The organism is Providencia vermicola, assembly GCF_020381325.1.
GTDB lineage: Bacteria > Pseudomonadota > Gammaproteobacteria > Enterobacterales > Enterobacteriaceae > Providencia > Providencia vermicola.
Genome location: NZ_JAGSPI010000013.1, coordinates 57,672 through 115,342, shown reverse-complemented (window position 1 = coordinate 115,342; position 57,671 = coordinate 57,672). Strand labels below are relative to the sequence as shown.

Annotated in this window: 58 protein-coding genes and 1 tRNA gene (2 of these 59 cut by a window edge); 29 read left to right on the top strand and 30 right to left on the bottom strand. The window is 40.9% G+C overall.

The window, feature by feature from the left end; translation table 11 throughout:
• The 7 genes from aas to gpt form a co-directional block, all read right to left on the bottom strand.
• Positions 1 to 32: the beginning of a bifunctional acyl-ACP--phospholipid O-acyltransferase/long-chain-fatty-acid--ACP ligase gene (gene aas, locus KDJ85_RS18155; RefSeq protein WP_225820846.1), read on the bottom strand. Its footprint begins 2,116 nt before the window's first position; only the first 32 of its 2,148 coding nucleotides appear in the window; its start codon is at positions 30 to 32; its stop codon lies off the left edge, out of view.
• Positions 33 to 179: 147 nt separating this feature from the next.
• Positions 180 to 677: a shikimate kinase AroL gene (gene aroL, locus KDJ85_RS18150; RefSeq protein ID WP_225820845.1), complete on the bottom strand. Its 498-nt coding sequence runs from the start codon at positions 675 to 677 to the stop codon at positions 180 to 182.
• Positions 678 to 813: 136 nt separating this feature from the next.
• A complete protein-coding gene (gene proA / locus KDJ85_RS18145) occupies positions 814 to 2,067 on the bottom strand; it encodes a glutamate-5-semialdehyde dehydrogenase (protein WP_225820844.1) in 1,254 nt (417 codons plus the stop codon).
• A 2-nt stretch (positions 2,068 to 2,069) separates the two neighbouring features.
• Complete coding sequence (gene proB, locus KDJ85_RS18140; RefSeq protein WP_206084765.1) at positions 2,070 to 3,173, bottom strand: glutamate 5-kinase; 1,104 nt, start codon at positions 3,171 to 3,173, stop codon at positions 2,070 to 2,072.
• Between the two features lie 115 nt (positions 3,174 to 3,288).
• Positions 3,289 to 3,690, bottom strand: a complete 402-nt coding sequence (crl, locus tag KDJ85_RS18135; protein WP_225820843.1) for a sigma factor-binding protein Crl — start codon at positions 3,688 to 3,690, stop codon at positions 3,289 to 3,291.
• A 71-nt stretch (positions 3,691 to 3,761) separates the two neighbouring features.
• Positions 3,762 to 5,012, bottom strand: a complete 1,251-nt coding sequence (gene frsA, locus KDJ85_RS18130) for an esterase FrsA (protein ID WP_225820842.1) — start codon at positions 5,010 to 5,012, stop codon at positions 3,762 to 3,764.
• Positions 5,013 to 5,196: 184 nt separating this feature from the next.
• Positions 5,197 to 5,661, bottom strand: a complete 465-nt coding sequence (gpt, locus tag KDJ85_RS18125; RefSeq protein ID WP_225820841.1) for a xanthine phosphoribosyltransferase — start codon at positions 5,659 to 5,661, stop codon at positions 5,197 to 5,199.
• A gap of 654 nt (positions 5,662 to 6,315) precedes the next feature.
• Here gpt and pepD point away from each other — a divergent pair.
• Positions 6,316 to 7,776 carry a beta-Ala-His dipeptidase gene (gene pepD / locus KDJ85_RS18120; RefSeq protein ID WP_225820840.1) on the top strand — a complete coding sequence of 487 codons (1,461 nt, stop codon included), beginning with the start codon at positions 6,316 to 6,318 and terminating at the stop codon, positions 7,774 to 7,776.
• Positions 7,777 to 7,821: 45 nt separating this feature from the next.
• Here pepD and dinB read toward each other — a convergent pair whose 3' ends face one another.
• Entirely contained in the window at positions 7,822 to 8,877 is a 1,056-nt protein-coding gene (dinB, locus tag KDJ85_RS18115; RefSeq protein WP_225820839.1) for a DNA polymerase IV, read from the bottom strand.
• Positions 8,878 to 9,165: 288 nt separating this feature from the next.
• Between dinB and KDJ85_RS18110 the strand changes: the two genes are divergently transcribed.
• Positions 9,166 to 10,095: a glycerophosphodiester phosphodiesterase family protein gene (locus KDJ85_RS18110; protein WP_338050609.1), complete on the top strand. Its 930-nt coding sequence runs from the start codon at positions 9,166 to 9,168 to the stop codon at positions 10,093 to 10,095.
• 168 nt (positions 10,096 to 10,263) lie between these two features.
• Complete coding sequence (locus tag KDJ85_RS18105; RefSeq protein WP_225820838.1) at positions 10,264 to 10,629, top strand: hypothetical protein; 366 nt, start codon at positions 10,264 to 10,266, stop codon at positions 10,627 to 10,629.
• 222 nt (positions 10,630 to 10,851) lie between these two features.
• On the opposite strand, the gene nqrM is transcribed toward KDJ85_RS18105, so the two are convergent.
• The 8 genes from nqrM to KDJ85_RS18065 all read right to left on the bottom strand — a co-directional run bounded on the left by nqrM (position 10,852) and on the right by KDJ85_RS18065 (position 18,210).
• The gene (nqrM, locus tag KDJ85_RS18100) at positions 10,852 to 11,079 is read right to left on the bottom strand and encodes a (Na+)-NQR maturation NqrM (protein WP_225820837.1); all 228 of its coding nucleotides are present in this window, start codon (positions 11,077 to 11,079) and stop codon (positions 10,852 to 10,854) included.
• Positions 11,080 to 11,097: 18 nt separating this feature from the next.
• Positions 11,098 to 12,129, bottom strand: coding sequence for an FAD:protein FMN transferase (locus KDJ85_RS18095; RefSeq protein WP_225820836.1), 1,032 nt, complete (start codon positions 12,127 to 12,129; stop codon positions 11,098 to 11,100).
• A gap of 242 nt (positions 12,130 to 12,371) precedes the next feature.
• Entirely contained in the window at positions 12,372 to 13,598 is a 1,227-nt protein-coding gene (gene nqrF / locus KDJ85_RS18090) for an NADH:ubiquinone reductase (Na(+)-transporting) subunit F (protein WP_206084754.1), read from the bottom strand.
• Positions 13,599 to 13,613: 15 nt separating this feature from the next.
• Complete coding sequence (nqrE, locus tag KDJ85_RS18085; RefSeq protein ID WP_206084753.1) at positions 13,614 to 14,210, bottom strand: NADH:ubiquinone reductase (Na(+)-transporting) subunit E; 597 nt, start codon at positions 14,208 to 14,210, stop codon at positions 13,614 to 13,616.
• 4 nt (positions 14,211 to 14,214) lie between these two features.
• Entirely contained in the window at positions 14,215 to 14,844 is a 630-nt protein-coding gene (locus KDJ85_RS18080) for an NADH:ubiquinone reductase (Na(+)-transporting) subunit D (RefSeq protein WP_225820835.1), read from the bottom strand.
• Positions 14,837 to 15,631 carry a Na(+)-translocating NADH-quinone reductase subunit C gene (locus KDJ85_RS18075; RefSeq protein WP_225820834.1) on the bottom strand — a complete coding sequence of 265 codons (795 nt, stop codon included), beginning with the start codon at positions 15,629 to 15,631 and terminating at the stop codon, positions 14,837 to 14,839. Before KDJ85_RS18075 ends, KDJ85_RS18080 begins: the two co-directional genes overlap by 8 nt.
• Positions 15,624 to 16,862: an NADH:ubiquinone reductase (Na(+)-transporting) subunit B gene (locus tag KDJ85_RS18070; protein ID WP_206084751.1), complete on the bottom strand. Its 1,239-nt coding sequence runs from the start codon at positions 16,860 to 16,862 to the stop codon at positions 15,624 to 15,626. Before KDJ85_RS18070 ends, KDJ85_RS18075 begins: the two co-directional genes overlap by 8 nt.
• A 4-nt stretch (positions 16,863 to 16,866) precedes the next feature.
• Positions 16,867 to 18,210, bottom strand: a complete 1,344-nt coding sequence (locus KDJ85_RS18065) for a Na(+)-translocating NADH-quinone reductase subunit A (protein WP_225820833.1) — start codon at positions 18,208 to 18,210, stop codon at positions 16,867 to 16,869.
• Positions 18,211 to 18,625: 415 nt separating this feature from the next.
• Between KDJ85_RS18065 and KDJ85_RS18060 the strand changes: the two genes are divergently transcribed.
• On the top strand, positions 18,626 to 19,363 hold the full coding sequence (locus KDJ85_RS18060; protein WP_225820832.1) for a L,D-transpeptidase family protein: 738 nt from the start codon (positions 18,626 to 18,628) through the stop codon (positions 19,361 to 19,363).
• Here the strand turns inward: KDJ85_RS18060 and KDJ85_RS18055 are convergent.
• Complete coding sequence (locus KDJ85_RS18055) at positions 19,334 to 20,101, bottom strand: class II glutamine amidotransferase (protein WP_225820831.1); 768 nt, start codon at positions 20,099 to 20,101, stop codon at positions 19,334 to 19,336. The genes KDJ85_RS18060 and KDJ85_RS18055 overlap by 30 nt on opposite strands.
• Before the next feature lie 27 nt (positions 20,102 to 20,128).
• On the bottom strand, positions 20,129 to 20,707 hold the full coding sequence (gene lpcA / locus KDJ85_RS18050; protein ID WP_206084747.1) for a D-sedoheptulose 7-phosphate isomerase: 579 nt from the start codon (positions 20,705 to 20,707) through the stop codon (positions 20,129 to 20,131).
• Positions 20,708 to 21,098: 391 nt separating this feature from the next.
• Between lpcA and fadE the strand changes: the two genes are divergently transcribed.
• Positions 21,099 to 23,564 carry an acyl-CoA dehydrogenase FadE gene (gene fadE / locus KDJ85_RS18045; RefSeq protein ID WP_225820830.1) on the top strand — a complete coding sequence of 822 codons (2,466 nt, stop codon included), beginning with the start codon at positions 21,099 to 21,101 and terminating at the stop codon, positions 23,562 to 23,564.
• 110 nt (positions 23,565 to 23,674) lie between these two features.
• Here fadE and KDJ85_RS18040 read toward each other — a convergent pair whose 3' ends face one another.
• The 3 genes from KDJ85_RS18040 to lysA all read right to left on the bottom strand — a co-directional run bounded on the left by KDJ85_RS18040 (position 23,675) and on the right by lysA (position 26,526).
• Entirely contained in the window at positions 23,675 to 24,376 is a 702-nt protein-coding gene (locus KDJ85_RS18040) for a hypothetical protein (protein ID WP_225820829.1), read from the bottom strand.
• Positions 24,377 to 24,461: 85 nt separating this feature from the next.
• A complete protein-coding gene (locus tag KDJ85_RS18035) occupies positions 24,462 to 25,052 on the bottom strand; it encodes a hypothetical protein (RefSeq protein WP_225820828.1) in 591 nt (196 codons plus the stop codon).
• 208 nt (positions 25,053 to 25,260) lie between these two features.
• Positions 25,261 to 26,526 (bottom strand): diaminopimelate decarboxylase, encoded by a 1,266-nt coding sequence (gene lysA / locus KDJ85_RS18030; protein WP_225820827.1) that lies wholly within the window; start codon positions 26,524 to 26,526, stop codon positions 25,261 to 25,263.
• Positions 26,527 to 26,651: 125 nt separating this feature from the next.
• On the opposite strand from lysA, the gene KDJ85_RS18025 reads away from it, so the two are divergent.
• Positions 26,652 to 27,587 carry a LysR family transcriptional regulator gene (locus KDJ85_RS18025; RefSeq protein WP_225820826.1) on the top strand — a complete coding sequence of 312 codons (936 nt, stop codon included), beginning with the start codon at positions 26,652 to 26,654 and terminating at the stop codon, positions 27,585 to 27,587.
• Here KDJ85_RS18025 and KDJ85_RS18020 read toward each other — a convergent pair.
• Positions 27,561 to 28,481, bottom strand: a complete 921-nt coding sequence (locus tag KDJ85_RS18020) for a LysR family transcriptional regulator (RefSeq protein ID WP_225820825.1) — start codon at positions 28,479 to 28,481, stop codon at positions 27,561 to 27,563. The genes KDJ85_RS18025 and KDJ85_RS18020 overlap by 27 nt on opposite strands.
• A gap of 132 nt (positions 28,482 to 28,613) precedes the next feature.
• Here KDJ85_RS18020 and KDJ85_RS18015 point away from each other — a divergent pair, with 132 nt between their 5' ends.
• Together KDJ85_RS18015 and KDJ85_RS18010 are read left to right on the top strand one after the other, a co-directional pair.
• A complete protein-coding gene (locus tag KDJ85_RS18015; protein ID WP_225820824.1) occupies positions 28,614 to 29,486 on the top strand; it encodes an MBL fold metallo-hydrolase in 873 nt (290 codons plus the stop codon).
• Between the two features lie 138 nt (positions 29,487 to 29,624).
• Entirely contained in the window at positions 29,625 to 30,269 is a 645-nt protein-coding gene (locus KDJ85_RS18010; RefSeq protein ID WP_225820823.1) for a DsbA family protein, read from the top strand.
• A gap of 40 nt (positions 30,270 to 30,309) precedes the next feature.
• Here KDJ85_RS18010 and KDJ85_RS18005 read toward each other — a convergent pair whose 3' ends face one another.
• Positions 30,310 to 30,945 (bottom strand): prepilin peptidase, encoded by a 636-nt coding sequence (locus KDJ85_RS18005; RefSeq protein ID WP_225820862.1) that lies wholly within the window; start codon positions 30,943 to 30,945, stop codon positions 30,310 to 30,312.
• A gap of 452 nt (positions 30,946 to 31,397) precedes the next feature.
• On the opposite strand from KDJ85_RS18005, the gene rsmE reads away from it, so the two are divergent.
• From rsmE to hemW, 9 genes are all read left to right on the top strand, one after another.
• Positions 31,398 to 32,129 (top strand): 16S rRNA (uracil(1498)-N(3))-methyltransferase, encoded by a 732-nt coding sequence (rsmE, locus tag KDJ85_RS18000; protein ID WP_225820822.1) that lies wholly within the window; start codon positions 31,398 to 31,400, stop codon positions 32,127 to 32,129.
• Positions 32,130 to 32,138: 9 nt separating this feature from the next.
• Positions 32,139 to 33,086, top strand: a complete 948-nt coding sequence (gene gshB / locus KDJ85_RS17995) for a glutathione synthase (protein ID WP_206084735.1) — start codon at positions 32,139 to 32,141, stop codon at positions 33,084 to 33,086.
• 75 nt (positions 33,087 to 33,161) lie between these two features.
• Entirely contained in the window at positions 33,162 to 33,725 is a 564-nt protein-coding gene (locus KDJ85_RS17990; protein ID WP_225820821.1) for a YqgE/AlgH family protein, read from the top strand.
• A complete protein-coding gene (ruvX, locus tag KDJ85_RS17985; RefSeq protein ID WP_206084733.1) occupies positions 33,725 to 34,144 on the top strand; it encodes a Holliday junction resolvase RuvX in 420 nt (139 codons plus the stop codon). The genes KDJ85_RS17990 and ruvX overlap by 1 nt, the downstream gene beginning before the upstream one ends.
• 147 nt (positions 34,145 to 34,291) lie before the next feature.
• A complete protein-coding gene (locus tag KDJ85_RS17980; protein WP_275967697.1) occupies positions 34,292 to 34,984 on the top strand; it encodes a YggS family pyridoxal phosphate-dependent enzyme in 693 nt (230 codons plus the stop codon).
• 13 nt (positions 34,985 to 34,997) lie between these two features.
• Positions 34,998 to 35,819, top strand: coding sequence for a pyrroline-5-carboxylate reductase (proC, locus tag KDJ85_RS17975; RefSeq protein WP_225820819.1), 822 nt, complete (start codon positions 34,998 to 35,000; stop codon positions 35,817 to 35,819).
• An 18-nt stretch (positions 35,820 to 35,837) separates the two neighbouring features.
• A complete protein-coding gene (locus KDJ85_RS17970) occupies positions 35,838 to 36,422 on the top strand; it encodes a YggT family protein (protein ID WP_206084730.1) in 585 nt (194 codons plus the stop codon).
• Positions 36,423 to 36,438: 16 nt separating this feature from the next.
• Entirely contained in the window at positions 36,439 to 37,032 is a 594-nt protein-coding gene (gene rdgB, locus KDJ85_RS17965) for an RdgB/HAM1 family non-canonical purine NTP pyrophosphatase (RefSeq protein WP_225820818.1), read from the top strand.
• Positions 37,025 to 38,164 carry a radical SAM family heme chaperone HemW gene (gene hemW, locus KDJ85_RS17960; protein WP_225820817.1) on the top strand — a complete coding sequence of 380 codons (1,140 nt, stop codon included), beginning with the start codon at positions 37,025 to 37,027 and terminating at the stop codon, positions 38,162 to 38,164. The genes rdgB and hemW overlap by 8 nt, the downstream gene beginning before the upstream one ends.
• A 141-nt stretch (positions 38,165 to 38,305) precedes the next feature.
• On the opposite strand, the gene KDJ85_RS17955 is transcribed toward hemW, so the two are convergent.
• The 5 genes from KDJ85_RS17955 to trmB all read right to left on the bottom strand — a co-directional run bounded on the left by KDJ85_RS17955 (position 38,306) and on the right by trmB (position 42,300).
• Positions 38,306 to 39,256: an ABC transporter substrate-binding protein gene (locus KDJ85_RS17955; RefSeq protein ID WP_225820816.1), complete on the bottom strand. Its 951-nt coding sequence runs from the start codon at positions 39,254 to 39,256 to the stop codon at positions 38,306 to 38,308.
• A gap of 205 nt (positions 39,257 to 39,461) precedes the next feature.
• Positions 39,462 to 40,193: a DUF2884 family protein gene (locus tag KDJ85_RS17950; protein ID WP_225820815.1), complete on the bottom strand. Its 732-nt coding sequence runs from the start codon at positions 40,191 to 40,193 to the stop codon at positions 39,462 to 39,464.
• Positions 40,194 to 40,220: 27 nt separating this feature from the next.
• Positions 40,221 to 41,147, bottom strand: a complete 927-nt coding sequence (gene glsB, locus KDJ85_RS17945; RefSeq protein ID WP_225820814.1) for a glutaminase B — start codon at positions 41,145 to 41,147, stop codon at positions 40,221 to 40,223.
• A 104-nt stretch (positions 41,148 to 41,251) separates the two neighbouring features.
• A complete protein-coding gene (locus KDJ85_RS17940; protein WP_225820813.1) occupies positions 41,252 to 41,581 on the bottom strand; it encodes a YggL family protein in 330 nt (109 codons plus the stop codon).
• The gene (gene trmB, locus KDJ85_RS17935) at positions 41,581 to 42,300 is read right to left on the bottom strand and encodes a tRNA (guanosine(46)-N7)-methyltransferase TrmB (RefSeq protein WP_225820812.1); all 720 of its coding nucleotides are present in this window, start codon (positions 42,298 to 42,300) and stop codon (positions 41,581 to 41,583) included. Before trmB ends, KDJ85_RS17940 begins: the two co-directional genes overlap by 1 nt.
• 294 nt (positions 42,301 to 42,594) lie before the next feature.
• On the opposite strand from trmB, the gene mutY reads away from it, so the two are divergent.
• The 7 genes from mutY to KDJ85_RS17905 all read left to right on the top strand — a co-directional run bounded on the left by mutY (position 42,595) and on the right by KDJ85_RS17905 (position 48,917).
• Positions 42,595 to 43,647, top strand: coding sequence for an A/G-specific adenine glycosylase (gene mutY, locus KDJ85_RS17930; RefSeq protein ID WP_225820811.1), 1,053 nt, complete (start codon positions 42,595 to 42,597; stop codon positions 43,645 to 43,647).
• Between the two features lie 10 nt (positions 43,648 to 43,657).
• Positions 43,658 to 43,927 (top strand): oxidative damage protection protein, encoded by a 270-nt coding sequence (locus KDJ85_RS17925; RefSeq protein WP_206084721.1) that lies wholly within the window; start codon positions 43,658 to 43,660, stop codon positions 43,925 to 43,927.
• Between the two features lie 54 nt (positions 43,928 to 43,981).
• Positions 43,982 to 45,055, top strand: a complete 1,074-nt coding sequence (gene mltC / locus KDJ85_RS17920) for a membrane-bound lytic murein transglycosylase MltC (protein ID WP_206084720.1) — start codon at positions 43,982 to 43,984, stop codon at positions 45,053 to 45,055.
• Positions 45,056 to 45,232: 177 nt separating this feature from the next.
• A tRNA-Phe gene (locus KDJ85_RS17915) sits at positions 45,233 to 45,308 on the top strand.
• Positions 45,309 to 45,524: 216 nt separating this feature from the next.
• Entirely contained in the window at positions 45,525 to 45,647 is a 123-nt protein-coding gene (locus tag KDJ85_RS19235; protein ID WP_263974624.1) for a hypothetical protein, read from the top strand.
• Positions 45,648 to 46,167: 520 nt separating this feature from the next.
• Positions 46,168 to 47,022, top strand: coding sequence for a LysR family transcriptional regulator (locus KDJ85_RS17910; protein ID WP_225820810.1), 855 nt, complete (start codon positions 46,168 to 46,170; stop codon positions 47,020 to 47,022).
• A 182-nt stretch (positions 47,023 to 47,204) separates the two neighbouring features.
• Positions 47,205 to 48,917, top strand: a complete 1,713-nt coding sequence (locus KDJ85_RS17905; RefSeq protein WP_225820809.1) for an amidohydrolase — start codon at positions 47,205 to 47,207, stop codon at positions 48,915 to 48,917.
• Between the two features lie 437 nt (positions 48,918 to 49,354).
• Here the strand turns inward: KDJ85_RS17905 and KDJ85_RS17900 are convergent, their stop codons facing one another.
• Positions 49,355 to 51,565 carry an extracellular solute-binding protein gene (locus tag KDJ85_RS17900; RefSeq protein ID WP_225820808.1) on the bottom strand — a complete coding sequence of 737 codons (2,211 nt, stop codon included), beginning with the start codon at positions 51,563 to 51,565 and terminating at the stop codon, positions 49,355 to 49,357.
• Between the two features lie 345 nt (positions 51,566 to 51,910).
• On the opposite strand from KDJ85_RS17900, the gene KDJ85_RS17895 reads away from it, so the two are divergent.
• From KDJ85_RS17895 to KDJ85_RS17885, 3 genes are read left to right on the top strand one after another with little or no spacing between them, the layout of a single operon-like run.
• The gene (locus KDJ85_RS17895) at positions 51,911 to 52,732 is read left to right on the top strand and encodes an MBL fold metallo-hydrolase (protein ID WP_225820807.1); all 822 of its coding nucleotides are present in this window, start codon (positions 51,911 to 51,913) and stop codon (positions 52,730 to 52,732) included.
• Between the two features lie 13 nt (positions 52,733 to 52,745).
• Positions 52,746 to 53,993, top strand: a complete 1,248-nt coding sequence (locus KDJ85_RS17890) for an MFS transporter (protein ID WP_225820806.1) — start codon at positions 52,746 to 52,748, stop codon at positions 53,991 to 53,993.
• Positions 53,994 to 54,016: 23 nt separating this feature from the next.
• On the top strand, positions 54,017 to 54,730 hold the full coding sequence (locus KDJ85_RS17885) for an MgtC/SapB family protein (protein ID WP_225820805.1): 714 nt from the start codon (positions 54,017 to 54,019) through the stop codon (positions 54,728 to 54,730).
• 71 nt (positions 54,731 to 54,801) lie between these two features.
• Here the strand turns inward: KDJ85_RS17885 and hypT are convergent, their stop codons facing one another.
• Positions 54,802 to 55,710, bottom strand: a complete 909-nt coding sequence (hypT, locus tag KDJ85_RS17880) for a hypochlorite stress DNA-binding transcriptional regulator HypT (RefSeq protein ID WP_225820804.1) — start codon at positions 55,708 to 55,710, stop codon at positions 54,802 to 54,804.
• A 710-nt stretch (positions 55,711 to 56,420) separates the two neighbouring features.
• Between hypT and cuyB the strand changes: the two genes are divergently transcribed.
• Positions 56,421 to 57,152 carry a cysteate racemase gene (cuyB, locus tag KDJ85_RS17875; RefSeq protein ID WP_225820803.1) on the top strand — a complete coding sequence of 244 codons (732 nt, stop codon included), beginning with the start codon at positions 56,421 to 56,423 and terminating at the stop codon, positions 57,150 to 57,152.
• 78 nt (positions 57,153 to 57,230) lie between these two features.
• On the top strand, positions 57,231 to 57,671 hold the beginning of the coding sequence (locus KDJ85_RS17870; protein ID WP_225820802.1) for an anaerobic C4-dicarboxylate transporter. 861 nt of this gene lie beyond the right edge of the window; only the first 441 of its 1,302 coding nucleotides appear in the window; its start codon is at positions 57,231 to 57,233; its stop codon lies off the right edge, out of view.

Sequence of the window (57,671 nt, the reverse complement as noted above, 5' to 3'; positions counted from 1 at the left end):
GTAAGGATGGCTTTGATTATTTTCACCAACATAATGAATCCCTATATTATGATTATATTTTTGTATGCTACCAAAATATTGTTATGCCGTAATAACACTTATCTTACTGAGCAATATGCTCTCCACTAGGGGCATAATCCGAAAACACCCAATATGGAAAGCCGCTGTCTATAATGAGTTTAAGATAAATCATTGAGTTGCGCGATAATTTCGTCAATAGGTTGGGTCGCATCAATAATATAATGAGCAGTCGCGCGGTAAATGGGCTCTCGTTGCTGCATAACCTCTTCAATTTCTTCTACTAAAGATTTACCTGTTAGGCTTGGCCGTTGATCTGCTTGGGGCTCTGCGGCAAGGCGTTTAGCCAAAATTTCAGGCTTGGCATTTAGATAGATCACCGTCCCATTGTCTCGCATCACTTTTTGGTTTTCGTCAGAAAGGATTATCCCTCCCCCTGTAGAAATAATCGCATCATCTTGTGCAATTGATTTTAAGATTTCACTTTCTAGCTGTCGAAAATAATCCCAACCATGTTGCTCAACAATTTCTGCAATACTTTTACCTGCTTTTTCAAGTATTAACTTGTCTGTATCAACAAATTGGTAGCCTTTAGATTCGGCAAATAATTTCCCAATTGTTGTTTTCCCTGAACCTCTTGGACCGATAATGTAAAACATTAATTTCCATCCCATCATCATGAATACTAATAAAATTTAGCCATTCATTTGCTTATAAATGTTGCCAAACATGGCAAACCATAAAAAAGAAAGCCACACTTCACTTGTGTGGCTTTCTCATTTTCTATATTAACTTCTATGGGCGATTTAAAAAGTCGCCATAACCAATCCATTTGTAGGTTGTTAATGCATCCAACCCCATAGGGCCCCGTGAATGTAATTTTTGCGTACTTACTGCAACTTCAGCGCCTAAACCAAACTGCCCACCGTCCGTAAAGCGTGTGCTCGCATTCACGTAAACTGCCGCTGAATCAACACACTGTACAAAATAATCTGCTTGGCTGATCGATTCTGTCAAAATAGCATCTGAGTGTGCGGTACCATAATGGCGAATGTGGTCGATAGCCGCATCCACATCGGTAACAATGTCCACATTTAAGTCCAGCGACAGCCACTCATCAACTAAGTTTTCAGGTTTAACATCAACCACTTTTGCTGGGCCTTGTTGTAAGAATGGCATCGCCTGTACGCTAGCATGTAAAGTGACTTGTTGTTCTGCCATTTTCTCACTGAGTAATGGCAAGAATTCAGCGGCAATATTTTTGTGAACGAGTAATGTTTCAAGTGAATTACAGGCACTTGGGCGCTGTACTTTTGCATTAATGATGACATTAATGGCTTTATCAAAATTGACAGACTCATCAACAAAAGTATGGCACACACCAATTCCGCCTGTGATCACAGGGATCGTTGATTGCTCGCGGCATAACTTATGTAACCCTGCACCACCGCGAGGAATTAGCATGTCGACGTAACGATCCAATTTCAGTAATTGTGCCACGAGTTCTCGATCTGGGTTGTTAATCGCTTGCACCGCTTCTGCTGGCAACCCACTATTTTTTAGGGCTTTTTGGATCACGCTGACAACTGCCAGATTTGTATTATGGGTTTCTTTCCCACCACGCATAATCGCCGCATTGCCTGTTTTTAGGCACAAAGAAGCCACATCGACAGTGACATTAGGACGCGCTTCGTAAATAACGCCAACCACACCCAATGGAACACGACGACGCTGCAAATTTAAACCACTATCTAGCTTGCTACCATCAATCACTTGCCCTACTGGGTCTGCAAGTTGGCATACTTTTCGGACATCATCAGCGATATTTTTTAAACGCTCAGGCGTTAATAACAAGCGGTCTTGCAGCGCTTCGCTCATGCCACTCGCTCTTGCTTGTTCCATGTCTTTTTCGTTTGCAGCTAAAATTATTGCACTTTCTTGCTCTAATAAATCCGCAATTTGCAGTAATGCTGCATTTTTTTGTTTGGTGCTTAGCTGAGCTAATTGCCATGATGCAGCCCTTGCTGCTTTACCCATTGTTTCTAACATAATTAACTCACTATCATATCATCGCGATGAACAGCCACAGAGCCGTGTTCATAGCCAAGTATCTTGTTTATATCTTGAGAATGTTGACCTGCAATCATTCTAAGTGCATCACTGTTATAATGAGTGACACCATGAGCAAGGTCTTTCCCTGCCATATTGCGGATGCGGATCACAGCGCCACGAGAGAAATCCCCCTCGATTTTCTTAATACCTTTTGGCAATAATGAGCTGCCTTTTTCCATAATCGCCAGTTGAGCACCATCATCGATGTACACATCACCTGCCGCTGGTGCACCAAAAATCCAGCGTTTACGGTTTTCCATAGGGTTTTTCTGCCCGTAAAAACGGGTTCCCACTGGAATATTTTCAATGACTGCATTAATGACATCAGGCTTATTGCCCGCCGCAATAACCACATCAATACCCGCACGGCCTGCAACATCCGCAGCTTGCAACTTAGTGGCCATTCCACCCGTTCCTAAGCCACTTACGCTACCACCCGCCATTTCCCTGAGTTCATCATTAATACCATACACTTCAGGGATCAATTTTGCATCTGGGTTACTACGAGGATCCGCGTCATACAGCCCCTCAATATCTGTCAATAATAACAATTTATCTGCATCACCAAGAATTGCAGCGAGTGCCGATAAGTTATCATTATCCCCCACTTTTATTTCCGCAGTTGCAACCGCATCATTTTCATTGATGACAGGAATGATGCCATTATCAAGCAACGCTTGTAAGGTGTCCCTCGCATTTAAAAAACGTTCTCTGTCTTCTAAATCCGCACGAGTTAGCAACATTTGCCCGATATGGATGCCATAAATAGAAAATAACCTTTCCCATAATTGGATAAGACGACTTTGACCAACCGCCGCGAGCAGCTGTTTAGATGCAATGGTCGCTGGCAGTTCGGGGTAATTTAAGTGCTCACGACCTGCGGCAATTGCCCCAGATGTCACGATAATAATACGGTGCCCTTTTTCATATTGCTGCGCGCATTGTCTGACCAACTCAACAATATGAGCTTGATTTAAACGACGCGAGCCCCCTGTAAGTACACTGGTGCCTAACTTAACGACCAGCGTCTGGCTATTTTTCATCATTTTTCTGCCATTAGGATTAATAAAACAAAAGTAGGTATCATTTTTATCAGGAGAAGCGCGTTATGCCAACAGGCATAACGCAAAATTCAACAAAAGTTGGTTTAAAACAAATTTATGCGCTTAATTCCAATTTTAATTCTGACATTAGCGGTGAAGGAAAGAGGCTTAATTCAAGGTCAGATAATTGCTTAGTGAGGTTTTGGTGAAAAGAGACTAAATTCTTTTCGACAGCTTCCGTGGTTGCATTGTCTTTTAATGCTTTAACCTGCCAACTGCCATGCCCATTGTACAGCCCTAAATGATAAGTAAATTCAAAACCCGCATCAGTTGCAATTAACTTTAACCACCACCCCCAAAATTCACGTTTTTCAGGTGCTATGTTGGCATTCACACACACAACCAAGCTATCAAATATGTAACAACCATTTAAGCATTGTTTTTCTCTTAAATACGGACCTATCGCTGCAAATTTCTTTAAATATTTTCCATTTGTGTAATCAGTCGGTAAAGCCATGTTAAGGATCTCCTTCTTGGGAAGATCCCTTTTTAACAAATGGGAAAAAATAAGCAAGTTATTAAATTATTTTAAAGTATTTTTGTTTTCAACCAATACGTTGTTTCACTTAGCGCCTTCTCAAAGTTGGCGAATACGGGATGACTTGGCAACATAATAGCGTCCGCATCCATAGAAGAGCGTTTAATTAGATCCGCTTCCGCTTTCGGGCTATAAATATCATCCTTTAAACTGACCGCCAACATAGGAACTTTGCTTCTCCTACCCAAAAGCCCCTGATTTTTAAGAGAATAACAACTAAGCTCATGACGCAACGCAGACCCATCGACTTGGTAAATCCCCAGACGACTGGCGAACACATCCAAAACCATCCTAGGAATATCTCGTTGATATTTCTCTTCGTGCAATAAACTGTGCACAATTGGACCTATCACAGCGACCGCTTTAATTTTCTCTGGACACATATAAGCTAACCTTAATGCTATGTTCGCACCAAAGCGCATTCCTACGATGCCAAAGCGCGTATGGTCAATCCATGCTATATCATCGATTTGGCGAACAATTTGCTCATGTAATGTGCTAGTTTCTTGGGTTAACTTGTATTTGACCGAATAACCAATAGATGGCATATCCAGTGTTAACATCGCTATCCCTAATGGTTCAAGATAATCACGAAAATAGCGACAGAAATCAATTTGTAAGCTATCTAACGTCCCGCAAATCATCACCGTTGGATAAGGGCCTTGCCCATGAGATGGGATATGCAAAAAACCGCAAACTTCTTTACCACCATCCACTTTAAAAGGAATTTTCTTTAAACGATATTCGGAGAACTTTGCGGCGCTATCATAGGCTTTGTTAGCCAGTAGAATCGCTTGATCCGCCAGCTCATCACCTTTGATAAACGGATAGGCTGCAATACTATATAAATTTGCTGAACGCAGCCATGCATTACCTGCATCAATACCTTGTTCGAACTCTAAGGCTTTTTGTTGCCAATGCATCGCTTGTTGAGACCATTCAAAACACCAATTACCTGAACGATTACCGATGACGGTATCTAGTTGACGCTCATTACTACGCTGTGCATTAGAAATCGCAATACGGCTAAGTACTTCTTCAATTTCTAATGCATCAATTCCGCGCCAAATCCACATCAAGCGATTAATCATGCGATACCAGCCCGCATGGTGAGAACCACTCAGCACACTGTGCTCTTTGATTTGAGGCAGCGTTTGGGCGGAATAAGAAACCAGGGTCGATGTTTCAATCTGTCTGATTTTAGGCTTAAAGAGTTTTTCGGATAAATTTTGCTGAGTCATCCCAATTACCTGTATACCGTCGCTGAATGGAACCCAAAAATAAGGGGAATGCATATAATGCACTCCCCAAATTATATCGTGTTTATATCAAAAACTTTAGGTATTAATGTGTTCTCGTCATCAATAAAATCCATAAGACTTTATTATTACAATATTTTTACCTAACGCTAAGTGACAAACAGATTTATTTATCTTGCTCACACAAAGGTTTCACAAAGACAACGCCCATATCCCAAGGCTGTTCAATCCATGTATCTTGTGGAATATCAACCACATAGTCATCAACTAATGGACGCCCCGCAGGTTTTGCAAAAATGGTCACGAAGTGAGCTTTTGGATACATATCACGGATTGCTTGGGCTGTGCCGCCTGTATCGACTAAATCATCAATAACGATAAAGCCTTCACCGTCGCCTTCGGCGCGCTTGATAACTTTTAATTCACGTTGGTTATCATGATCATAGCTAGAGATACAAACGGTATCAACGTGACGAATACCCAGTTCACGTGCAAGAAGTGCACCTGGAACAAGTCCACCACGGCTAACCGCGATAATACCGGTCCATTGTTCTACTGGTAATAAACGTTGTGCGAGTTTACGGGCATGTATTTGCAACATATCCCACGTTACGACATATTTTTCGCTCATAAAATTCGGGTCCCGACTGCTGAGTAAATCTGAAATGTGTCTTGCGGAAAAAAGGTTGCGCGAGATTATAGTGATTCGGCGCGCTAAAAACCAGTAAAAAGCATCATTCGCCATTAATTATTATCATTTACACTGTCCATTATTCAAAAGAAAGTGTTATCCTGATTTTATAAAAGAGGCGGCCTTTAATTCGAAACTTCAGGCTGTTAGGTCATAATTACAGCAATGTTCCTTTTAAAAATTGAAGCTGAAACTCGCGTTGACTGTCAATCGGCTGCTGTCTAGATGATTCAGGGAATTTGCCCTAAAGCAACCTAGAGCATACACGAGTATGTGACGCAGGTTTGTGAGTGTAGCCAACAACGCTATAGCTTGAAATATAACGGATATTTTCCCTAAATAGTTCAAGTTATAGCTAGGCGGCAAATGAACAAATCCGAGGAGCATACACGAGTATGTGACGCAGGTTTGTGAATGTAGCCAACAACGCTATAGCTTGAAATATAACGGATATTTTCCCTAAATAGTTCAAGTTATAGCTAGGCGGCAAATGAACAAATCCGAGGAGCATACATGAGTATGTGACGCAGGTTTGTGAATGTAGCCAACAACGCTATAGCTTGAAATATAACGGGAAAATCATAGGAGATAAACGTGTCTGAATTATCCAAACTATCCCCCCAACCACTGTGGGACATCTTCGCTACCATCTGCTCCATTCCACATCCTTCGTACCACGAAGAAGCCTTAGCAGCACATATCGTTGATTGGTCAAAACAAAAAGGCTTCCACGTTGAGCGTGATGACGTAGGGAATATTCTGATCCGTAAACCTGCTACTGCGGGCTACGAGAACCGCAAAGCTGTCGTTCTGCAAGCGCACTTAGACATGGTGCCGCAAAAAAATAACGATACTGTACATGACTTTAAAGTTGACCCAATCCGCCCGTATGTAAACGGTGAGTGGGTAACCGCTGAAGGGACAACATTAGGCGCAGATAACGGCATTGGTTTAGCTTCTGCACTGGCAGTTTTAGCTGATGACAGCGTTGAACACGGCCCAATGGAAGTACTGTTAACCATGACCGAAGAAGCGGGAATGGAAGGTGCATTTGGCCTAAAAGCCGGTTGGTTACAAGCTGATATTTTAATCAATACAGACTCCGAAGAAGAAGGCGAAATCTACATGGGTTGCGCTGGTGGTGTTGACTTCACAACCACTTTTGACCTAACTCGCGAAGCATTACCACAGGGTTACCAAACCTTTACCTTGACCTTAAAAGGTTTAAAAGGTGGTCACTCGGGTGGTGATGTTCATTTAGGTTTAGGCAATGCAAACAAACTGTTAGCACGTTTCCTTGCTGGCCACGCAGAAGATCTCAGCCTAAAACTATTAGAGTTTAAAGGCGGTACAGTGCGTAATGCTATCCCACGTGAAGCGCACGCCATTATTTCTGTTCCAGCAGATAAAGTTGCTGAACTGACTGCATTAAGAACACGTTACGAAAGCATTCTGAAAAATGAGTTAGCGGTTGTTGAACCTAACTTAGTGCTGTTGTTAGATGAAACACAAAGCGACTTAAAAGCGCTGTCTGATGACTGCCAACAACGCTTTGTGTTTTTCTTAAATGCTGCGCCAAATGGCGTTATCCGTATGAGTGATGTCGCAAAAGGTGTTGTTGAAACCTCACTGAATGAAGGTGTGGTACGCATGACGGAAGACAAAGCAGAGATTATATTCCTCGTCCGTTCACTGATTGATAGCGGTAAAAACTACGTCGTTAACATGCTAACTTCTATCAGTAAATTAGCGAAAGCACAATACCGCGCAGAAGGTAGCTACCCAGGTTGGCAGCCAGATGCTGACTCTGCAGTGATGCATTTAGTGAGCGAAACCTATAACAAATTATTTGGTAAAATCCCAAATGTAATGGTGATCCATGCAGGTCTTGAGTGTGGTTTATTCAAAAAACCTTACCCAGACATGGACATGGTATCCATTGGGCCTACCATTCGTGGTGCTCACTCACCAGACGAACGCGTTCATATCGCCAGTGTTGGCGAGTATTGGAAACTGTTAACTGCGGTGTTAAAAGCCATCCCAGTTAAAGGCTAATTTGCAGAGATTGAATAGAATGCTCATCCTTGTGGTGGGCATTTTTTAAAGTTCAAGCAATAGCTGCCGTTCTAATTGTGGGCTTTGCAGCATCACATGTACCCCCACCAACCTAACCCCCCTTTTTAACCGACGATTTTCCCAAACTTGTTGTGCTAATTGGACAAGGTCTTGTTTGTTAAGAATAGGATAAACATGTTCTTGCGTTGTTTGCTGAAAGTCATCAAATTTAAATTTCACCCCTTGGCGAGCAATACGCAAATCGGGTTTTACTTTTGCTAAACGTAGCTGCAACTCATCATAAAGTTTATCTAACAGAGAAAGGCAATCACTCCACTGATGAATATCTTTTGCTAACGTGCGTTCAACACCGACAGATTTTCTCAGTCTATCTGGATTTACAGGGCGCTCATCAATAGCATGACAACGTTCCCAAAGCACCTGTCCAAATTTCCCCATACTCTTGATTAATGTAACTACATCATATTGTTGCACATCAGCACAGGTATTCAGCCCCATATCCGCCAATTTTTGAGCGGTCACTTTCCCCACCCCTGGGATCTTCTTTAACGGTAACGTAAGAACGAATTGATCCATATTTTGTGGCGTGATCACAAACTGACCATTCGGTTTATTCATATCTGAGGCGATTTTCGCTAAAAACTTAATAGGCGCAATTCCTGCAGAAGCGGTGAGCTGTAACTCATCAGAAATTTGCTGACGAATAGCCTCTGCAATCAATGTGGCAGAGCCATGTAGCTGAGTACAATCCGTCACATCCAAATAAGCTTCATCAAGGGAAAGAGGTTCGATTAAATCAGTATAGCGCGCAAAAATCTTACGAATATGAATAGAGGTTTCTTTATACAGCGCCATACGCCCTGGAACGACTTTTAAATGTGGGCAAAGCCTTAATGCAATTGCGGTCGACATCGCGCTGTGTACGCCGTAACGGCGCGCTTCATAGTTGGCTGTGCTGATAACCCCCCGACGATCCGCACTTCCCCCAACGGCAATAGGCACATTGCGTAGGCTTGGATCATCGCGCATTTCTATCGCCGCATAAAAGCAGTCCATATCAATATGAATAATTTTACGCATGGGTACACTCACAAAAAACCAATCAACTGATTAAATATACAGTACTTTTATTCACCATGCAATTAAGAGGAAACTTAATAGCAATATCATTTTAATGCCCTCTAACCCGCTGTTAACAAAAACGAATTCATTTTATTGTCATATAAAGATGTCACACTCAACGAGCAAAAAATAAATAAAGTTAGTCTTAAAAAGAGCCCTAATAGATTACAGCTTGATAAAAAAGTAATACAACGGACTGGCTTATTTTCCTCATAACTCGTAAAAATTATTTTATGGATACTACATATGGCAATAATATCAGCATTAAAATTTAACCCGTTCGCCTTCATTGGCTTGCTACTTTTAATCACTCAAAACGCATTTGCTCTCACCACTCTCATGGCCTCACCGCAAATTGTTGCCCATCGCGCAGGTACAGCAGACGCCCCCGAAAATACACTTTATGCCATTGAGTTAGCGAAAAAAAATAAAGTCAATGCGATTTGGCTAACCGTGCAACTTAGCCAAGATAATCAACTTGTTTTATATCGTCCAAGTGACCTTGATTCTCTAACAGATAAAAAAGGCTTTATTTCTGCCTATTCCGCGGAACAACTTAGCCATATCAATGCCGCATACCAATTCAATCAAAAAAATAACCAACAATTACCTGCTGCAACCACTACGATTAGCACACTCGAGACGGTTTTAAAAAAGTATCCAGATATTCCTTTTTATATTGACTTAAAATCCCCAGACGCTAACCCAAATATTCAAGCCAAAGCGGTTTTAGCATTGCTGGAAAAAACAAAAGCATTTAATCAAGTGCGTTTTTACTCTACGAATACTGAATTCTTAACCGCACTTAAACAGTTATCACCGAAAATTTATATATTTGAAAGCCGCGATGAAACTCGGACTATTTTGGCAAATAGCGTTATGAACCATCAATGCTCAATTTCAGACGCAAAATCAAGCAATAGCACGAATAAACCAGCTACTCGTTGGTATGGTTTTGAATTACATCGTAAAGTTGAAGTTGTTGAAAAATATACCTTAGGTGAAGCTCGTTCCCCAGCAACACTCTCATGGGATAAAGCGGCAATAGACTGTCTTAAACGCGACGGTGATGCCTACATCATAGTCTTTGGTGTCAATAACCAAAGCGATTACCAGTTAGCGAAAGAGATTGGTGCTGATGCGGTAATGGTGGATTCACCAAAAGCTTTTAATTGATAGTTTTAATTAAAAACAAGCGATTTAACATTACGTATTATTAATTAAGCTAAGCCGCTTGTTTTTGGATATTATCTAGCTATTTTATTAATGAATAACGTTCAATATTAATTCCTTCCCCCTAGAATTATGTGATATTCAATAAAAATGCAAATGAAAGGGGGTAATATGTCTAAATCATCTGGTACTATATCGATTGAAAATAAATGGAATGAGGATTTAAAAAAAATTGAGATTATCTATCATGATGAAAAAAACACACTAAATCAGGCTTTTGTTACATATAATATACCAAAGCAAAAAACTAGGAATGATGTCTTCACTATCAATTATGACACTAGTGGAAAAAGTTTTTGGAAGACGACAATCATTACCCAAAGCGGGCAAACATGGAGTAGTGGCAGTTTTTTAGAATGTAACGCAAAGAAAGCCGAACTTGCTAAAATCCTCATTAGTTTTGATGTAAATAGTAAAGAGACAAAAATTAACTATCCAAAATATAACTCATGCTTTAAAAAAATGACTAAAATTTAGTATTTAACTTATCTATATAATTAAAATCCCTCTATTTCAAACTACCCAAATTACGTTACAACACTATCTATTTTTAAATACGCATGCTAATTAAGCTTAGTTAATTTAATTATTGAATAATAATAATTATTATTGAAAATAGAATAGTTTGAAAATCCAGAGAGATTTTATAATAAAACCTTGGTTTCAAATAATACCAAGGTTTTATTAATAAGTTATCAATTATATTATTCTATTCTTATCTAGAATTTTTTGGCGAGCTTCATCGCGCGCCATACGTTTTTTACGCGCATCACAAGGTTCAGGGCAATCACACACTTTTTCGACGCCAATGCTACTTAAACCACCGCAGCTACCTTGGATACTCTTACGCTTAATAATGTAGCCCAATGACATGCCCAAAAAGGCTAATAAAAACAGTGCAAAAGTTGCAATAAAAATATTTAGCATACCTTTAGCCTCCCAAAACTACTGTTTCTTCGTTAAAAATGGTTCGAATGCCTTAGTATAGCGCTCTTCAAATCCTTTATCTGTCTTAACTATCATAAAAACAGGCACATTCATTTTTTCAGCAAGCGCAAAACCCGTTTCTGGCCCTAATACATTTAACCCCGTAGATAGGCCATCAGCACTCATGCAATTTTCAGCAATTACGGTGATAGAGACCAAGTTATGGGTAATTGGACGTCCTGTTTTTGGATCAATAGTATGAGAAAAACGCACACCATCTTGCTCAAAATAGTTACGGTAATCCCCTGATGTTGCAATTGAACGGTCACCTGGTTCAATAATTTCTTGTGCTGTTTGGCTCAAACCATCCGTTGATGGTTTTTCAATGGCAATACGCCATGGCGCGTCTTTGCCATTTTTACCTTTCGTGCGCACTTCGCCACCGATATCGACCATATAGTTATTGATACCCTGTGACTCTAAATATTCAGCAACAACATCAACACCATATCCCTTAGCAATAGAAGACAAGTCAACATATAGCTCTGGAATGGTTTTAATCAGGTTGTTATCTTGTACTGAAAGTTTTTCAATCCCAACCCATGCACGGCGTTTGGCGAGTTCTTCATCAGAAGGTGCTTTCGTCACACGACCTTCTGGCCCAAAGCCCCATAAATTCACTAATGGCCCAACAGTCACATCCAAAGAACCATCCGTCAGTTTATTAATTTCAATAGCCTTACTTACCACTTTTGCTGTCGCCGCTGATACAGGAAAAGGGGTATTCACTTCTTTGAATTGGTTAAAACGACTTAATTCGGAATCTGGACGATAGGTTGACATCTGGTCGTTAACTTCCTCCAAACGCTTATCAACTTCAGCTTGAATCGCTTCAGGTTTTTGTTCTGAAGAATCCGTGACATATTTTACAGTATAATATGTCCCCATTGTTTGCCCTTGCATATTTTGTTGCTCTGGGCCACCACAAGCAGTCAAGAACAGTGCAGCAACAAACAACAAGACTGAGGTATAAATTTTTTTGTTCAGCATAATTTTCTCCGCGTCAATCGTGAGCGCGTATTGTTAGATTCGCTCAGACTATTAACACACTTTACATCGTCACCCATGCAGAGAATGTTCAAGTCGAAATAACTCTCAACCTATTAATAACCAATAAAATAATTAGCAACTAACGGCATTAATATAAATAATAAAGAGGGAAGTATTTTCCCTCTTTATTTGATTACTGTCCGTACTTTACTTGGTAAGTACGATAAAGCCAATAAAATTAGTTAACCACCGAAATCATCCAGTAAGATATTTTCATCTTCAACGCCCAAATCTTTCAGCATTTTGATCACTGCAGCATTCATCATTGGTGGTCCACACATATAGAACTCACAATCTTCCGGTGCAGGATGGTCTTTCAAATAATTCTCATACAGAACATTATGAATAAAGCCTGTATAGCCATTCCAGTTATCTTCTGGTAATGGATCTGAAAGTGCTACATTCCACGTAAAGTTTTCATGTTCGGCCGCCAGCTCATCAAAGTCTTCTGTATAGAACATTTCACGAACAGAACGCGCACCATACCAGAAACTGATTTTACGTTTTGAATCCAAACGGCGTAATTGGTCGAAAATATGGGAGCGCATTGGTGCCATACCGGCACCACCACCAATAAAGACCATTTCAGCGTCCGTTTCTTTCGCAAAAAACTCACCGAATGGACCTGAAATTGTTACTTTATCACCTGCTTTCAATGACCAAATATAAGATGACATGATCCCAGGTGGAACGTCAGGATTACGTGGTGGAGGTGTTGCAATACGTACGTTCAGCATAATAATACCGTGCTCTTCAGGGTAGTTAGCCATTGAATATGCACGCACCGTTGGCTCTTTAACCTCAGAGACATAACGGAACAAATTAAATTTATCCCAATCTTCTCGATATTCCTCTGGAACATCAAAATCTTCATATTTTACAATATGCTCCGGGCATTCAATTTGAATATAACCACCCGCACGGAAAGGGACGACTTCACCTTCTGGAATTTTCAGTTTTAATTCTTTAATGAAAGTCGCTTTATTATCATTAGAGATAACTTCGCACTCCCATTTTTTCACACCAAAAATTTCTTCTGGAAGCTCAATTTTAAGGTCTTGCTTCACGTTAACTTGGCAGGCTAAACGACAGCCATCTTTGGCTTCACGTTTGTTTATGTGCGAAAGTTCAGTAGGTAAAATATCACCACCGCCCTCTTTTATTTTCACACGGCACTGACCACATGAGCCACCACCACCACATGCAGAAGAAACAAAAATACCTTGGCTAGATAACATGCCTAATAATTTGTCACCCGCAGGGGCTTCAAAGCTTTTATCAGGGTCGCCATTAACTTCAACTTTGATGTTCCCTGTATTGACCAACTTGGATTTTGCAAACAGGATTAAACCTGTCAGCACCAAGACAATCAGGGTAAACATCACTACACCTAAAATAATAATTTCCATGAATTCTTCTCGCCTTTATAGCTGCACACCGGAGAAGGACATAAAGCCCAATGCCATCAAACCGGTCGTCACAAAGGTGATACCTAACCCTTTTAGACCTGCTGGGATATCAGAGTATTTCATCTTCTCACGGATAGCGGCCATCAATACGATAGCAAGCATCCAGCCGATTCCTGAACCAAACCCATAAACAATGGATTCACTAAAGTTATAATCACGCTGAGCCATGAAAGAAACGCCACCAAAAATTGCACAGTTAACGGTAATCAATGGCAAGAAGATACCTAATGCGTTATACAGCGATGGAAAATAGCGGTCCAAAATCATTTCGAGGATCTGAACCAGCGCCGCTATCACCCCAATAAAGGTAATAAAATTTAGGAAGGATAAATCCACTCCTTCGGCTATCGCACCATCACGCAACACAAGGTTGTACACCAAGTTATTGGCAGGAACAGAAATTCCAAGAACGACCGTAACGGCAATCCCTAACCCAAACGCGGTTTTCACATTCTTCGATACCGCAAGGAATGTACACATCCCCAAGAAGAAGGCTAACGCCATATTCTCAATAAAAATGGATTTAACAAATAGGCTTATATAATGTTCCATTTGATTAATCCTTCTCTACTTGAGCGGGTTTCAGGGTACGTAACCCCCAAATCAGCATACCGATAATAAAGAAAGCGCTTGGTGCTAATAAGAACAAACCATTTGGCATGTACCAACCACCGTTTTGCAGTGATTCAAATACGGTGATACCAAACAGTTTGCCCGAACCAAAAAGCTCACGCAGGAAACCAACTAAAACAAGAATGACACCGTAGCCAAGGCCATTACCAATACCATCCATAAAGCTTTCAATCGGAGGTGCTTTCATGGCATAAGCCTCTGCACGCCCCATGACGATACAGTTGGTAATAATTAAGCCAACGAATACTGAAAGCTGTTTTGATATCTCATAGGCATAAGCACGCAGTATTTGGTCCACCACAATAACCAGTGAAGCAATGATGGCCATTTGCACAATAATACGTACACTGCTTGGGATGTAGTTTCGAATCAATGAGATAAAAAAGTTGGAAAATGCAGTAACCAGTGTCACCGCAATGGTCATCACCAACGCTGTTTCTAGTTTGGTCGTGACGGCTAATGCAGAACACACCCCCAACACCTGTAAGGCGATTGGGTTATTATCGAATAGCGGCCCGAGTAGGACGCGTTTTACTTCTTTTGAATCAGCCATTATTCAGCGCTCCTTCACGTACTTTTTTCAGGAACGGACCAAAGCCGTTGTCACCTAACCAGAAATCAAACATGTGCTGGATACCATTTGATGTCAGAGTCGCCCCCGAAAGGCCATCGATACCATAAGGGCTATCGGTTGCACCACTACGCACAATTTTAATTGCTGGGATACCTTGTTCATTAAACAGTTTTTTGCCTGGCCATTGCGCTTTCCACTGCGGGTTATCCACTTCCCCACCCAGCCCTGGTGTTTCACCATGTGCGTAGTAAGTGATACCTCGAGATGTCACGCCATCAACATCAACCGCAATAAAAGCGTACATCACTGACCACAAGCCTGAACCGTAAACAGGTAAAATAATTTGCGAGACTTTGCCTGAACCATCTTTTACCAAGTAGATTTCAGCACTATTCGCACGACGACGAATTTTCGCAATATCTTCCTGCGGTGAAAGTGCAATACTCGTTTCATCACTACGCAGTTCATCATTTAGCACAAAATGCCCTGTGCTATCAGATAACTCATTCGTTTTGAAGTTTAAAAGCTTCGGTTCGATACGCTCGCCATACACTTTCTGCACGTCTTCTGCGCTCATTTTCGGCGTTGAAAGCCCCGCGACACTCAAAATATTACGTTGAGTATCTAATTGGATTTGTTCCTGTTGCTGTGGTTTTAACCCAACCGCGGCCCCAGCAACAATAATTGAACACACGAGGCATAGAATAAACACAACAAGAAATGTTCTGCCAACGCCATCGTTATTAATTGTTTTTTCATTAGCCACGAGCTTTTCTCCGCTTAATATTTGCCTGAACGACCAGATAGTCAAACAGAGGAGCAAACAGATTGGCGAACAGGATAGCCAGCATCATCCCTTCTGGGTAAGCTGGGTTAACCACCCTGATAAGAACACACATTACGCCGATCAGAATACCGTAAGCCCATTTACCTTTATCTGTAAATGACGCGGATACAGGGTCTGTCGCCATAAAAATCATACCGAATGCAAAACCGCCTAACACCATATGCCACCACCATGGCATCGCAAATAATGGGTTAGTGTCTGAACCGATAAGATTAAACACATAAGACATCGCGATCATGCCCAGCATCACGCCAGCCACAATACGCCATGATGCGATGCGAAAGAACATAATCAGCGCGCCACCGATAAACAGCATCAGTGTCGATACTTCACCGATAGAGCCAGGCATGTTACCTAAAAACGCTTGCATCCATGTAATAGGTTCGCCACTCACGGTATTCATCAGTGCGTGCTCACCGCCCGTTGCCCATTGGGACAATGGCGTTGCACCTGAAAAACCATCTGCCGCAGTCCAAACTAAATCGCCCGAAATTTGTGCAGGGTAAGCAAAGAATAAGAATGCACGACCCGCTAATGCAGGGTTTAAGAAGTTACGCCCTGTTCCCCCAAAGATTTCCTTCGCAACAACCACACCAAAGGTAATCCCTAGTGCAGCCTGCCAAAGTGGGATTGTAGGCGGAACGATCAATGCAAATAAGATGGATGTGATGAAAAAACCTTCGTTGATTTCATGTCCACGGATCATGGCAAATAAAACTTCCCAGAACCCGCCAACCAAGAAAACAACGGCATAAATAGGAAGAAAATACACTGCACCTAGCAGCATTTTACTTCCCCATCCTGCGTCCATCGACAATGATGCGCCTAAGAACTGCGCTAAGCTGTAATGCCAATCACTCGCAATAATTTGCTGTAATTCAACACCACTATATAGTTGATGTAATGCAGGGATCGCTTGATTTCCCACATTATACATCCCCCAGAACATCGCTGGAAAAACGGCGAGCCACACCAAGATCATCATACGTTTAAGATCGATAGTATCTCGGACATGAGAACGACCTTTAGTGACTGTACCCGGCGTGTAGAAAACAGTCGAAACTGCTTCATACAGTGCATAGTATTTCGCTAACTTTCCACCGGGCTCAAAATGGTGCTCATATTTTTCAAATAAATGTTTCAGACCCATGGAATTACCCTTCTAGCTCTATCTTGGACAACACATCACGTAGCACCGGACCGTATTCATACTTCGCTGGGCAGACGTAGGTACATAACCCCAAATCTTCTTCATCCAGCTCTAAACAGCCTAGTTCTTGTGATGTATCGGTATCCCCCGCAAGGAGATCGCGCAACAAGTGCGTAATCATGATGTCCAGCGGCATCACACGTTCGTAGTTACCAATTGGTACCATTGAACGCTCACCACCATTCATCGTCGTCGTGAAGTTAAAGCGTTTATTTTTCAAAAAATGCCCAATCGTTGTACGGGTAATAGTGAATTTATTTACCCCTGGCATAATCCATCCAAATAATTCTTTTTCACGGCCTTCTGCGAGAACAGAAACTTGGTTATGAAAACGACCAAGATAGTGATGGGTTTCATCACAGGTAACCCCCCAAAGCACAGAACCCGAAATAATACGGTTTTCACCTGCTTTGAGTTGTCCTTGGGTCAATTCATATAAATCAGCCCCAAGGCGGGTGCGGACTAAGCGCGGCTTTTCAACTTGTGGCCCTGCAAGGGAAACCACACGGTCAGTGTATAAGTGACCCGTAACAAATAGCTTCCCAATAGCGATAACATCTTGATAATTCAAGCTCCACACTTTTTTCTTGATGCTAACGGGCTCCAAGAAGTGAATGTGAGTACCAGCTAACCCCGCAGGGTGTGGCCCACCAAACTGGGTATAAGCAATTTGTGATTGGCTGTTAACCTTTGGTAAATCTCCCTCTCCATGGCATACATGGATTTTACCTTCCGTTAAGTGGCTAAGAACCAATAAGCCATCATTAAATGCTTGCTCATTTTCGCGAATAATACCAACAGGATCAGCAGCTAATGGGCTGGTATCCATTGCAGTCACAAAAATAGCAATAGGTGAAGAACCTGGTTGTGGAGAACGGCTAAATGGACGCGTTCTTAAAGAGGTCCACATACCTGATTTAATTAGGTTATCTTCGACTTGCTCACGAGTTAATGCAGGTAGTTCATCACGGGTATATGCAGCAAAAGTGACTTGTTCATCACCCTCAATTTCGATGACTACAGATTGAAGTACACGACGCTCACCACGATGAATAGCAACAATTTTTCCGCAGGCAGGACTCGTAAATACGACCCCTGGGTTCTTTTTATCTTCAAAAAGAACCTGCCCTTTTATTACACGCTCACCTTCTTTAACCAGCATCGAAGGACGCATTCCGACATATTCCTCACCTAGCAATGCTACGTGTTGAATTTTCGGGCCGTCTTCTATCACTTGGGCTGGCTCACCTGCGATGGGAAGGTTGAGGCCTTTTTTAATTTTAATCATAAGATCTGCACAAGTTTATCAGTTAAACCCTAAGCTAACGATTCAGCAATGAATGATAGCGACTCAGTCATAAAAACTACTCAAGTCACCTTCGTGACTTGAGCGAGTATTCTCACAAAATTGTTACTAAATTCTTGTCTTCTGCCAGTCGTAATTTTATCAGTTTCAGCTCACGCTGTCCGTCTAGAGAAGTGACATAGTTCAAGCAAATTGCATTATTATTTAATTTTTTCCATTAACAATTCGATATTGCCGAGCAATAAGCTCATGTTTATCGATGACTGTTTATTATTTAATCAATAAAGATTCATTTAAAAACTATTAACAACCTATATTAATTTTTAAACAGCTCGTCTAAAATGTGTAAAACATGTGTTATTTTTAATCAACATCACCTTCAATATTTGGCTTAAGCATGAAAAAAAGTAAATTACTTTGTGCCATATCTCCATTTGTACTCATGTATACATTGGTTGCTCAGGCAGATAACGCTTCATTTTTGCTAAAGAATGAATCACGAGCGAATCTTGACTCATCGATATTTATACAAATATTTAAACAAGAAGGTGTGCTTGAACTATACCAAAAAGCACCGTCAGGCAAATATACCTTGTCGAAAACCTATCCAATTTGTAAGTTTTCTGGTGGGTTAGGGCCAAAGAAAATAGAGGGTGATCTTAAAAGCCCTGAAGGTTTCTATCAAATTACGGCAGAGCAGCTCAACCCTAATAGTCGGTATTACCGATCTATCAATATTGGTTTCCCTAATGAGTTTGATAAAGCCCAAGGGTATAGCGGAAGTTACCTGATGATCCACGGCAGCTGCGTGTCGGTAGGTTGTTATGCGATGACTGATAAATACATGGGCGAAATTTACCAAACGGTAGAAACCGCATTGCTAAACGGCCAATCGACGATTAACGTGAATATCTATCCGTTTAAAATGACGAAAGAAAATATGCTGCGCTACCGAAATTCAAGCCATTACACGTTTTGGAAGCAACTGCAGCCTGCCTATGAGTATTTCAACCAAACAGGAAGACTCGCACAGGTCTCTGTAAATTCAGGAAAATATGCAGTCATGGGCCTACCTGATACCCCAACAAAGTTGTTAGGGATGAAATCACAGTATGCGCTGACCAAGGTGGAATAACACAAAATTACCTGGCTCAATCCTTTGCCAGTCTTCATTGCCTGTCAAAGGTTGAGTTGCAATCACAGAGACGATATCTGTTGGTGTTGTGCACTGTGCAAAATCAATTTCAATATCTTGATCGAGCAACTTAGCCATGCCAAACGGCGCTTTACGCGTGATCCAATGTAATTTCGTTGAGCTAAACGCCATCAAATATTGCCCATCAGACAACAACATATTGAAGACACCTTTGCTACGCAATTGATCAGCTAAAGTTGCAATAAAACGAAAGACGCTTTTCCAGTTTGATGGTTTTCGTGGATATTTTTCACTCAGTTGTTGCAAAATCCAACAAAATGCCCATTCACTGTCTGTTTCCCCAATCGGCCAATAACGCCCTGTGTTAAGGGAACGATATCCCTTAAGTTGTCCATTATGAGCATAAGTCCAATTACGTCCCCATAGCTCTCTGGTGAAAGGGTGAGTGTTCACTAACGATACATCCCCTCGATTAGCTTGGCGGATATGCGCCACAATACTTTCAGACTTGATGGGGTATTCCTGCACAAAACGCGCAACGGGGGATGTAAAGCTCGGTTGTGGATCTTTAAATGTGCGACACCCGAGACCTTCGTAAAACGTGATTCCCCAGCCATCTTTGTGTGGTCCAGTTTGGCCACCACGAGAAATTAACCCACTCAAACTAAAGGTAATATCTGTTGGAACATTGGCACTCATGCCAAGCAACTCGCACATTTAAAAGCTCCTACAACGGCTAAATCGTTACTTCACCATCTCTTTTTCAATTAATTGAATAAGGATATGGATAACTTTGATATGAATCTCTTGAATACGATCCGCATAACCAAAATGAGGTACACGAATTTCAATATCTGCCGTGCCTGCCATTTTGCCACCATCTTTTCCTGTTAATGTGATGACTTTCATACCTTTTTCACGTGCAGCGGCAATCGCTTTGATAATATTTCCTGAGTTACCTGACGTTGAAATTCCCAGCAACACATCACCTTTCATGCCAACAGCTTCAATAAAACGAGAGAAAACAAACTCATAGCCGAAGTCATTACTCACACAGGATAAATGGCTCACATCTGAGATCGCAATAGCTGGATAACCTGGACGGTTTTCACGATAACGGCCGGTCAATTCTTCAGCAAAATGCATCGCATCGCAGTGAGATCCACCATTGCCACAAGATAAGACTTTGCCGCCTGCTTTAAAAGAGTCCGCTAATAACACAGCCGCTTGTTGAATGGCTTCGATATTCGCTTCGTCACTTAGGAAATTTGATAACGTCTCAGCCGCTTCAGTTAATTCACTGCGGATCAAATCTTGGTACATGAGGTTTCCCCTTAATTAAGAATACGTTATTGAGAATATAGCCAACTTACATCCAAAATGATTTACAGTAAATCGTTCGCACTAGGACACAAATTCAGATGGATATCAGTCATTAAGCTTTAATACTCAGATTGTTGCACAGGGGGCTTTTTGTTTCTACTTTTGATTGTGCTGTCTTGAGCTCGTCGACAAAAATAACGTTTTGTTATGCTTAATAACCTTATTTTCTTTAATGGTAATAATTTTAATTTCAACTATCCCCCCCATTATTTGATTTTTTTGTGAACTAAGTTGTAATTAAGATGTAAATATATTGCTAATTCTTTATTGCTAGGTATAGATTAAGTTATCAAACAGGTCAGACCTCTTACAAGTCGACAGGAGATCCACTATGATCCTTCTTAGCATTGTGTTATTTCTCGCCTTAATTGGCGTACTTAGTTATCACAGAACCTCTCTTGTACTCAGTACAGTACTGCTATTAGCCTATACTGTCGTCATGGGCATGTTAAATATTTGGAGTTATTGGATGTTGCTGCCAGTCGCTCTAGTCTTATTCCCATTTGTTTTTTCTCCTGTACGCCAATCCTTTTTCTCAGCACGTGCAATGAAAATGTTCCAAAAAGTCATGCCGCCAATGTCGAGAACCGAAAAAGAGGCTATTGACGCAGGAACAACATGGTGGGAAGGCGACCTTTTCCGTGGTGCGCCTGATTGGAACAAACTGCATAATTATCCAAAACCACAGTTAACGGCAGAAGAACAAGCGTTTATTGATGGCCCAGTAGAAACTGTGTGTGGCATGGTAAATGATTTTGAAGTTAGCCATGAGCTTGCTGACTTAACGCCTGAAGTTTGGCAATATCTTCGCGATCACCGCTTTTTCGCCATGATCATCAAAAAAGAATATGGTGGTCTTGAGTTTTCAGCTTACGCGCAATCCCAAGTATTACAAAAACTTGCAGGTGTATCAGGTATTTTAGCCATTACGGTGGGTGTACCAAACTCATTAGGCCCAGGTGAATTATTACAGCATTATGGTACTGATGAGCAAAAACAACGCTACCTACCAGGCTTAGCAACGGGTGAAGAAATTCCGTGTTTTGCCTTAACTAGCCCTGAAGCAGGCTCCGATGCAGGTGCGATTCCCGATTCTGGTGTTGTCTGTATGGGGGAATGGCAGGGTGAACAAGTATTAGGTATGCGTTTATCATGGAATAAACGCTATATTACCTTAGCGCCTATCGCCACTGTACTTGGCCTTGCGTTTAAATTGTCAGATCCAGACAAACTATTAGGCGGTGAGAAAAACCTCGGCATCACCTGTGCATTAATTCCAACCAACACGCCGGGCGTTGAAATTGGTCACCGTCACTTCCCACTCAATATTCCATTTATGAATGGCCCGACTCGCGGAAAAGACATTTTTGTTCCTATCGATTATATCATCGGCGGGCCAAAAATGGCGGGACAAGGCTGGAGAATGTTAGTGGAATGTCTATCTGTTGGGCGTGGTATCACCTTGCCATCTAACTCAACAGGGAGCTTAAAAAGTATTGCTATTGCAACAGGTGCCTATTCTTATATTCGCCGCCAATTCAAATTACCGATTGGCAAAATGGAAGGTATCGAAGAACCCTTAGCACGCATCGCCGGTAATACTTACTTGATGGATGCAGCAGCCACATTAATTACCTCTGGTATTATGTTAGGCGAAAAACCCGCAGTACTTTCGGCTATCGTTAAGTACCACTGTACCCACCGCGGTCAGCGCGCCATTATTGATGCGATGGATATCACAGGCGGTAAAGGTATCTGCTTAGGGGACTCCAACTTTGTTGCACGGGCTTATCAAGGTGCACCGATTGCAATTACTGTTGAAGGGGCGAACATCCTTACTCGCAGTATGATTATCTTTGGTCAAGGTGCAATTCGTTGCCATCCATTCGTCTTAGAGGAAATGGCGGCAGCGCAAGATAACAACCTACACAAATTTGATAAAGCCGTATTTGGTCACATTGGTCATGTCATTAGTAACCAATTCCGCAGCTTCTGGTTAGGTTTAACTAACGGTCGTGGTAGTCATGCACCAACCAAAGATGAAACACGCCGCTATTATCAGATGTTAAATCGCCATAGTGCTAACTTAGCGTTGTTATCCGATGTCGCAATGGGTGTGTTAGGTGGCAGCTTAAAACGTCGCGAACGTATTTCAGCTCGCTTAGGGGATATCCTCAGCAACCTGTATCTTGCATCAGCCACCTTAAAACGCTATGAAGATGAAGGTCGCCAAAAAGCAGATTTACCACTGGTAAAATGGGCTGTTGAAGATTGTTTATATCAGTCTGAAAAAGCGATTGATGATCTGCTGAAAAACTTCCCGAACAAAATGGTGGCAACAATTATGCGAGTGACCTTGTTCCCTACAGGCCGTGCGATGTCCATGCCATCAGACAAACTTGATCATAAATTGGCACAGCTGTTGATGGAACCATCAGAAACTCGTGACAGATTAGGCCGTGGTCAATACTTAACGCCAACAGAAAATAACCCTCATGGGTTAGTAAATCAGGCTTTATATGACATCATCGCTGCTGAGCCTATTTTCGAGCGTATCTGCCGCCTGAAAGAACGTAAACTGAGCTTCACCCGTTTAGACAAACTGGCAGATCAAATGCTGCCTGAAAATGTCATCACGCAGGAAGAAGCCGATATCCTACGTAAAGCAGAAGCGAGCCGGTTACGTACGATTAATGTCGATGAGTTTGAATTTGATGACTTAGGAGTGCTTCCGTCAAAAAAGTCTCCTGATGAACCGTCAAACGAAGACGTTAGCAAGAAAAAGAAAGCCGCTTAGTTTATAAATAAGCAATGAAACTCAAGGAGCATCATACTCCTTGAGTTTTTTGTTATTACTATTAATGGGTTAAACTACACCGAAGACTTAACTTGAAGGAATAATACTGACTATTCACTATTTTCTAGCCCGCGCTCTCTATTTTTTGCATCCAATATATAAGGACGTAACTTCATTTTGTTATCCCAACCATTTAATTCAAATTGGCACCTAGCCCCACCTTCTTTTGCACAAATGGTTAAATATTCCTTTGCCTTACCTATTTCATTAAACTCATAAAAATAGATATTTGCTGCTGACGTCAATGCTAATTCTCGATAATAACCTTGTGTTTCCTTTAACCTTTCCCAATACGCTATTGACTGATTAAAATTAACATCCACACCAATACCATACTGGTTAAAATAAGCGAGTTTATACAAGCCTAGCTGAAAATTAGGATCAATATTCACTGTTTCATTTAAATGTTCTAACGCAATCTTGCAATTTTCATCAGCAACCCGTTTTAAATTAACCAAACTATTTTTAGAACAGGCTGAATCATCAAAATATAATAAAAACAAAAGATAATGGCTTTTTGCATCACCTTTATTGGCTTTATATTGAAGTTCATAAAAATTTTTTACGCTTTGGATTGGTAGCATCGTTTGGAAAAGTTTTTTTTCTTGTTTAAATTTTATACTCTCGATAAAAAATGCTAGCATTCTATAAGAGGGAGTTCTAACATCGTTATTCTGTAAAAACCTTTCGGAATGTAGATTTGACTGACATCCAATTAGAGTAAAAATTAGAAAAATAAATATATATCTCATTTTAGTACCGTCTTTATCTTTTATTAACCAACTCGTAAATAATGCACTGGCGTATATGTTTCACTTTCCATGCCCCCCTACTCTTTCATTTATTATTTATATAACTGTCGATATCATCACGATACTTTTGACATTTTTCACTGCCATTTTCTGCGCCAATATTGGCATAATAGCGTGCTTTATCGAGGTCTTTGATATTTCTATCATCATCAAAAAGTGTTATTTCAACTAAATAATCACAAACCAATACCGCGTTTCTTCCCCCTTTTTTTATTATTCTGTCTAGAATACCCATTGCCTTGTTATCATTTTTTTCTAAAACAATGCCGTTGTAATACAGCTTACTCATTTCATACAAGGCTAGATTATTATTAGGATTGCTATTGACTGAATCAATTAAATAATCAACAGCCTTTGCACAAATAAAATTAGGATTTATAGTTTCAAAAGAAAAGTAATTACAATTTGAATCTTTATAGAACAATTTAAACATTAATAAATTGCTCTCTGAGTCACCTGACGTTGCCTTATCTTTTAATAAATAAAAGTCCTTTTCATTTTTAGGAGGAGGAATTAGAACATTATAACCTGAATCATATGATAAATATTTACTATCGTAGCCAAAGTTCAACATCCTATACGAAGGTTTTAAAATATCGTCTTTAGGTGATTTCAAAAGACAACCAGATAATAAAAATAAAGAAAAAAAGAGTATTAGCCTCATATTTAAATTATTCCAAAAATATCAATTAATCAGTGGTAGAAATCCTTATATTCACATGCAAAAAAATATTGTAAATCACCCAAAAGAGTAGTTTTTACTTTCTTTAAAATAAAAAAAACCAGCGACTTAATCGCTGGCTTTTTCATCACATTGACAATTTTTAAAGTGATAGCTCTAACGCTAATAATTCTTCTATTGTCTGACGACGGCGAATTAATTGCGGTTTCCCCTCAACAAACATTACCTCTGGTAATAATGGTCGGCTATTATAGTTTGAAGACATAGATGCGCCATAGGCGCCTGTGTCGTGGAAAACCAAATAATCCCCCACATTGACCTCAGGTAATGCGCGAGTCACCACAAGCCCGCCTTCAAGCTGAGTGAACACATCTCCAGATTCACATAAAGGGCCTGCAATGATAGTGTCTTTTAGCTGTGACTCATCCGCAGCACTTCCGTCTGCAGGTAAAACAGAAATATGATGATAACTGCCATACATCGCAGGGCGCATTAAATCATTAAAACCACTGTCGACTAGGACATAATGACGGCTGCCCATATCTTTCACAGCACGTACTTCCGCCAGCAAAACGCCCGATTCAGCCACTAAATAGCGGCCTGGTTCGATTTCAAGTTCAATCGCGTGTCCTAGATGCTGTGCTATGCGCTGGCGCGCGTTATCCCATAAACTATAATAATGCTGCACATCGATTAATTCATCGCCTTCACGGTAAGGTGTCGATAACCCACCACCCGCTGAAATAGCATGAAGATCTACGCCAGCAGTCGTAACCAGTGCCACCATCGAATCACATACATCTGCAAGGTGTTGATAATCAACGCCGGAGCCAATGTGCATATGAATACCGACTAACGATAAATTGTAATGACGAATTTTCTCGAGTGCAGCTGGCAAATCTTCATGCCAAATACCGTGTTTACTGTTTTCACCGCCCGTATTGGTTTTTTGGCTATGACCATGACCAAAACCAGGGTTGATACGAAGCCAAACTGGGTGCCCTGCTTTTTGCTGACCAATTTGGTCTAACATATCAATTGACCCCGCATTGACTGGTATATCCAGCTCCGTCACTTTAGCCAGTGTAGCTCTATCAAGCACGTCCGCAGTAAACACGATTTCTGAATTTTCACGCCCTGGCTTGAACCCTGCCACCAGCGCACGTTCGATTTCCCCTAAAGAAACTGAATCCACTTTAACACCCTGCTCTCTCATAAGGCGTAAAATATGAATATTTGAACTGGCTTTTTGAGCAAAGCGCACCGTATCAAAGACTTGTAATTGCTTAATACGCTCAATAATGACAGCACTGTCATATACCCAAACAGGGGTACCGTATTGTGCAGGTAGCGTGCGTAAATGTTCAGGGGTTAAATACTGGCTTGAAGTGGTTGCGAATGAAGTCATTATGTTTCTCGTTTGAAAGTTTTTATTATATTAAAGTCTATTATTCAGAGAAAAGATGGGAAAAAAAATATCCATTTTGCTAAAGTCTATTCATATTTGATATAGCTTTGGTTTTGAGGTGAAAAATGCAGGCCATTTCGTGGCGACACATTGAGATATTTCGTGCAGTAATGACCGCCCCTAACTTGACAGAAGCCGCTGCATTGCTGAATACTTCACAGCCTACCATCAGCCGTGAACTGGCACGCCTCGAGCATTTACTACAATTTAAGCTTTTTGATCGCGTCAAAGGGCGCTTGCAACCCACCGCGCAAGGGCTGCGATTTTTAGAAGAAGTTGAACGCTCTTACTATGGATTAGAGCGCATCAAAAACTCAGCAGAAACAATACGCCGTTTTGAACATGCCCAAATTTCTGTCACCTGCTTACCCGCTTTTGCTCAATCCCTTTTACCGTCAGTCTGCCACTCTTTCATGGAAAGCTACCCTGATGTCAGTATCACCGTAATCCCGCAGGAATCTCCTGTGCTCGAAGAATGGCTCTCTGCCCAGCGCTATGATTTTGGTTTAACAGAACATTTGCAAATGCCGCCAGGTACTGAGCAACAAACGCTTGGAAGTTTAAATGAAGTGTGTGTGTTACCTGCAGGGCATCCTCTCACTCAAAAAAAGGTCTTAACCCCCAGTGATTTTCAGCATCAACGCTTTATCAGTTTGTCTTTAACTGACAGCTACCGCCAATTAATTGACTCAACCTTTGCGGAGCAACAAATTGACCGAAAAATGGTGATGGAAACACATTCGGCTTCTTCTATTTGTGCGATGGCACTAAAAGGCATTGGGATTTCCATTGTTAACCCACTAACAGCGTTGGATTTTCACCAGCAATCTTCGGGTAAACTAGCGCTGCGCCCTTTAAGTTTTTCAATTCCGTTTACGGTGAGCTTAATTAGGCCTATTCACCGCCCATCATCGCAACTCACTGATATTTTTACACAACATTTAAAGAAACAATTTAACCAGATTGAACAACATTTAGCGCTGGCCTTGCTGCATCAGTGATAACCAATGGGGTGAGGTAGTAAACCAGTTAGCAAGATAATCGATCACTGCACGTAGTGAGGTTGGCATTTTTTGTCGACTGGTATACACAGCGTAAATACCTAATGGCATTGGTGTGTAATCAGGTAATAATTGGATTAATTCGCCTGAATCCAAGTACTTTGCAACTGAATAATAAGGCTGCATAGAAACCCCAGCCCCATTTAAGGTCGCTTCGGCGATAAAAACAGATTCATTAGCACTCAACCTTCCATCCACTAATACCGTGTGCTGTTCGCCATCTTTTTCAAACGCCCATAAACTGCGCCCAAAAAAGTTATAAGTTAGACAATCCAGTAACGCTAAATCTTCGGGTTTTGTAGGGTGCTTTTTTCCTTCCAAAAAACGGGGAGATGCACAGATCACGGAATAACAGGTTGAAAGTGGCTTCGCAATCAGGCTTGGCTCTAGCTGATTAGTAATACGGATCGCTAAATCAATTCTTTCCTCAATAAGATTCACTGATTTATTCGATATTTGCATATCAATCGCCATATTGGGGTACTGTTGCATAAACTCGGTCATTGCAATGGAAAGCGCACTTTGGGCTATAGATTGTGAGCAGCTAATACGTACCAAACCTGATAATGCTTGGTTATCATGCTCTTGCTGCACAGGAACAGTTTGTGAAATCGCATTTAGCTGTAACGATTGTTGGTAAACCCCTTCCCCCGCAGAAGTTAAGCTAAGCCGCCTTGTTGTACGGTTTAATAACCGAACACCCGCCCATTGTTCCATCTCAGATAAATAGCGAGTTACCATCGCACGAGACATATCTAGCTTATCTGCCGCACCGCTTAGGCTGCCACTCTCCACAATAGTGATAAACACTTCTACCGCTTTTAATCTATCCATAGCCCACCAATTCGATCGATTTATGCAACAAACAAAGCCTAATTATGCTGTTTTTCCCATCATTATTACAATCTAATATACACACCAAGCCAAACAACATTTACCTGCATCACTTAATTTTAGGATATAAAAATGAAACTTACCTTATTAGCAGCAACGACATTATTCGCAACAACTATGCATATGGCACAGGCTGAAAAGCTAACATTAGATGTGTATAACCCAGGCCATAACAGTGTTTTCCCTGTTTCGTCTGAGATTATTAGCGGCCCAACTGAAGTGGTTTTAATTGATGCTCAATTTCAAAACAACGACGCACAAAAATTAGTTGATAAAATCCAAAAGCTGAATAAGAAATTAACCACCATTTATATTAGCCATTCCGACCCTGATTTTTATTTTGGTTTAGAGACGCTGACAAAAGCTTTCCCTGAAGCCAAAGTGGTTGCAACTGCCGAAACCGTCAACGCCATTAATGCAACTAAAGATGGCAAACTTGCCTATTGGGGCGGTGAGTTAAAAAATGAAGCACCTAGCCATGTTATTGTTCCTGAAGTCATTAAAGGAAATAGCTTTACCGTTGATGGTGAAAAGTTAGTGATCAAAGGCCTCGATAGTGCTTCACCAGACAGAACTTATCTATGGGTACCCTCTTTAAAAGCGGTCGTGGGTGGCGTATTAGTTTACGATAACCTCCATGTTTGGGTGGCAGATACCCAAACTGAAGCTTCGCGCCAAAACTGGCAACAAGCTTTAGAAAGTATTAAAGCACTTAAACCCGAAACCGTTGTACCAGGGCATTTTACTGGCAATTCTAAGTTTGATATTGGCACCGTTACATTTACTCAGCAATATTTAAGTGACTTTGAAACTGCGACAAAAGCAAGCAAAAACGCGGATGAACTGATTAAAAAAGTAGAAACGCAATACCCTAATTTAGATGAAAAATCGAGCCTAGAGCTCAGTGCCAAAGTGATTAAAGGCGAAATGCAGTGGCCTCAATAAGCCAATAAACTCCCCCCTATTTCATTTGTTTTGGTACTTCTTGTAACTTGTGGATACACATTAAAAACAAAATGATCTCGGGGGATAGTTTATGCTACCACCTTGAGTATCTTAAAAATAATTCAACGAGACATTATTATGAGCAATATTACCCTACACTATATTTATGACCCTTATTGTGGCTGGTGTTATGCTGCTGCACCATTAATTGAAGTTGCTGCAAAACACCCAAACATTCGTATCGAAATGCATGGTGGTGGCATGCTTGCGGGCAGCTCCCGACTACATTTAGATGATAATTTCCGCCAACACATTATCCAATCTGATAAACGTATAGCGTCAATGACAGGGCAAGTTTTTGGTGATGAATACCTCAAAATGTTGCATGAGCCTAATTTCATTATGGACTCAGAAATACCGCAAACAGCGATATTGGCAGCAACAAAACAAGGTAAAGGCTTAGAAATGCTAAAAGCGATTCAAAAAGCCCACTATATTTCAGGTCGCCACATTAATGATAGCGCTGTCCTGTTAGATTTAGCACAGAGCATTGGGTTGGATGTCGCTCAATATACGACCGGCTACGCACAGAGTGAGCTAAGTGAAACTAAGACCCACATTCAAAACAGTAAAACACTATTAGCGCAATCAGGTGCATCAGGCTTCCCTACATTGCTGATTCAGCAACAAGGCCAGTGGCTACGAGTCCCACTACAAAACTACCTTGGCGCTCCAGATAAATGGCAACAATTCTTAGATACCATGGTTAATGCTGCTAAATAACCAAACGAGCAAATCATTTGGCTGTGTTATTCATTTATTATCATTGAATAAGTGATAAATACAGCCAAATACTCGCACTAACCAAAATCGCTGGCCCAAAAGGAATAGCCGGATCCCCCACATTCATACCTTTTCCACTTTTCAAATACGATTTTCCGCCAACGCCATGGAACTTAGGTAATAGCCAATAACTCGCACTGTAGTGAAAAAGCCCTAGCACTGCTGCTAGACCTAAAAAATGCGGTAAATTCAGCACACCAAGCCATGATGCACACGCAGCAATCAATTTAAAATCCCCCCTTCCCATTTGCGGCTGTTTTTTAATTTTTTCCACCAGCGTTGTGATAAACATAATGGTCAAATAAGCTACAATAATGGCATAGATAGCCGAAATCACATTACCGTTTGGAGAACTCATTTGATACAACAACCCAGCCCCTAAAAATGGGTAAGTTAATATATTCGGTAAATACCCTGTTTTATAATCAATAATAAACAGCAATATAGTGAAGTTTAAAAACACGAATAAAAATATGATGACAAGCCAATGACTCAATGAATAAAAAATGATAAGACTCAATACTGAATAAATAAAAACCAATGAAAAATAATTAACCTCAATAGAAGGTAATTTAAAATATTTTTCAGGAATAGATTTCAATAGCTTAAAGGTCATTATTACAGATAACACTAAAAGCATTAAAATAAAATAAACTTCCTTATTAACCATAATATTATTAAATTTAATATAAAAACAGCTCCACTCTGTTTTCAATTTAAATAAAAGATTCATTGTTTCATTAAAGATAAAAACGAATTTTTCTAAAACTGCGCACCATAAGTTGAGCATATTAACTCCTTATTCCATTATGGAGAAAAAACAAATATACGCAGAAAAATAACCAACCTAAACACTTTAATTCCGTTCAATACAATCAGTTTATTCGAGCTCAAGTTTTTTCTATTTATTTATCAATCGCGTCTAATCTAACAACGATGGCACAGACGTACTATAAATACGTTTTTTTTCGTTATAAACTAGACAACAAAGCTTGAGTTTTGCGATTCAATCCCCATATTCACCAAAGCTATCCTGTTTATTAATCGAGTCTGTACTAAGGAAACACCATGCGCATTCCACGCATTTATCACCCTGAGCCAATACAAACCAATACAACCATTTCTCTTGGTGATGATGCCGCAAACCATGTAGGCAGAGTCCTCCGTATGGCTCCTGGTCAGAAGCTTGAGCTGTTTGATGGTAGCAACCAAACTTTTAGTGCTGAAATTACGGAAGCGTCGAAAAAGCATGTTTTGGTCTACATTGAAAGTGGCAATCTTGATGATAGGGAGTCCCCCCTCGATCTCCATTTAGGCCAAGTCATGTCACGCGGGGAAAAAATGGAATTCACCATCCAAAAATCTGTTGAATTGGGTGTTAATACCATTACCCCTTTAATTTCAGAGCGTTGTGGTGTGCGTTTAGACCCCGAGCGACTCGAAAAAAAATTACAGCAATGGCAAAAAATTGCGATTGCGGCATGTGAACAATGTGGCCGAAACCGTATCCCTGAAATTCGCCCCGTACAAAGCCTGGAAACTTGGTGTTCGGAAGATGACGGTGCTTTCAAAGTAAATCTTCACCCAAGAGCGACAGAAAGCATCAATACTCTGCCGACTCAATTGAAAAAAGTAAGACTGTTGATTGGCCCAGAAGGCGGGCTTTCAGCGGATGAAATCGCCATGACAGCCAATTATCAATTTACCGATATACTGTTAGGCCCTAGAGTACTTAGAACAGAAACGACTGCGCTAACCGCTATCACTGCACTGCAAGTGCGCTTAGGTGATCTGGGTTAAGGAGAAAAAATGATCAAGCTCGGTATAGTGATGGATCCTATTTCATCCATCAAAATCAAGAAAGACACCAGTTTTGCAATGATGTTGGAAGCTCAGCGTCGTGGTTATGAAATCCATTATATGGAAATGAATGACCTCTATTTGCACCAAGGTGAAGCTCGCGCACAGACTAAAATTGTTACCGTCGAAGAAAACCCTGCGAAATGGTACGAATTCCATGGTGAGCAAGATATCGCCCTCGGTTCCCTTGATGCGATTTTGATGCGCAAAGATCCGCCATTCGATACTGAGTTCATTTACGCAACCTATATTTTAGAACGCGCAGAACAAGCGGGTTCATTGATTGTGAATAAGCCGCAAAGCCTACGTGACTGTAATGAAAAATTATTCACCGCTTGGTTCCCTGAATTAACGCCAGACACACTAGTGACTCGCAGCCCGCAAAAGTTACGAGAATTCCATCAAAAACATGGGGATGTGATCTTCAAACCCCTTGATGGCATGGGCGGTGCATCGATTTTCCGTTTAAAACAAGATGACCCTAATGTAGGCGTGATCATCGAAACACTGACAGAACATAGCTCCCGCTATTGTATGGCACAAAACTTTTTACCTGCAATTAAAGAGGGTGATAAGCGTGTGTTAGTGGTTGATGGTGAGCCAGTGCCGTACTGTTTAGCGCGTATTCCAGCGCAAGGTGAAACCCGTGGTAATTTGGCCGCAGGTGGCCGTGGCGAAGCGCGTCCTTTAACAGAGAGTGATTGGGCAATTGCACGTGCCGTTGCGCCAACACTGAAAGAAAAAGGCCTAGTGTTCGTTGGGTTAGACATTATTGGTGATCGCCTGACTGAAATTAATGTCACTAGCCCAACTTGTGCTCGTGAAATCGAAGCGGCTTTTGATATTTCTATCACAGGTATGTTGATGGATGCCATTGAGCGTCGCTTGAAAAAATAAGCAATAAAACGGGCTAAAAAGGCGATTTCTGCCTTTTTAGCCAACGAATTCAATAAAAATGAATGGAGTTTAAGTTTGAATCTACAAAACCATTTTCTTATTGCCATGCCATCCCTCACAGATCCTTATTTTGAGCAATCTGTAGTGTATGTGTGTGAGCACAACGAAAAAGGCGCAATGGGTTTAGTCATTAATAAACCCATTGATGACTTTTCAGTTGATACCATGCTAAGAAAACTTGAAATTACGGTATCCGATAAAGTCAATAAACGTAACCTACAACGCCCCGTGATTGCTGGTGGGCCTGTTGCAGAAGAACATGGTTTTATCTTACATACACCAATTAGCGGCTTTTTATCTAGCTTGCATCTTAATGATGAAGTGATGGTCACTACATCAAAAGATATTTTAGAAACTCTTGGTAGCGATCACTCTCCAGAAAACTCTTTAGTTGCCTTAGGTTATTCCAGTTGGGAGCCAGGCCAACTAGAGCGAGAAATCATGGAAAATAGCTGGTTGACAGTTGAAGCATCCCCTAAACTCATTTTTGATACGCCAATTAACGAACGCTGGGTTGCGGCTGCCAATTTAATCGGTGTCAATATTCATACGATTTCCATGCAAGCGGGGCATGCATAATGTCAGGAAGAACGCTATTAGCCTTTGATTTCGGAACAAAAAGTATTGGTGTTGCTATTGGGCAAGAGATCACAGGTACAGCACGCCCATTAACATCACTTAAAGCCAGTGATGGTCGCCCTGATTGGCAACAAATCGAAAAGTTACTTAAAGAATGGCTTCCTCAGTTGGTTATTGTCGGCCTCCCCCTTAATATGGATGGCACCGAACAGCTGGTCACCAGCCAAGCGCGTAATTTTGCCAATCGTATTCATGGCCGTTTTGGTGTTAAAGTCGAATTGCATGATGAACGACTTTCCACGGTCGAAGCAAAAGCAGGCTTATTTGAGCAAGGTGGCTACCGCGCATTAAGCAAAGGAAAAGTGGATTCGGCTTCCGCAGTGGTGATCCTTGAAAGCTGGTTTGAGCAACATAGTTAATTTTGCACAGTTTTGAGGTTATTTTTCACGGAAATCTCATGCAAAGGTGCCGTTCTAACGCGAATTGCTTTACACTATGGTCAACAGTCACTATTCATGCACTCTGTGAATAAAATAGTTTTGAATTAAACCATAATGAATAAATACATGACCATTCAAAATAATATCTCGGATGTTACCGCACGTATTCAAACTGCTGCCGAAGAATGTCATCGTTCACCCCAAGACATTACGCTGCTGGCTGTCAGTAAAACCAAGCCTTGTGAGGCTATTTTAGAAGCCATCGAAGCAGGCCAGCGCCAATTTGGTGAAAATTACGTCCAAGAAGGCGTTGAAAAAATCCAATATTTCGCGGATAGAACTGACCTTATTTGGCATTTTATCGGCCCATTACAATCCAATAAAAGTCGTTTAGTCGCTGAACACTTTGATTGGTTCCACACGCTCGATAGAGCTAAAATTGCTCAGCGTCTGAATGACCAGCGCCCTAGCAATAAAACGCCACTAAACGTACTCATCCAAATTAATATTAGCGATGAGAACAGCAAATCGGGCATAACATTAGATGAGGTTGCTAAGCTTGCTGCTGAAGTTGCAACTATGCCAAACCTTGTATTACGAGGTTTGATGACGATCCCTGCCCCTGAATCAGACTATGACCATCAATGTGAAGCCTTTCGTCAAATGGACAACGCATTTAAACAGTTACAAGCGACTTACCCAACAGTCGATACCCTATCGATGGGAATGACTGACGATATGCGCGCCGCTATTCACTGTGGTTCAACCCTAGTTCGCATAGGAACCGCGATTTTTGGCGCGCGCCAATATCCTCAATAATAAGGAGAACAGAATGCAACACCGTAAAATTGCTTTCATCGGTGCTGGAAATATGGCTCACGCAATCATCGCGGGGCTTGTTAGCAATGGTTACCCAGCATCAATGATCACCGTTTGTTCTCCAACCCCAGTGCGCCGCGATAAAATTGCCGCACAATATGGCATTATTAGCAGTGATGATAACCTTGCTGCCGTTAAACAGGCCGATGTCATTGTATTAGCAGTAAAACCACAAATGATGAAAGAAGTCTGTGAACCCCTGCAAAATGCCACTGATTTTGATAACAAACTGGTGTTAACCATTGCCGCAGGCATCCCAGCAGAGCGCTATAACGATTACTTTGCACATCAACTGAATTTAGTGCGCATTATGCCAAATACCCCATCCTTAGTTGGTAAAGGCGTAAGTGGGTTATTTGCGCAAACCAAAGTGACTGAGCAAGACAAACAATTTGCGCAGGAATTAATGCAAAGTGTCGGCTCAACGATTTGGTGCCAAAAAGAGCAAGAAATCAATAATATTATTGCAATTACAGGTAGCTCCCCTGCTTATTTCTTCCTGTTTATGGAAGCGATGCAACAAAAAGCAGAGCAACTCGGTTATGATGCAGAACAAGCACGTGAATTAGTGCTCAATGCCATTGAAGGCTCCGTTGAACTCGCGAAATCTCAGCACGACACCGCATTTTCAACCTTACGTGAACAAGTCACTTCTAAAGGCGGTACCACCGCGATGGCTTTAGAACAATTTTACAACGAAAACCTTCCGCAAACTGTTGCTAACGCGATGCAAAGCGCTATCAATAGAGCAGAAGAAATGGAAAAACTTTTTTAATTAATCGCGGAACTTGCCATGCAGACTTTAGTATTTGTCGTTACCACCCTGATCCAGCTATATATTTTTGTGTTATTGCTCCGCGTTTGGATGCAGTGTGTTCGTGCGGATTTCTATAACCCATTTTCCAAGTTTGTGGTCAAAGCCACCCAGCCGATTGTCGCGCCGCTACGCCGTGTGATCCCAGCGATTGGTTCAATTGATACGGCGTCTGTTGTTGTTGCTTTTGTTTTAGCCATTGCCGCAATTATTTTTGGCATGTGGGCAACTAACTTACTGCCTATCTTAGGCGTAACGATTCTCCCAATGGGGATCATTTTATTACTAACGTATGCAGGTAAATTGATCTTCTGGATGATATTGATCCGTGCCATTCTCAGCTGGGTGAGCCAAGGCCGTAACCCTGTTGATTATTTATTATACCAATTAACTGAACCGCTAATGGCGCCAATTCGCCGTATTATCCCAGCAATGGGCGGGTTAGATTTCTCAGCAATGATTGTGATGTTTATCTTAATCGCCCTGAATTATTTGCGTGTGGATATTTCTCTGATGATTGACCCATCATTGACCGCAATGATGTATTCCATTGGTATTATGTAAAAACGAGTTTTAAACGATGCAAAAAGTTGTTTTAGCAACCGGGAATCCGGGTAAAGTAAATGAATTAGCCGACTTACTTCGCGATTTCGGTATGGATATCGTTGCACAAACTTCATTGGGTGTTGAATCTGCTGAAGAAACAGGTTTAACCTTTATTGAAAATGCCATCCTGAAAGCTCGGCACGCAGCGGCACAAACGGGTTTACCCGCTATTGCTGACGACTCAGGAATTTCGGTTGATGCCCTTGGTGGCGCGCCAGGGATCTATTCTGCCCGCTACGCTGGTGAAGAAGCAACTGACGAGCAAAACCTCGTTAAACTATTGGATGCAATGAAAAATGTGCCTGACGACCAACGTCAGGCGCAATTTAACTGTGTGCTCGTGTATTTGCGCCATGCCGAAGACCCTACGCCATTAGTATTCCATGGCCGTTGGCACGGTATTATCACCCGCGAATGCAAAGGCCAAGGCGGTTTTGGGTACGACCCTATCTTTTACGTACCTGAGCTTGGCTGTACCTCCGCAGAGTTAAGCAAAGCAGAAAAACAAGCCGTTTCCCATCGTGGTAAAGCCTTAGCAATGATGCTGGATGCTCTGAAGAATGCATAAGTTGCCACCACTGAGCTTGTATATCCATATTCCTTGGTGTGTGCAAAAGTGCCCATATTGTGATTTCAATTCGCATACTCTAAAAGGAGAGATCCCACAAAAAGAGTATGTTGAGCACTTATTAGCGGACTTAGATATTGATGCCAAATTAATTGCTGATCGCCCTGTAAAAACGATTTTTATTGGGGGAGGAACACCGAGCTTGCTGACGGCTGAAGCCATGCAAGCATTGATGGATGGTGTTCGCGCACGAGTTCAATTAGACCCAAACGCAGAAGTCACCATGGAAGCCAACCCTGGAACCGTAGAAGCAGACCGGTTTGCAGGCTACCAGGCCGCGGGGATCAACCGCATTTCAATCGGCGTACAAAGCTTCGGGAACGATAAGCTGATCACTTTAGGCCGTATTCATGGCCCTGATGAGGCGAAACGTGCAGCAAAACTGGCCACTCACCTCAACTTACGCAGCTTCAATCTCGATTTAATGCATGGCTTACCCGCACAAACGCGCGATGAAGGCTTGTCAGATTTAAAACAAGCGATTGAACTTGCACCGCCACATTTGTCTTGGTATCAGCTGACTATCGAGCCCAATACACAATTTGGTTCAAGGCCACCAACGCTGCCTGATGACGATACCCTATGGGACATTTATACCGAAGGCCACAAGCTACTCAGCGCAGCGGGTTATGTACAGTATGAAACCTCTGCCTATGCAAAACCGGGTTATCAGTGTGAGCACAACCTCAATTACTGGCGCTTTGGTGATTATCTCGGTATTGGCTGTGGTGCTCATGGCAAAATTACCTTTGAGGATGGGCGGATTTTACGTACGGTAAAAACTAAACATCCTCGAGGTTATATGGAAGGTCGGTATCTCCAGCAGTCTTATGATGTAGAAGCCGAAGATAAACCATTTGAATATTTCATGAACCGCTTTCGGTTACTTGAGGCCATGCCCCGTCAAGAGTTTACCCAATACACAGGTTTGCCCGAATCAACAGTAAGGCCTGCTCTTAATGAAGCATTAACCAAAGGGTATATCACTGAAACGGATGATGAATGGCAAATTACAGAACATGGAAAATTATTCTTAAACTCGCTGCTGGAGCTATTTTTAGGCGAGGAATAATAACCAAATCAGTGAACTAATGAAAGCCCGCGAGAGATAACACTCCGCGGGCTTTTTATTAGAGATAAAAATGAGATCGACAAAAATAACAATAAGGGTATTTCATATTGCCGCTATCACTAGGACAACGGCAGATATTCATTAAAGTGCATTAACGACCGCGTTAACTTGCTCGGTTAAGCTGACAAAACCACCACCTGATAAGTACCACAGGTCAGACTGCAGGTAAGTGATTTTACCGTCTTTGTACGCTTTGGTTTCTTGAATATTGCTGTCTTCAAAGACCGTTTTTTCTAATTTCCCAGCACCGATAGCTTCACTGCGGTCAACAATTAAGATGACATCAGGATTTGCTTGCGCAATAGTTTTGGTATCCACAACACGACGTTTTGATTTATCTGCATTTTCATCAATCTGCAATTCTGCACGCTGTGCTTTTACCACGTCATAAACAACGGCTTGGTTATTTGGGATTAATTTACCGTCGTTGTGCATCAGTACTAAGACTTTTTTCTTAGAATCAGCCGCTTTTTTCTGAGCATCTGCAATGGTTTTGTCTAACTGAACGAGCTGTTCATCAACAGCTTTTTGATTACCGTATAAATCACCAAGTACGGCTAAGTTTGCTTTTACTGATTCAATATAATGTTTGCTGTCAGAACCTAAATTAATGGTCGGTGCAATTTTGGATAAGGCTTCGTATGATTTCCCCTGACGCCCCGTGATCACGATTAAATCAGGTTTTAATTGCTCAATTTTAGCCAAATCAGGCTGTTTCATGCCACCTGCATTTTCCATCGATGCTGGAATATTGCCTTTCACATAAGCAGGCGCATTTGCCGTCGGTAAAGCCACCACGTTATCGCCTAAACCCAGTTTTTGCATTGAGTCATATACACCGAAGTCAAATAAAACCACTTTTTTAGGTTTTTTAACAACTTCTGTTTCACCCGATAAATGCTTAATAGTCACTTTTTCGACGCCTTGCGCAGTGACAGCATTTGGAGTGAAAGCCGCAGATTCAGCACCAAGCGCTAAAGGAGCAGAGAGTGACAATACAGAAACAAGTAAAGCAGGAATGAACTTTTTCATTTAAACGATCCCAGTTATGTCATTGAGCCAAACTCGCATTGTAAAGAGAGAGGCCTATATGTCAATCAAATAAGAATCAATTTCATTTTCATTCCCATTAATGGAATTGAAATCACATTTATAAATCCACATAATAACCATTATAAATAAAAAAACAGCCACACATTAAATACATGGCTGTTTTTAAGGTATTTAAATAAAGGGATTATTTGGCTTTTAAGGAATTCAATAAAGAAACCCGTTGTTGCTCAATGCCAGTGACTTTTGAACACACTTGAACGCCAAACAACTGGAAGCTTTTCTCTTGTTTTTTCCATTCCGTTTCAAGCTCTTGCTGCAAACCACCTAGATTACCCAGCATACCTTGTAGCGCTTGGTTAGCATCACCACCTGATAACAGCTGTTTGCGCCCCATTTCGTTGATGCTATCTTGTAAAATACCGCCCAAGCTTTCATTCACCAACTGCTTGCCTTTTGCTTGCGCATTTTTCATCGCTTCATGATGAAAAGCATAGCCATTCGGGCGGGTTTCAATAATTTGGTTAATTTGGCTATTCAGGTCTTTTTCTAGCTTGGTCAAACGTTTACGTACATTACTGTCGCTGCCAATGACCTTCACTACGACTTTATCTACCGTTTCACGTGACGTTGCCAGTTTTTTCTCAGACTCTTGTTTTATCCAAGGTAAATCATTACGAATTGCCGATTGATAGCGGATCGCTTGCTGTTTTTGAGCCTCAGTCGCCGCAATATTTTTGCCATTTAACGTGATCTCACCATTAGGTGTAATCACTAAATCGCCACTGCGGCCAATCACTTGCACACTTTCTGGCGTCATGAAAATATCATCATTCGGTGTCACTGAGCAGTTATAATCCGCAGCTTGGCTCGCTGCACTCGCTAACAGTGAAAATGCAATTAATGTACGGCGTAACATAACATCTCCTAGAAGGCGCTGAATTAATTAGAAAACAGAACGCCCAATTCGTTTCGATAATAGCTCTAAAGCAGCGCACCCCACCAAAGAGTTCCCTGCTGCATCGAGTTCAGGTGACCATACCGCCACAGTAAATTGGTTAGGAACAACACAAACAATACCGCCGCCAACACCTGATTTCCCTGGCATTCCAATACGAAATGCAAATTCACCAGAGCCATCATACATCCCACATGTCATCATCAATGCATTAATTTGCCTTGATTGTAATGGGGTAATAATAGGGTCTATGGAGCAAGATGACATTCCTTGCAATGTTAAATAGGAGAAACATCTCGCTAATTCAACACAGTTCATACTTAGAGAGCAATAATGAAAATAAGTTTCGAGCACCGTTAAAACATCATTTTCAAAATTACCAAATGATTTCATCAAATAGCCGATTGCTGCATTACGGCTTGCATGTTCCATTTCAGAGCGAGCAACGGTTGTATCGTAGGTAATATCAGGCTCGCACGATAATTTTCGAACAAACTCTAGCATACGTTGTTTTGGCGCACTTAAACGCGACTGCAACATATCTGCAATCACAATCGCACCTGCATTAATAAATGGGTTTCGTGGAATACCTTTTTCCATTTCAATTTGAATTAATGAGTTAAACGGTAGCCCCGATGGCTCTTTGCCAACACGGCTCCAAATTTCATTTTCTTCGTAGCGCGTCATCGCCAATGTCAGGCTCAACACTTTTGAAATAGATTGAATGGAAAAACGTTGATAAGCATCCCCTGCAGTGAAAACCTCACCGTCAATGGTGGAAACGGCAATGCCGAGATGATGAGAAGGCACACAGCCTAGTGCAGGAATATAGTTGGCAACACAACCTTGGCCTATTAGCGGCCGAACTTGGTCTAGAATGTCGTTAAGTAGCTGGTTAGAAAACATAGCGCTCAAAACTTTTACTCCAGAAAATAAAGGCACCCAAAACTTGGATGCCTCTTCAAACACTGAGAAACTCAGCCTATTTATTTAGTGTGATTTAATCAACCAAAAAGTGATTATTCCCACCAAACATCAAACAGTTCAGAAACAACAACGTCGTTCATCCCTTTTGCTTTTAACCAATTTTCAACGATTTGACGGTGTTCTTCGGTACATTTACCAATTTGCTGTAGGCAAACAATCCCTTCCCAGCTCAAGTAGCCGCTTGCTTCGAATGCTAAACCGTTTGGTTCAATAGCTTCAGCAATCAGTTGGTCAACGATAGTGTCAACTTCTTCGATCGGTGTACCTTCTTTAAAACTCCATTTAACCGTAAAACCTAACTCTTGGAATTCATCCAAACGCATTTTTTTACGTAAACGACGACTACGTGGTTGTTTAGCCATTATTTGGTCCTCTCAAACATTAAATCCCATACACCGTGCCCTAACCGCTGGCCGCGCTTTTCAAATTTTGTTTCTGGTCTTGATTCTGGACGAGGAACATAATCACCTGTTGGTGATAAATTTTTATACCCTTCGACGCTCTTCATGACATCAAGCATATGTTCTGCATACGGCTCCCAGTCGGTCGCCATATGGAAAACACCACCAACCGCTAATTTGCTGCGAATTTTTTCAGCAAATGGCACTTGAACAATGCGGCGTTTATTGTGTTTTGCTTTATGCCATGGGTCAGGGAAAAATAACTGAACCATCGCAAGGCTGCCATTGGGCACCATGCAATCCAAGACTTCTATCGCATCATGGCACATCACACGGACATTACTGACGTTTTCTTCTTTTGCCGATGCTAAGCATGCGCCCACACCTGGCGCATGAACTTCAATGCCTAAAAAGTTTTGCTGTGGATTTTGCGATGCCATGGCCACCAATGAGGCGCCCATACCAAACCCAATTTCCAGCGTCACTGGGTTTGAGTTACTAAATACTTTGGCGAAATCAAAGGGTTCATTGATAAAATCAATCCCCATTTCAGCCCATTCTTTTTCTAATGCGTCTTCCTGACGTTTTGTCAGACGCCCTTGACGGCGGACAAAACTACGGACACGGCGCATAACCCGCCCTTCTTCATTATATTCGGGGGAGATAACATTATTGATCATAATAAAGGTTCTAAAAAATAGTTGCCCAATTAAGTTAATGTGCCAACGATCAAGTTCTATAAGGCTAGTAAATAGCAATTATGTTTAAATTACCCTTGCTAATTCAATCCATTAGATTAATGACCTAACAGTAATTGCAGGGTAAGAGTAGGAGTTTAGCAAAACTTCAACAAGGATGCAGTTGATAATTAGCTAACTTTACACTAAACCACACAATAAGCGGTTTACAGCCTACTGCGTCTATGTTGCAATCCTTAGCATTATTAAAAAATCGATAAAAAAATAAAGTGTTCAATGGAAGCTCAACAATTTTCTTATGCAGTGCTCGACTGGTATCACAAATATGGGCGCAAAACATTGCCATGGCAGCAGGAAAAATCCTCTTACCACGTATGGCTGTCTGAAGTGATGCTGCAACAAACCCAAGTCAGTACCGTTATCCCCTATTTTGAGAAATTTATTTCTCGTTTTGAGGATATTACCGCCCTTGCCAATGCGCCGTTAGATGAGGTTTTACATTTATGGACAGGCCTTGGCTATTATGCCCGTGCGCGCAATTTGCACAAGGCAGCAAAAGTCGTTGCTGATCAGTATGGCGGTAAATTCCCAACCACTTTTGATGAAGTTTTGGCTTTGCCGGGGGTTGGTCGCTCTACGGCTGGCGCAATTTTATCTCTGTCCCAACAACAACATTACCCTATTTTAGACGGCAACGTAAAACGGGTGCTGGCTCGTGCTTATGCCGTTGATGGCTGGCCCGGGAAAAAAGAGGTAGAAAACCGCCTGTGGGAAATTAGCACCGATGTCACGCCCAATGATGGCGTAGAATATTTTAACCAAGCAATGATGGATTTAGGCGCGATGGTTTGCACCCGCAGCAAACCAAAATGCGAGCTTTGCCCACTTAACTTTGGCTGTGTTGCCTATGCCAACCATTCATGGCAAAACTACCCAGGGAAAAAACCGAAACAAAAAATCCCTGAAAAAACCGCTTGGTTTTTAATTATGCAGCATGAAGACAATGTCTGGTTAGAGCAGCGTCCCCCTTCCGGTATTTGGGGAGGGTTATTTGCCTTCCCACAATTTGAGTCTTCAGAACAATTAACAGCATGGTTAGCCGAATCAGGCTTTTCTTATGATGCTCCTGAGCAGCTAATTGCCTTTCGCCACACTTTTAGCCATTTCCATTTAGATATTATCCCTGTAAAAGTTAAGATTCAGGCATTTAATTCTGCCATGGATGAAGGCAAAGGACTCTGGTATAACTTACACCTAGGCGCAACGATCGGCCTTGCAGCCCCAGTTGAAAGTTTATTAAAACAGCTCGCCTTACTACCTGATATTTGAGGAAATTTTAATGAGTAGAACGATTTTTTGTACATTCTTACAACGTGACGCAGATGGGCAAGATTTTCAACTTTACCCAGGTGAGTTAGGGAAACGTATTTTTAATGAGATTTCTAAAGAAGCATGGAGCCAGTGGATGACGAAGCAAACTATGCTAATTAATGAAAAGAAACTCAATACAATGAACCCAGACGATCGTAAGATGTTAGAACAAGAAATGGTCAAGTTCTTATTTGAAGGCCATGATATTCACATTGACGGCTACACACCTGAAAAATAATCTGTCTGTCTACCTACTCTGTAGGTAGACTTTTGCACCAATACTGTGAATCGTATGAAAAAACTATTTGCGCTGAGTTTATTGATCCCGCTACTTGTTTCGTGTTCCAGCAACCAAAAAACGGACTTCAACCCTGATTATGTCAAAGACACCAATGGATTTGATATTTTAATGGGCCAATTTGCCCATAATATCGAAAATATTTGGGGCATTAAGGAAGTCCTCATTGCCGGGCCAAAAGATTATGTGAAATATACGGACGAATACCGTACACGTAGCCATATTAATTTCGATGCAGGGACGATTACAGTTGAAACCATTTCCGCTGTAGAGCCATCGCAACACCTCAAAAAAGCGATTGTCACCACCTTATTGATGGGCGATGACCCTAACTCCATCGACCTCTATTCTGATATTAACGATATCCCCTACAGTAAAGAACCATTTTTATTTGGTCAGGTGTTAGATAACACAGGGGAAGCGATTCGTTGGGAGTGGCGAGCAACAAAGTTTGCAGATTATCTGATAGAAAACAAAATACAGCGCCGCCAATCTGGCATGAATATCGTTTGGTCAGTCACGATGCAATTAGTGCCTAACCACCTAGACAAACGCGCCCACAAATATTTGCCGTATATTAAAAAATCCTCAGCAAAATATGGCGTTGATGAGTCATTGATCCTTGCAATTATGCAAATTGAATCGAGCTTTAACCCTTATGCCGTAAGCCGCTCAGATGCTCTTGGTTTGATGCAGATAATGCCAAACACAGCAGGTAAAGACGTTTTCCGCTCACAAGGGAAATCAGGTGTGCCAAGTCGCAGCTATTTGTTCGACCCAGAAAAGAACATTGATACGGGGACGGCCTATTTGGCTATCTTGCAAAACAGCTATTTAGGCGATATTCGCAATCAAACCTCTCGCCGTTATGCTGTTATTACCGCATACAATGGCGGCGCAGGCAGTGTTCTGCGAGTGTTCCATAGTGATAAAAAGCAAGCAGCTCAGCGTATTAACAATTTAGAACCCGGTGAAGTGTATGAAACGTTGTCCACTAAGCACCCAGCTGCTGAGTCACGTAATTACCTCATTAAAGTGAACAAAGCACAGAAAAAATATCTGCGCTAACATTGACGAACAGATGAAAATCACCCGTTAAACAGCGGGTGTTCTTCATTACCCAGAATGTTTTTAGGGAATTTCGTTTAAAAAGTAGCTAAGGTGTTGAAAAAAAGCGCATACGGTCGAAAGTTTTTATAATGCGCCTTGACTCAACTGATGGAATCAGGTTTAATACGTTCCGTTGCCCGGATAGCTCAGTCGGTAGAGCAGGGGATTGAAAATCCCCGTGTCCTTGGTTCGATTCCGAGTCCGGGCACCACTATTTAAAGAAACCAGCCTACGGCTGGTTTTTTGCTTTATATAATCTATTCAATCCGTTCGTCTGCTTTTGTTTGTAGCGCCCGCTAAAGTCAACACTCTCCCAAATTTGAACTGCACTGAATTCTACGCGACTCTACCCACATCACTTCATTGTGCTGATACAGGCTGATCCCAAAAAACTTACGTACCCGCTTTACTCTTCAGGAAGCTTGATATGGCTCTAGATGATACGAAAGTTGCGGAAGCTAAATCCGATGAGAAGTCTTATAAATTACCCGATGGTTCAGGCCTGCATTTATTGATGCAGGCGATTACGTTATCGTCCTTGAGGGAATGAGAAAACCATAGCATTAGCTTATACCTTAATATCTCTTTCTCCTAAGCACGTTTAAAGCGTGATGAAGCTAGACAGTTACCGATAGCATTAAGCTGTATGACCAAAGCAAATACCGAAGCCAGCTCCTCTCATCATGACGTTGCTAAGCACAGTAAGGTCTGAAATCATTCTTTTAATTAAGAATCGGTATAATCACTAATACGAGCCAATACTGATGAAAATCCATTCTATTACAGGAATGTATGATATTTTCCCAACACCACAGATCAGATATCGCCTTGTCAGGAGATTCATGGCATGAGATAAAATATATCGACATTATACAAAGTTAAACACAAATACACCGTGTGAATGCCTATTCATCAAACTTCACACAAGGCGATATCAATGCGCATAAGAATAAAAGGAGCACCGCGCCATGAATAACAACAACGATGACGTCTAGCTCTGCGCGCAGTATCCAATGTAACATCCTCCTGGTTTCAATACGTAAAACATTCACACAAAAATAGGAGCGCGTATGCTTAAATCATACTCCCCCGAAGCTCTCTGGGCGTTTATCGAGATAGTCTCTCAACGCTCATTCACATTAGCCGCCCGCAAGTTGGGAAAGAGTCAATCCACCATTAGTACGGCCATTGCGAATTTAGAAATTGATTTGGGTCTGACACTATTTGATAGGCAATTTCGAAAACCGACACTCACCGAAGCGGGCAGAAAAGTGTACAACCATGCACTTGATATTATTTCAGCAAATGAAAACCTTTATGCTCTAACGTGCCGATTAGCTGAAAATATAGAGCATTGCCTAACTATCGTGTTTTCTGACCATTACATTACCCCCCAAGCACACCTTATGGCTGAATTTTCCAAAGCGTTTCCTGATGTGGAACTCGAATGTATCGTTGCAGAAAATATTGATGCGGTGAAATTATTACAAGATAAAAGGGCACATTTAGGTATTATTCTGTCTATGGATAAATACCCTGCCGATATTACTGTCTCTAAATTAGCACTGACCTCACATTTAAGTTTATACGTTGCTCACAGCCATCCTTTAGCATCGGTGAAAAACTTATCCTATAAAGACTTAATGCCGTATAGGCAATTATATCTAAATCATATTCATGGAGATCAAAAACCTTTTCATTCTAAAATATGGTCTGCTCCCCAATATTTAATGTTAATGGAAATGGCGATACAGCAATTTGGTTGGGTAGAACTCCCCCATGAGCTTGTTGATTTATATGCACAAAAGCAGCTAACGCGCCTATCGCTTCCTGGATACCCTAAAACAGTCCCCCTAGATTTAATTTGGTCGAGAAACACCGAGCTAGGCCCTGCCGCTAATTGGGTGATCAACCAATTTCGATAGAGTAAAAAATTACAATCGTTTTTTTCGATACTACCTATTTTTTCACGTTGGCCCTATTTCCCTATAATGCCGAACAATGGCAAGCAGACACATATTTTTCGGGTTTTCTCATACATAGAGAACTAGAAATATGTTCTGGCAGCCATGACACTTTTTTATTCGCATTAACAATAGGATGAATAATGCCATTCTCAAATAAATTAACTCGTCTTAGCCTTGCTATTGCGATGTCGACAACCGCCCTCTTTTCATATGCACAATCAACGCTGCCCATTGCAGATATTATTGTGCTAAATGCAGATGTTCGTACTGTCGATCCATCAAAACCTCGCGCTCAATCATTTGCCATACAAGACGGTAAATTTATCGCCGTTGGCAGTGAGTTTTATGTTAAAAAGTTACAAAATGAAAAAACGAAAGTGATTGATGCGAAAGGTCATACCGTTATCCCAGGCTTAACAGATGCACATACCCACTTTTTAGGGGGAACAGATTTAGCATTTGGTGTCGATTTATTTAATATTGCCGACCGCGCTCAGTGGTTAGAGATTATTGCCAAAAAAGATAAAGAGCTTCCAGATGGCGCATGGATTGTAGGCGGACGTTGGGATGTAACGTTAACTGAACAGCAAGATTTACCTACACGACACGAACTTGATGCAGTTGTACCTGACCGCCCCATCGCATTATTAGACAGCGATTTTCATTCCATGTGGATTAATACCGCGGCAATGAAATTACTGAATATTACAGCGCAAACCGAGTCACCCACTGGGGGAGTCATTGTTAAAGACGCTAAAACGGGAGAACCGACAGGAATTTTAAAAGAAAATGCGATGGAGCTCGTGACACAATCAGCTATTTATAAAAAAGCTGAACCCTCCAAAACGGCGGCATTGAGGAATATCATCCAGTATTTTAATAGCTTAGGTGTTACCTCTGTGCATGATATGTGGTCCGAGGACATTAAGGCCTATCAAGAGCTTCTCGCCACGGAACCCTTTTCAATGCGAGTGTGGTTTGGTTTAATGGCCGATAGTTCTGACTCACAAGCCACACCAGAAGTGTTTCAACGCTATGCCAACCAGCGTGATAAGATGAACTCATTATCAAAAAAACAAGAAAAAATATGGCAACAAGGCCCCCAATTCCGTTTAGGATATATCAAATATTTTGCTGATGGAGTGTTGTCAACCTATACCGCCGCACTGAATGAAGCCTATTCCGATCATACCTCTCTCCATGGAACCCCAATTCATAGCCAAGATAAGCTCAATAAACTGGTTAAGCTTGCCCATGCGCAAAATTTCCCAGTCGCAGTGCATGCGATTGGTGATAAAAGTGTAGACATGGTCATGAAGGCATTTAGCCTTTCACCTCGACAAACTACCTTGCCAGATCGTATTGAACACATTGAAGTGGTCGAGACCCAAACTGTCCCTAAATTCTCACAATACAATATCGTTGCTTCTATGCAACCTAACCACGCTATTCAAGGCAGTTATATTCCCTCTCGACTCGGTGAACCTCGCCTTGAACGAAGCTACGCTTGGCAAACACTCTTGAGCAGTGGAGCAAAATTGGTACTCGGTAGTGATTGGCCAACTGCCGTTGAAATTCCTCTATTACAAATTGGAGATGCGGTATTACGTGAACGTGATGGAAAAACGTGGCATGGGGAAAACGCACTTTCATTTGATGAAGCGCTCTATGCATACACACAAGCCCCTGCTGATATTGCAGGTTGGGGAAATCAAATCGGAAGTATCAGTGTAGGAAAATGGGCTGATTTTGCCATCATCGATGGCACAGTGAGTGAGCCTTTACCACAAGATATTAGAAACTGGAAAATTGAACAAACATGGTTTGCTGGTAACAAAGTCTTTCAAAAATAGGGCTCCCTCTTGATTTAAATGGAGTGAAATAAGTCTCCATTCTCATTGGATGTATTATTTAGTCAATATTTCATCAACTCTCGGGTCAACATGTTGACCATTCTCTCCGTGATAAAGGAGATTCTCACCCTGTAAGGTCGATTATTAACAGGGTGAGTTTTTTTAATACAAATACCATATGAATAAGTGCGGGAAAAACGACACTGTTGTTTATTGATCCATCGTAAGTGATATCAACCTAGGCAGATAAAAGCACTGAGAACGTTTTGCTGTGTATTAAGCTTACAGTTGAGGCTGCGAACGTGCTGGCAAGCCACCATAAACTGGTGGCCACTCAGAGGGAACAAATAAAATATAACGTTAAAAAGCTTCGAATATAATCAATTATGATTAAAAGTCGATTCCAGATCTAGATACCACTATTTAAAGAAACCACCCTATCGTTCCCCTTGGGTATCCACTAATAAACGCTGATTAATGTATTCAATGGTTTCTTCTATTGTCATGATCTTATTCACCACATTAGTAATCCCTTGACCAATAATCACTTCAGCTTGGCGCAAATTAAATAACTTACCGTTTGGAATGGAAGATTCGCGGATCCCACGGTTAATTTCTTGATAAGCCAGAGGCATCCAAGGGTAGCGATGGCAGATTTCTTGGTTATGGCTGAAATCTTGATGGTTACTATTCCCACCCAATAAAATAAGATGATCCATCACGATAGGTGAATAGAGCCAACGATAAAATTGCTCCGCATAATGTGATTTTTGACTATAACGAGATACGCCGAGTGCACCTCCCCCGAGTTGTGGAAGCCCACCAGGCACAGAGGCATAACCAATTTTTGGAAAAATATCGCTATGAGCCACATCATTAAACAGATTCATATAAGCAATTAACATAGCAAGTTCACCTTGCTCAAATTGCCTAACGGATTCGCTCCACCACTTTTCATGGATATTTTCAGTGACAGAAACTTGGTGTAGATAATCGCTTAACACTTTGCCTGCCAAAGGCATTTCTAATCGAGGAATACCATCCCCCTCAATTAACCGCCCACCTTCTGCATAGTAGCGCAGCAAATATTCACTTGCTATTAAGCCAGCACTTCCCAATGTTGTTGATGCACCAATTGGGCGAGAAAATTGCCCTTTTTCATGCTGCTCTGTAAAAAACTGCGTGACTTGGTCGTATTCGTGAAAACTTGTCGGCACAGCCAATTCATTGCCTGTTTTTTCGTAATACATGCGCTTTAGGATCGGATCTTCAAACAAGTCTTTTCGATAAAACAACAACTGGGCACTAGCATCAAATGGCATGGCATAAGCAGTGTCCCCGACTAAACTAAATTTTTGTTGGGTTGGTCTGGAAAAGCTGCTCAATAAATCCGTTAAGCCGTTCCCGACGTTATCTAGCGGCTGTAATATGCGCTCTGCAAACCAAGGAAAACAGGCCATATCAATCCGCAATAAATCATAATAAGGATGTAAATGGAGCTGTCCCAATATTTGGTAGACTTCGTCATAAGGATGTATGGCTAAATTAACCTTAATGCCCGTTTGGCGATAAAAGTGGGGTAAGAGCTTTTTGAGTGCATTTGTCGAAGGACTTGGCAAAATAAGGAGGTTCAAACTCGGCTCATCTTTATTAACTGTACTAAGTGCTGGTGTTGCAGTATAGAGGTTGCCACTTTGGTTGCGCACATAAACAGTGTTTGCTCCCATGTTCTCACTTTCCAGTTCATCCTCTTTCATTAGCTCATCAACAACCTCTAACCCTAGCTGCGCATAATTCATCGGAAAACAATGTAGCCCTTTTAATATTGGGGGAATATTACCACTTAAGGCAAAAATAGCAGGGCAATCGCTATTGCTACCAAAAAAACTGGCTTGAGTTAAAAAACTTGCTTTTTCAATATCTTCAGCAACAAACAAGTCTGGTGTTTGGTCTAAGGTGAAAAAATCAAATGCCGCTTTATAGGATTCATCATTCGATGCTCGGATCACAATATATTTTTTATTTGGTGCACACTGCTTGAGGCTTTTTTGTAACTCACTCACAAACGTTGAATGTTCTAATTCACCATGTTCATCGCTGAAAATCCCCACCAGTTGACTGCGGCTGGTCGCAATTTGTTGGCAAATCGCCTCTGCAGCTTGAGAAAAATCTAACGTGAAAAAATGGTGAGCATTAGCTGGTTGGCGGTAAATAAACACAATCTGAGAAGCAGGTAATTTTAATGTATCAAAATAAGTGTTCGCGTCTTGCAAGCAGCTCACAGCAACCACCTGTTTATATCCACCCGCTGCAATTTTTTGTAATGCATCTAACTCTGTTGTTTCAAGATCATCCGTCAAAAATAGATCATAGGTTATCTCGGGATACAAAGAGATTGATTGCCTAAATGAATTAAAAAAGATTGCGTATTTATCGGACACTAACTGAGGTAATAGTATCGCGATTTTGTGGCTTTTATTGGTTCTCAACAATTGCGCTTGTGTATTGAGCTGGTACCCCATTTGCTTTGCTGCTTTATAGACAGCCTCAATTTTCTCTACACTCACATTTCCACGTTTATTCAAAACGTTAGAAACCGTTCCATGAGAAACACCCGCCAATTTTGCAATATCTTTAATTGTTGCCATTTGTCTTTTCACCTTACGTTGCTTCTCGCAATAGCATACCTGAATTATTTATCACGACTACCGATAATTAATTTGAACGTTCCAAAATAAATATGCAGATAAAACAATCAAATAATGGAAAGTATTAACATTCGATACGTATAAAGCAAAAAATAAAAAATACCACTATTAATCAAATAGATAATTATTTTAATTTGAATGAGATCACTGATCTGAATATCTATCATTGGCAAACTAACCCCACCAAATTATCATTGGAACGTTCAAATAATAGTTTTATCGATTTAACACCAGCACCAGGGATTTAATAACCCAAAATAAAACAATAAGATAAAGGAAATTATCATGAAAATTCATTTTTTAGGCACTGCGGCTTCAGAGGGTATACCAAACCCTTTTTGCCGTTGTGAGCACTGCCAAAAAGCAAGGCAACTTGGTGGTAAAGATATCAGAACTCACTCCTCGGCTATTGTGGATGACCTCATGTTGATCGACGTATCTCCCACATTTAGTTATCAACTGATGCGTGATGGAATGGATGCAACCCATTTTGAAAGCCTGCTATTCACTCACACTCACCCTGATCATTTTAATGTGGGCGATCTGTTCAGCCGAATGGAAGGTTATGGCTTTGAAATTCACCATCCACTTCACATATTTGGCAACGATCGTGCAATCAATGGCTGCCTTGAAGTGCTACCGGGATACAGCAAAGAGCGTTTCGCTTTTCATTGTTTAATCCCTTTTGTCACCGTTGAAAGAAATGGATATAAAATTACCCCATTACTAGCAAACCATGCGAAATGGGAGCTCTGTTATGTCTATCATATTGAAAAAGATGGCAAAGCGATTTTCTATGGCCACGATTCAGGCTGGTTCCCAGAGCTGACTTGGCAATGGCTTGAAAACAAACCGCTAGATATTGTTGTATTCGAATGCACTTATGGCCTAAATGGCAATAACCATACCGATAACCATATGAGCCTAGAAACCGTCTTTGCAGCACAAGAAAGGCTGCAACAACAAGGTTGTTTGCATTCTAATACTCAAATTGCTGTTTCTCATATTTCACACAGCGGTAAATTACTGCATGAAGAATTAGTGGCGGTTTGTGCTCCTTATAATATCCGTGTCGCATATGACGGATTAACGTTAGAAACACATTAAGAGGGAAATAAAAATGGATATGAAAATCACTTCCCGCTTGCTGATCATGATGTTTGTGCAATATTTCATGCAAGGTGCATGGAATATGACGATGGGGCTGGTATTAAGTACCTATGGTATGGCACATATTATTGGTAATGCTTATGCGTTATTAGGTGTCGCGACCATTATTTCACCGTTATTTATTGGTATGGTTGCTGACCGTTTCTTTGCTTCACAAAAAGTGATGGGGATCCTTCACTTAATTAATGCCGCCGTCATTTTATGTGTTCCTCAATTTATTGAAGCACAAAACAGTGGCATGACCCTATTTTTGATCTTTATTATTGGTCTGCTGTTTTACCCAACAACCGCACTTTCTAATAGCATCAGCTTCTCCCATATTAATGGTGTGAAATATTTCCCTATCATTCGTGTATTCGGTACGTTTGGTTTTATGGCTATCGGATTTATTTTAGGGGAAATGGGCTTCTCTGGCAGTACCATGACATGGTATATCGCATCTGCGGTTGCAGTCGTATTAGGCTTTTACTGTTTTACACTGCCAAATACGCCACCAAAAGCTAAAGGTAAACCATTCTCTACACGAGATATTTTATGCTTAGACGCATTGTCATTATTTAAAGACCGCTATTTCGCTATTTTAATGTTTAGCATCTTTGTATTAATGATCCCAAAAACAGCTTATTCCGCCTATATCCCTGTGTTTATTAAAACGCTTGGGTTTGATAATGCCGCTTCTATTATGCAAATTGGTATTGCCTGTGAAGTGCTGTTTATGTTCTTCCTATCGTTCTTCTTGATGAAGTTCGGTTTTAAAATCACTTTATTATTAGGTGCAGTTAGCTGGATTATTCGCTCAACATTATTTGCCTATGCTGCGGTCGATACCAGTTTATATTTTATTGTCTTTGGGTTGATGCTTCAGGGATTATGTTGGGACTTCTTCTTTACCGCTGGCGATATTTATGTCGACCGTAAAGCAAAACCAGAAATCCGCGCACAAGCTCAAGGGTTACGCTTTATTGTTTCAAACGGCTTCGGTTTATTATTTGCCTCCACGATTTGCGGACAAATATTTAACTCAACAGTCACGGAAAAAGGTAGCGAATCCTTACCACAATGGGAAACCTTCTGGCATTACCCGGCTATCGTCGCTGCTGTTGTTTGTGTGTTTTTTATCTTCTTCTTTAAAGATGATGTTTCTAAAAAGAAAAATAACGACGATAAAAAAGCACCAGAGGGCGCTGTAGCACCGTAATTCGAAATATACAGAGGTAAGCCATGGATGCTCTTATGCAGTTTGTCGACACCATTGGCCCTTTGTCACTATCAAGTATTGCTAAATTACTCGCCGCCTTTATTTTAGGCGGCTTTATTGGCTTAGAACGTGAATCAAAGGGAAAACCTGTCGGCTTTAAAACCTGTGTCATTATTGCTGTTGCTAGCTGTTTATTAACCATTGTTTCTATTCAGTCTGCCGAATATTACGCCAATATTTCAGATAATATTCGCAGTGACCCAATGAGATTAGCGGCGCAAATAATCAGCGGAGTGGGCTTTTTAGGCGCGGGTGTTATTTTACATCGTCGTGATGATGCTATTTCAGGACTGACAACCGCAGCGATTGTTTGGGCTTCAGCTGGCGTTGGAATTGCGTGTGGCTCTGGCTTTTATTGGCACGCATTAATTGTCACCGTTCTTTTTTTCTTGGCGATTCAACTGAGCCCACAAGTGGCATTGTTTCAGATGAAAAATCAAAAATTAGGTAAGATTAAAGTTCGAATGTTGTTTACCCATGAAGATGGCGTCCCCTTACTCATTGAGTATTTAAAACAACATAAAGACATTATTGAAAACCTAACAATACGTGACATAAAAAAAGAGCGAGTAGAAGTCAATTTAAAACTGGTGGTTCGCCAAAAAACCACATTGCCTGAATTTTATTGCTCGTTAAAACAGCTATCTTATGTTCATTCTGTTTCTTTAGATCACTAATGTTCAATGATTATATGGTACAAAACCCGCGACTATAGCGGGTTTTCTCGTTATAGGATTTCTATTAAGTTTTACAAATGCTTTAAATCTTCTGGAATATTTTTCTTCAAAATACGCCAAAAATCCTCTGCGGTTTTATTTAAACGAGTGTCCATACGGTAAATGTAAGCTTGAATTGGAATCGTCAATTCAGGGGTATCAAGACAAACCAATTTCTTTTCTTTCAGCTCATTGACCACAGAGTAAATCGGCAGCCATGCGATGCCATGACCATCCAATGCCATATTTTTCAATAATTCACTCATGGAAGACATAAACAACGTTTTTGAACTAATTGCACCGAACTCACTTAACCTACGATTAACTAACCGCCCCATATAAGAAGCATTCGTATAATTCAACAAGGGAACTTGGGGTTGGTAAATATCGAATAACGGTTTACCAAATTCATCTGCGGCACAGATAGGGTAAAGCTCAGACTCAAAAACATTCAAGCTGGAAAATGGAGATTGCATTAAATCCTCATCATAAAATGAGATGATAAAATCACTTTTCCCTTCTCTTAGTGCATTCACCACCTGTACCACGTCAATGGCTTCAACATGATAAACAAATTCTTCCCCGAAACCAGACAATGCGTGAACAAGTTTGGGGAGCAGTGTTAATGATAAAGAATGTGCCGCCGCAATTTTAATATTAGGTAAACTTAAAATATTATGCCCAGATAGTTCATTCAAATTACACTCTAATTGCTGCAACAAGCTACGGGCTTGAGAGTGGAAAACTTTGCCTTCTTCGGACAATTGCAAGGGGGATGTGGTTCTATCAAACAATTCGACACCGATCGCCTCCTCTAACGCTTTAATACGCCGACTAAAAGCGGGTTGAGAAATGTTTCGCTGCTCAGCAGCATGGGAAAAATGCCGACAAGATTCCAAGGTTAAAAAATCGTACAGCCACTTTGTTTCTATATTTTTCATGTTATTAAGCCTTAAGCAGACTTGCTGTTAAAATATATACGCTAAATCATTCGAGTTGCATGTAGGCGACAAGTGAAGATAGACCGATGAGCATACAAAAGTATGTGATTCGGCTATCTGAATGCAGTCAACACCCATGCAGCTTGAAAAAGCGACTAACCTATATACGCTAAATCATTCGAGTTGCATGTAGGCGACAAGTGAAGATAGACCGATGAGCATACAAAAGTATGTGATTCGGCTATCTGAATGCAGTCAACACCCATGCAGCTTGAAGGATGACGCGTATAAAATATATAATGATATTCTTATTACTATATTTAGTTAATCGCTAGTTAAATTATCATGCATAAATTGTAGATCTGTTATTTGTATTATGCATAAGGTTAACGTTTCAAACATTAATAAAAATCAAATTTTATTTTTTATTAATTTAATCTTCACTGTTAAAGCCAATTATATTCGGGCTTTGCCTTTCATTTCATTGAGCTCCTTCGAGTTAACATTAAAATCTTAATGCGTATCTTGCATTAAACCATACTTACTTGCATTTCTCTTCCCTAAAAAACCTTGCTAAAAATCAGACACCGATTAATTAGAACCAATGGTTAATAATTAATTAAATAATGTATTTCATGTTAAATAAATTAAGTAATATCGCGTTTAATTTATCTTAAATCAAAAAAAGATAAAATCGCAGGAGCGTAATAATGAAAGGTTTAATTGGTGTATTAGGTGGAATGGGTCCAGCAGCAACCGTCGATTTATTTAATAAATTTGTAACATATACTATTGCTAATAAAGACCAAGACCATATTCCATTAATTATTTCATCCATTCCTGATATTCCAGATCGTACAGAAGCATTGTTAAATCATGGGGTCTCACCGCTTCCTTTGATGACAGATTATTTAAGAAAACTCGAAGATGCAGGTGCTGAATGCATTGTAATCCCCTGTAATACTGCGCATTTTTGGTTTGATGAATTAAAAAACACTTGCCATGTGGATATGCTAAGTATTGTTGAAACCACGATGCAAGAAGTTATCTTAACTGAGAAGAAAAATATCGGCCTATTAGCGACGAATGCAACCATGTATATGGGTCTTTACCAAAAAAGTATTGAACAAAAAAAATTAAACTGCATCACACCTGATGAAGAAAGCCAGAAATTAGTCATGAAAAGCATTTATTTATTAAAGTCTGGAAATAAAGATGCAGCAGAAGAGATCATGAAGTCGCAAGCTGAATTATTATTTTCACGGGGAGCCGAAGTCATTATTTTAGGTTGCACTGAAGTTCCTGTTATTTTAGCCAATGAAGTTAAAAAATACCCTGATAAGTATATAGATTCAACAGGTTCTTTAGTTAGGGCTAGTATTCATTGGTATGAAAATAGAGTTGGAAAATCACATTTAATAATAAGCCAAAATTTAAAGTAACTATTTAACCATTATTAAAAACAATCAATTTAAGAAATTTTATTACTAATGACAATATATTGTCTATTGGAGACGATTATGGTTTGGCTAGAGATCATTGTTGTACTAGGTGCTATTTTCTTCGGTATACGTATGGGCGGAATTGGTATTGGCTTATGCGGAGGATTGGGGTTGGCAGTATTAACCATTGGATTTGGTTTGCCAATAGGTTCTCCCCCTGTTGATGTTATTTTAATTATTATGACAGTTGTTGTCGCAGCATCTGCATTACAAGCAGCAGGTGGGATGGACTATTTAGTGCGCCTTGCCAGCACATTTATGCGTAAAAATCCGAAGTACCTAAATATTATTGCGCCAATCACCACTTGGGTGATGACCATTATGGCTGGTACGGGATTTATCGTATTTTCAATGCTTCCCGTCATTGCTGAAATAGCGAAAGACTCTGGTATACGCCCTTCTCGTACACTGGCAGGCTCCGTTGTTGCTTCACAAATAGCCATTTCAGGTTCTCCGATA

Bases quoted from the DNA above. Each gene is read 5' to 3' on its own strand.
- gshB (WP_206084735.1), top strand. From the start codon at position 32,139: ATGATCAAGCTCGGTATAGTGATGGATCCTATTTCATCCATCAAAATC.
- fadE (WP_225820830.1), top strand. From the start codon at position 21,099: ATGATCCTTCTTAGCATTGTGTTATTTCTCGCCTTAATTGGCGTACTT.
- proA (WP_225820844.1), bottom strand. From the start codon at position 2,067: ATGTTAGAAACAATGGGTAAAGCAGCAAGGGCTGCATCATGGCAATTA.
- KDJ85_RS18040 (WP_225820829.1), bottom strand. From the start codon at position 24,376: ATGAGATATATATTTATTTTTCTAATTTTTACTCTAATTGGATGTCAG.
- ruvX (WP_206084733.1), top strand. From the start codon at position 33,725: ATGTCAGGAAGAACGCTATTAGCCTTTGATTTCGGAACAAAAAGTATT.
- aroL (WP_225820845.1), bottom strand. From the start codon at position 677: ATGTTTTACATTATCGGTCCAAGAGGTTCAGGGAAAACAACAATTGGG.
- KDJ85_RS18105 (WP_225820838.1), top strand. From the start codon at position 10,264: ATGTCTAAATCATCTGGTACTATATCGATTGAAAATAAATGGAATGAG.
- proC (WP_225820819.1), top strand. From the start codon at position 34,998: ATGCAACACCGTAAAATTGCTTTCATCGGTGCTGGAAATATGGCTCAC.
- KDJ85_RS18025 (WP_225820826.1), top strand. From the start codon at position 26,652: ATGCAGGCCATTTCGTGGCGACACATTGAGATATTTCGTGCAGTAATG.
- KDJ85_RS17940 (WP_225820813.1), bottom strand. From the start codon at position 41,581: ATGGCTAAACAACCACGTAGTCGTCGTTTACGTAAAAAAATGCGTTTG.
- KDJ85_RS19235 (WP_263974624.1), top strand. From the start codon at position 45,525: ATGGCTCTAGATGATACGAAAGTTGCGGAAGCTAAATCCGATGAGAAG.
- KDJ85_RS17955 (WP_225820816.1), bottom strand. From the start codon at position 39,256: ATGAAAAAGTTCATTCCTGCTTTACTTGTTTCTGTATTGTCACTCTCT.
- KDJ85_RS17890 (WP_225820806.1), top strand. From the start codon at position 52,746: ATGGATATGAAAATCACTTCCCGCTTGCTGATCATGATGTTTGTGCAA.
- cuyB (WP_225820803.1), top strand. From the start codon at position 56,421: ATGAAAGGTTTAATTGGTGTATTAGGTGGAATGGGTCCAGCAGCAACC.
- lpcA (WP_206084747.1), bottom strand. From the start codon at position 20,707: ATGTACCAAGATTTGATCCGCAGTGAATTAACTGAAGCGGCTGAGACG.
- rsmE (WP_225820822.1), top strand. From the start codon at position 31,398: ATGCGCATTCCACGCATTTATCACCCTGAGCCAATACAAACCAATACA.
- nqrF (WP_206084754.1), bottom strand. From the start codon at position 13,598: ATGGAAATTATTATTTTAGGTGTAGTGATGTTTACCCTGATTGTCTTG.
- nqrM (WP_225820837.1), bottom strand. From the start codon at position 11,079: ATGCTAAATATTTTTATTGCAACTTTTGCACTGTTTTTATTAGCCTTT.
- KDJ85_RS17885 (WP_225820805.1), top strand. From the start codon at position 54,017: ATGGATGCTCTTATGCAGTTTGTCGACACCATTGGCCCTTTGTCACTA.
- nqrE (WP_206084753.1), bottom strand. From the start codon at position 14,210: ATGGAACATTATATAAGCCTATTTGTTAAATCCATTTTTATTGAGAAT.
- KDJ85_RS17905 (WP_225820809.1), top strand. From the start codon at position 47,205: ATGCCATTCTCAAATAAATTAACTCGTCTTAGCCTTGCTATTGCGATG.
- trmB (WP_225820812.1), bottom strand. From the start codon at position 42,300: ATGATCAATAATGTTATCTCCCCCGAATATAATGAAGAAGGGCGGGTT.
- KDJ85_RS18015 (WP_225820824.1), top strand. From the start codon at position 28,614: ATGAAACTTACCTTATTAGCAGCAACGACATTATTCGCAACAACTATG.
- KDJ85_RS17925 (WP_206084721.1), top strand. From the start codon at position 43,658: ATGAGTAGAACGATTTTTTGTACATTCTTACAACGTGACGCAGATGGG.
- KDJ85_RS18070 (WP_206084751.1), bottom strand. From the start codon at position 16,862: ATGGGTCTGAAACATTTATTTGAAAAATATGAGCACCATTTTGAGCCC.
- mutY (WP_225820811.1), top strand. From the start codon at position 42,595: ATGGAAGCTCAACAATTTTCTTATGCAGTGCTCGACTGGTATCACAAA.
- gpt (WP_225820841.1), bottom strand. From the start codon at position 5,661: ATGAGCGAAAAATATGTCGTAACGTGGGATATGTTGCAAATACATGCC.
- KDJ85_RS18110 (WP_338050609.1), top strand. From the start codon at position 9,166: ATGGCAATAATATCAGCATTAAAATTTAACCCGTTCGCCTTCATTGGC.
- KDJ85_RS18080 (WP_225820835.1), bottom strand. From the start codon at position 14,844: ATGGCTGATTCAAAAGAAGTAAAACGCGTCCTACTCGGGCCGCTATTC.
- hemW (WP_225820817.1), top strand. From the start codon at position 37,025: ATGCATAAGTTGCCACCACTGAGCTTGTATATCCATATTCCTTGGTGT.
- frsA (WP_225820842.1), bottom strand. From the start codon at position 5,012: ATGACTCAGCAAAATTTATCCGAAAAACTCTTTAAGCCTAAAATCAGA.
- KDJ85_RS17910 (WP_225820810.1), top strand. From the start codon at position 46,168: ATGCTTAAATCATACTCCCCCGAAGCTCTCTGGGCGTTTATCGAGATA.
- rdgB (WP_225820818.1), top strand. From the start codon at position 36,439: ATGCAAAAAGTTGTTTTAGCAACCGGGAATCCGGGTAAAGTAAATGAA.
- dinB (WP_225820839.1), bottom strand. From the start codon at position 8,877: ATGCGTAAAATTATTCATATTGATATGGACTGCTTTTATGCGGCGATA.
- KDJ85_RS18055 (WP_225820831.1), bottom strand. From the start codon at position 20,101: ATGTGCGAGTTGCTTGGCATGAGTGCCAATGTTCCAACAGATATTACC.
- KDJ85_RS18020 (WP_225820825.1), bottom strand. From the start codon at position 28,481: ATGGATAGATTAAAAGCGGTAGAAGTGTTTATCACTATTGTGGAGAGT.
- KDJ85_RS18065 (WP_225820833.1), bottom strand. From the start codon at position 18,210: ATGATTAAAATTAAAAAAGGCCTCAACCTTCCCATCGCAGGTGAGCCA.
- KDJ85_RS18060 (WP_225820832.1), top strand. From the start codon at position 18,626: ATGAAAAAAAGTAAATTACTTTGTGCCATATCTCCATTTGTACTCATG.
- mltC (WP_206084720.1), top strand. From the start codon at position 43,982: ATGAAAAAACTATTTGCGCTGAGTTTATTGATCCCGCTACTTGTTTCG.
- KDJ85_RS17900 (WP_225820808.1), bottom strand. From the start codon at position 51,565: ATGGCAACAATTAAAGATATTGCAAAATTGGCGGGTGTTTCTCATGGA.
- hypT (WP_225820804.1), bottom strand. From the start codon at position 55,710: ATGAAAAATATAGAAACAAAGTGGCTGTACGATTTTTTAACCTTGGAA.
- KDJ85_RS17895 (WP_225820807.1), top strand. From the start codon at position 51,911: ATGAAAATTCATTTTTTAGGCACTGCGGCTTCAGAGGGTATACCAAAC.
- KDJ85_RS18005 (WP_225820862.1), bottom strand. From the start codon at position 30,945: ATGACCTTTAAGCTATTGAAATCTATTCCTGAAAAATATTTTAAATTA.
- KDJ85_RS18095 (WP_225820836.1), bottom strand. From the start codon at position 12,129: ATGCTGAACAAAAAAATTTATACCTCAGTCTTGTTGTTTGTTGCTGCA.
- KDJ85_RS17950 (WP_225820815.1), bottom strand. From the start codon at position 40,193: ATGTTACGCCGTACATTAATTGCATTTTCACTGTTAGCGAGTGCAGCG.
- KDJ85_RS18010 (WP_225820823.1), top strand. From the start codon at position 29,625: ATGAGCAATATTACCCTACACTATATTTATGACCCTTATTGTGGCTGG.
- KDJ85_RS17970 (WP_206084730.1), top strand. From the start codon at position 35,838: ATGCAGACTTTAGTATTTGTCGTTACCACCCTGATCCAGCTATATATT.
- KDJ85_RS17980 (WP_275967697.1), top strand. From the start codon at position 34,292: ATGACCATTCAAAATAATATCTCGGATGTTACCGCACGTATTCAAACT.
- lysA (WP_225820827.1), bottom strand. From the start codon at position 26,526: ATGACTTCATTCGCAACCACTTCAAGCCAGTATTTAACCCCTGAACAT.
- crl (WP_225820843.1), bottom strand. From the start codon at position 3,690: ATGGCTTTACCGACTGATTACACAAATGGAAAATATTTAAAGAAATTT.
- proB (WP_206084765.1), bottom strand. From the start codon at position 3,173: ATGAAAAATAGCCAGACGCTGGTCGTTAAGTTAGGCACCAGTGTACTT.